Origin of the sequence: Flavonifractor sp. An306 (genome assembly GCF_002159455.1) — a bacterium.
GTDB lineage: Bacteria > Bacillota > Clostridia > Oscillospirales > Oscillospiraceae > Flavonifractor.
This window is the reverse complement of sequence record NZ_NFIQ01000033.1, coordinates 1-42,749: the sequence shown is the minus strand read 5'-3', so window position 1 is coordinate 42,749 and position 42,749 is coordinate 1. Positions and strand designations below refer to the sequence as shown.

The 42,749-nt window shown below is 63.1% G+C and carries 33 protein-coding genes; 15 read left to right on the top strand and 18 right to left on the bottom strand.

What is annotated here, in order from left to right:
• Positions 1–838: 838 nt before the first annotated feature.
• From B5F88_RS09855 to B5F88_RS09845, 3 genes are read right to left on the bottom strand one after another with little or no spacing between them, the layout of a single operon-like run.
• Complete coding sequence (locus B5F88_RS09855) at positions 839–1,744, bottom strand: DUF4367 domain-containing protein (RefSeq protein WP_087345143.1); 906 nt, start codon at positions 1,742–1,744, stop codon at positions 839–841.
• 35 nt (positions 1,745–1,779) lie between these two features.
• Positions 1,780–2,736, bottom strand: a complete 957-nt coding sequence (locus B5F88_RS09850) for a DUF4367 domain-containing protein (protein WP_087345140.1) — start codon at positions 2,734–2,736, stop codon at positions 1,780–1,782.
• Positions 2,733–3,227 carry a sigma-70 family RNA polymerase sigma factor gene (locus B5F88_RS09845; RefSeq protein ID WP_162612157.1) on the bottom strand — a complete coding sequence of 165 codons (495 nt, stop codon included), beginning with the start codon at positions 3,225–3,227 and terminating at the stop codon, positions 2,733–2,735. Before B5F88_RS09845 ends, B5F88_RS09850 begins: the two co-directional genes overlap by 4 nt.
• Before the next feature lie 386 nt (positions 3,228–3,613).
• On the opposite strand from B5F88_RS09845, the gene B5F88_RS09840 reads away from it, so the two are divergent.
• Positions 3,614–5,122 (top strand): glycosyltransferase family 39 protein, encoded by a 1,509-nt coding sequence (locus tag B5F88_RS09840; protein WP_087345134.1) that lies wholly within the window; start codon positions 3,614–3,616, stop codon positions 5,120–5,122.
• On the opposite strand, the gene B5F88_RS09835 is transcribed toward B5F88_RS09840, so the two are convergent.
• A complete protein-coding gene (locus tag B5F88_RS09835; RefSeq protein ID WP_140402086.1) occupies positions 5,094–7,010 on the bottom strand; it encodes a hypothetical protein in 1,917 nt (638 codons plus the stop codon). The genes B5F88_RS09840 and B5F88_RS09835 overlap by 29 nt on opposite strands.
• Positions 7,011–7,064: 54 nt before the next feature.
• Positions 7,065–8,003: an LCP family protein gene (locus B5F88_RS09830; protein WP_242959725.1), complete on the bottom strand. Its 939-nt coding sequence runs from the start codon at positions 8,001–8,003 to the stop codon at positions 7,065–7,067.
• A 318-nt stretch (positions 8,004–8,321) separates the two neighbouring features.
• Here B5F88_RS09830 and B5F88_RS09825 point away from each other — a divergent pair, with 318 nt between their 5' ends.
• On the top strand, positions 8,322–9,029 hold the full coding sequence (locus tag B5F88_RS09825; RefSeq protein ID WP_087345124.1) for a metallophosphoesterase: 708 nt from the start codon (positions 8,322–8,324) through the stop codon (positions 9,027–9,029).
• Positions 9,030–9,100: 71 nt separating this feature from the next.
• On the opposite strand, the gene B5F88_RS09820 is transcribed toward B5F88_RS09825, so the two are convergent.
• Positions 9,101–9,775: a GHKL domain-containing protein gene (locus B5F88_RS09820; RefSeq protein WP_162612156.1), complete on the bottom strand. Its 675-nt coding sequence runs from the start codon at positions 9,773–9,775 to the stop codon at positions 9,101–9,103.
• A 536-nt stretch (positions 9,776–10,311) separates the two neighbouring features.
• Here B5F88_RS09820 and B5F88_RS09815 point away from each other — a divergent pair.
• A complete protein-coding gene (locus tag B5F88_RS09815) occupies positions 10,312–10,632 on the top strand; it encodes a hypothetical protein (RefSeq protein ID WP_087345116.1) in 321 nt (106 codons plus the stop codon).
• 138 nt (positions 10,633–10,770) lie between these two features.
• Here the strand turns inward: B5F88_RS09815 and B5F88_RS09805 are convergent, their stop codons facing one another.
• Genes B5F88_RS09805 through B5F88_RS09795 form a run of 3 tightly spaced genes read right to left on the bottom strand, consistent with a single transcriptional unit; the run spans position 10,771 to position 15,523 of the window.
• On the bottom strand, positions 10,771–11,970 hold the full coding sequence (locus tag B5F88_RS09805) for a DUF1266 domain-containing protein (protein ID WP_087345113.1): 1,200 nt from the start codon (positions 11,968–11,970) through the stop codon (positions 10,771–10,773).
• Positions 11,971–11,990: 20 nt separating this feature from the next.
• A complete protein-coding gene (locus B5F88_RS09800; protein WP_140402084.1) occupies positions 11,991–13,742 on the bottom strand; it encodes a J domain-containing protein in 1,752 nt (583 codons plus the stop codon).
• Positions 13,739–15,523 carry a molecular chaperone HscC gene (locus B5F88_RS09795; protein WP_162612154.1) on the bottom strand — a complete coding sequence of 595 codons (1,785 nt, stop codon included), beginning with the start codon at positions 15,521–15,523 and terminating at the stop codon, positions 13,739–13,741. Before B5F88_RS09795 ends, B5F88_RS09800 begins: the two co-directional genes overlap by 4 nt.
• A 257-nt stretch (positions 15,524–15,780) precedes the next feature.
• Between B5F88_RS09795 and B5F88_RS09790 the strand changes: the two genes are divergently transcribed.
• The 10 genes from B5F88_RS09790 (at position 15,781) to B5F88_RS09745 (ending at position 29,714) form a co-directional block, all read left to right on the top strand.
• Complete coding sequence (locus B5F88_RS09790) at positions 15,781–16,896, top strand: AAA family ATPase (RefSeq protein ID WP_087345104.1); 1,116 nt, start codon at positions 15,781–15,783, stop codon at positions 16,894–16,896.
• Complete coding sequence (locus B5F88_RS09785) at positions 16,857–19,265, top strand: DUF5682 family protein (protein WP_140402083.1); 2,409 nt, start codon at positions 16,857–16,859, stop codon at positions 19,263–19,265. The genes B5F88_RS09790 and B5F88_RS09785 overlap by 40 nt, the downstream gene beginning before the upstream one ends.
• Entirely contained in the window at positions 19,265–20,386 is a 1,122-nt protein-coding gene (locus B5F88_RS09780) for a VWA domain-containing protein (protein ID WP_087345097.1), read from the top strand. Before B5F88_RS09785 ends, B5F88_RS09780 begins: the two co-directional genes overlap by 1 nt.
• Before the next feature lie 16 nt (positions 20,387–20,402).
• Entirely contained in the window at positions 20,403–22,055 is a 1,653-nt protein-coding gene (locus B5F88_RS21795) for an SWIM zinc finger family protein (protein WP_087345095.1), read from the top strand.
• A complete protein-coding gene (locus B5F88_RS09770; protein WP_087345093.1) occupies positions 22,052–22,384 on the top strand; it encodes a hypothetical protein in 333 nt (110 codons plus the stop codon). The genes B5F88_RS21795 and B5F88_RS09770 overlap by 4 nt, the downstream gene beginning before the upstream one ends.
• The gene (locus B5F88_RS09765) at positions 22,381–24,759 is read left to right on the top strand and encodes a DUF4132 domain-containing protein (protein WP_087345090.1); all 2,379 of its coding nucleotides are present in this window, start codon (positions 22,381–22,383) and stop codon (positions 24,757–24,759) included. Before B5F88_RS09770 ends, B5F88_RS09765 begins: the two co-directional genes overlap by 4 nt.
• 15 nt (positions 24,760–24,774) lie before the next feature.
• Positions 24,775–27,183 (top strand): DUF4132 domain-containing protein, encoded by a 2,409-nt coding sequence (locus B5F88_RS09760; RefSeq protein WP_087345087.1) that lies wholly within the window; start codon positions 24,775–24,777, stop codon positions 27,181–27,183.
• A 121-nt stretch (positions 27,184–27,304) separates the two neighbouring features.
• Positions 27,305–28,126, top strand: coding sequence for an EFR1 family ferrodoxin (locus B5F88_RS09755; protein WP_087345084.1), 822 nt, complete (start codon positions 27,305–27,307; stop codon positions 28,124–28,126).
• A gap of 111 nt (positions 28,127–28,237) precedes the next feature.
• Positions 28,238–28,726, top strand: a complete 489-nt coding sequence (locus B5F88_RS09750) for a sigma-70 family RNA polymerase sigma factor (RefSeq protein WP_162612153.1) — start codon at positions 28,238–28,240, stop codon at positions 28,724–28,726.
• Positions 28,713–29,714, top strand: a complete 1,002-nt coding sequence (locus B5F88_RS09745) for a DUF4179 domain-containing protein (RefSeq protein ID WP_087345078.1) — start codon at positions 28,713–28,715, stop codon at positions 29,712–29,714. Before B5F88_RS09750 ends, B5F88_RS09745 begins: the two co-directional genes overlap by 14 nt.
• Before the next feature lie 64 nt (positions 29,715–29,778).
• On the opposite strand, the gene rpiB is transcribed toward B5F88_RS09745, so the two are convergent.
• The 7 genes from rpiB to hrcA form a co-directional block, all read right to left on the bottom strand.
• A complete protein-coding gene (gene rpiB / locus B5F88_RS09740; protein ID WP_087345075.1) occupies positions 29,779–30,204 on the bottom strand; it encodes a ribose 5-phosphate isomerase B in 426 nt (141 codons plus the stop codon).
• A 16-nt stretch (positions 30,205–30,220) separates the two neighbouring features.
• A complete protein-coding gene (locus tag B5F88_RS09735) occupies positions 30,221–31,012 on the bottom strand; it encodes a histidinol-phosphatase HisJ family protein (RefSeq protein ID WP_087345072.1) in 792 nt (263 codons plus the stop codon).
• 13 nt (positions 31,013–31,025) lie between these two features.
• Complete coding sequence (locus B5F88_RS09730) at positions 31,026–32,957, bottom strand: glycosyltransferase family 39 protein (protein WP_087345146.1); 1,932 nt, start codon at positions 32,955–32,957, stop codon at positions 31,026–31,028.
• Positions 32,958–33,020: 63 nt separating this feature from the next.
• A complete protein-coding gene (gene dnaJ, locus B5F88_RS09725) occupies positions 33,021–34,181 on the bottom strand; it encodes a molecular chaperone DnaJ (protein ID WP_087345069.1) in 1,161 nt (386 codons plus the stop codon).
• A gap of 63 nt (positions 34,182–34,244) precedes the next feature.
• Positions 34,245–36,101 carry a molecular chaperone DnaK gene (dnaK, locus tag B5F88_RS09720; RefSeq protein WP_087345066.1) on the bottom strand — a complete coding sequence of 619 codons (1,857 nt, stop codon included), beginning with the start codon at positions 36,099–36,101 and terminating at the stop codon, positions 34,245–34,247.
• A gap of 53 nt (positions 36,102–36,154) precedes the next feature.
• A complete protein-coding gene (gene grpE, locus B5F88_RS09715) occupies positions 36,155–36,709 on the bottom strand; it encodes a nucleotide exchange factor GrpE (RefSeq protein ID WP_087345064.1) in 555 nt (184 codons plus the stop codon).
• A 16-nt stretch (positions 36,710–36,725) separates the two neighbouring features.
• On the bottom strand, positions 36,726–37,778 hold the full coding sequence (gene hrcA, locus B5F88_RS09710; protein WP_087345061.1) for a heat-inducible transcriptional repressor HrcA: 1,053 nt from the start codon (positions 37,776–37,778) through the stop codon (positions 36,726–36,728).
• A 205-nt stretch (positions 37,779–37,983) separates the two neighbouring features.
• On the opposite strand from hrcA, the gene B5F88_RS09705 reads away from it, so the two are divergent.
• Entirely contained in the window at positions 37,984–38,451 is a 468-nt protein-coding gene (locus B5F88_RS09705; RefSeq protein WP_087345058.1) for a GNAT family N-acetyltransferase, read from the top strand.
• A gap of 56 nt (positions 38,452–38,507) precedes the next feature.
• Here B5F88_RS09705 and B5F88_RS09700 read toward each other — a convergent pair whose 3' ends face one another.
• The gene (locus B5F88_RS09700) at positions 38,508–39,914 is read right to left on the bottom strand and encodes an MATE family efflux transporter (protein WP_087345055.1); all 1,407 of its coding nucleotides are present in this window, start codon (positions 39,912–39,914) and stop codon (positions 38,508–38,510) included.
• A gap of 4 nt (positions 39,915–39,918) precedes the next feature.
• The gene (locus tag B5F88_RS09695; protein ID WP_087345051.1) at positions 39,919–41,043 is read right to left on the bottom strand and encodes a cysteine desulfurase family protein; all 1,125 of its coding nucleotides are present in this window, start codon (positions 41,041–41,043) and stop codon (positions 39,919–39,921) included.
• Positions 41,044–41,235: 192 nt separating this feature from the next.
• Between B5F88_RS09695 and B5F88_RS09690 the strand changes: the two genes are divergently transcribed.
• On the top strand, positions 41,236–42,612 hold the full coding sequence (locus B5F88_RS09690) for a rubredoxin (protein WP_087345048.1): 1,377 nt from the start codon (positions 41,236–41,238) through the stop codon (positions 42,610–42,612).
• The last annotated feature ends 137 nt before the right edge of the window (positions 42,613–42,749 follow it).

The following is a 42,749-nucleotide window of genomic DNA, read 5'->3' as shown; positions in this document are numbered from 1 at the left end:
AGGTTTGACACGTTCCCATTGTTCTGTTGTTAATTCATAGCATTTCATACCTCTAGTTTCGCATATCTGCTCCTTTTGTGCAACTTTTATTTTTCAAACAAGCCCTAGTCTACGAGGTCACTCTGGAGCAGCTGATGGCCATGACCGGCTAAGCTCCCGCCTGCTCCGCCCGCTCCGGAACGGTCTGCACAGTAACCGTTTCCGATCCGCCGCGTCCCGTTACCGCGTTTCGCCATCCTGGTTTTTGCTGTCTTCGGCTGTGCCGCCGCGGCAAGCATTTTGATTACCCTTTGGAGAAAAAAGAAAAACTCTGATACGTACAGGAGCCGCCCATTCAGGCGGCTCCTGTACGTATTCAAGGATCAAAAGTCCAACTGTCACCTCGAGGCGGCTCTCTCCACAGACAGGCAAATTTTACACCGTGAGCCTTGGATTTTGCATTGCCCCTGGAGGGTCTGCCGTTCAAAATTATATAATATGCCTGCCCTAAAAAAGATAAGGCAGCCCACAGTCCAGAAATTCACAAAATAACTGACAGACATCCAGAGGAGCATGATTTATATTCATATCTATGGGAATAAAACCGGTAAACCGTGTCCCCAGTGCGGTTATGATTGCTGGTCTGTACGATATATCGAACAGCCTGGGGGAACAATATGCCTATGCACATGCGCTGTGTGCCTGCACTACGCCAAGGCAGACGCGCGAAAGGTCCCTCAGCTCATCCTTGTTGAACGCCCGGGCAAAAGCACAGAGGTTCAGTTATAGCCGCCGCGCCGGATCTTTATGGGCTGGCCCTCTCAAAATCACAGCTGCCCCACATCCCACAGCCGGCCGGTCAGCCCTGGGTCCCCGGAATGGATTTTATGAGGGTTCTCAGCTCCTCAAACGAGATATTCCCCGTAATGGAACATTCTACATTACCTGAACGCCATGCACCCACAATATTATTGGCATTTGAAAAAAGATAATATGTGGTCCCGTCTATCGTCAATTTTTCTACAGGATCATCCGTCTTTTCGTATACTATATCACCTGTGGTATCTCGCGGTCCACTATCTATATAGGTAACCATATAGGACTTATCAGCATTAATATAAACTACATCAAGCGCTATGATTCTAGCGGCGGGAACATAATCCACCCATACACCATCAAAGTTGTAGCCGTCCAGGATCATGGCGGGCAATATATCCGTGTTGATTCCGCTGAACTCCACTGCAAATTCCAAATCGGGGAATTCCGCGTTGCGCACGGTGGTTTCCACCGGCATTGGGTCCTTTGCAGCATCCTCCTGGACAAAGGAAAATTGCCCGTCGGTCCAGGAGCCGATCATTTGGGCCACATGCTGAAAGCCGAGGGCGGGAGGCAGCAGGAGGGTGACTACCACGCAGACAATGGCGGCTGCCAGGATGACACGGCTCCATTTGACCCTGGCCGCCGGCCTAGACCGCTTCTTTCCATTGTCCTGGCTTTCCGTCAAATAGGAGATACAGTCCGGGTCTTCTGCGTCCGGCTCATAAAACCGGGTAAAATCCCTCCACGCCTGGTCCACGGGCACGATCCGTCCGCTGGGATGCTCCCGCTCACGCTGTTCCATCGCGTTCAGCACGCAGGCAAGAAACCCATCGTCCCCGTCCGGCTCCCTGCCGGTATGCAGCTTCAAAAGTGTTTCCAATTCCCCCATGTCAAGGCGGTATAAGTACTGATACTGATTTGAGATATCGTTGCTGCGGCCGGACATATCTCCTTCCCCCCCTTACATGGTGTTTCATTCGGTCAGTTCTGCGTCCCCGGAATGGATTTTATAAGCGCTCTCAGCTCCTCAAACGAGATATTCCCCGTAATGGAACATTCTACGTTACCTGAACGCCATGCACCCACAATATTATTGATATTTGAAAAAAGGTAATATGTGGTCCCGTCTACCGTCAATTCTTCCACGGGAGCATCCGTCTTTTCATATATATGAACTTTTGTACTTCCTTCGTCACAATCCACACAAGTAATTAAATAACATCTATCGCCATTGACATAAAATGCGTCAAGTGTCGCCACTCCAGATGTCGGGGTATAATCTACAGTTACCCAATTCAGGGAATAGCCTCCCAGAGTCATGGCTGGTAAAATATCCGGGCTGATTCCGCAGCACTCCAACGCGGATTTCAGATCGGGGAATTCCACGTTGCGCAAGGTGGTTTCCACCGGCATTGGGTCCTTTGCGGCATCCTCCCGGACAAAGGAAAATTGCCCGTCGGTCCAGGAGCCGATCATTTGGGCCACATGCTGAAAGCCGAGGGCGGGAGGCAGCAGGAGGGTGACCACCACGCAGACAATGGCGGCTGCCAGGATGACACGGCTCCATTTGACCCTGGCCACCGGCCTGGGCCGCTTCTTTCCATTGTCCTGGCTTTCCGTCAAATAGGAGATACAGTCCGGGTCTTCTGCGTCCGGCTCATAAAACCGGGTAAAATCCGACCACGCCTGGTCCACGGGCGCGATCCGTCCGCTGGGATGCTCCCGCTCCCTCTGTTCCATCGCATCCAGCACACAGGCAAGAAACCCATCGTCCCCGTCCGTGTCCCTGCCGGTATGCATCTTCAAAAGTGTTTCCAGTTCCTCTATGGTAAGGTGATACAAATACTGATACTTGTGTAAGGTCTCGCTTTCGCGGCTGTCCATGGCTATTCCCCCATCCGATTGTTCCGGTTTCACAGCTAAACAGGCGGATATCATCCTCTGTCCTCCAGGGCGCTTTTCAGCTTTTTCAACAGCCTCTGCATCCGCTTCTGGCAGGCCCAGACGCTGATCCCCAGTTCCTTGGACAGCTCCAAATAGGTCGCTTTATCCAGGACAATGCGTTTGAGCAAATGGCTCTCATCCTCCGTCATCATGTTTTGAAAAAGCAGCTCCGCGGAAACCGGCAGTTCCTCAGCTTCGGCCGCGGTGCTCTCCGGCACCTCGCACATGGAAATGAACAGCTTCTGTTCCCGGAGGGCCCGGGCCATCATATTCAACGCCACATTTTTCGCGGTGACCTTGAGCCAGCCGATCCGGTTCTCGCTGGACTGAAATACCTCAAACCGCCGCCAGGCAATGAGGAACGCCTCCTGCGCCGCCTCGTTGGCCATGGGCCAGTTCTGTAAAAAACGATATGCATGAATCACAATCTGGCTGTAGTATTTGCGGTAATAGGACTCAAATATCGCCCTATTATCAGCCTGCATACACACTCGCCTCCCTGCAAACGATTCCATAAAAAGTATATCATGTGCGCTCGCACATCAGCAAGGTCCTGCCGGCTGTCTCCCCGGCCGCAGGACCTGTCTTGTCTCCCAATGATAAGGCCTAAGGCAAATATAGCCGCCCTATGTATTATTTGGCCTCCCGGTCAAAAACGGACAAGGATATTTGGAAGCCATGCGCCATCCCCCTTGTCCGTTTGGATACCCTCCCGCAAATATAAAGATAGGGGCATTTGGGAAGAAGGGACAGCGCTGCCTCCCGCGCGGCAAAATAAGGGCAGGCCGGACGCCCTGCATGTGCGTCCGGCCTGCCTTGTCTGTGTCTATCCGTCCCGCCCGCTCATTTTTACCGATTGGGGAGACACGCAATGTCCGAAATACCCTGCGGCAGAACGCCGCGCCTCTGTCAAAAACGCTCCTCGCCCTGCTTCACGGGCTTGGCTGTCCTGTTCTGCGCCATGCTGGCCCTGATCACAGCCGCCGCGGCCGCGCACCTGTACCGGAATACCGCGCCAAAGGCCTTTTCCGTTTTCTATCTGGTCCTGCCCTGGGCGTGGCTGCTGCTGTGCGCCCTATATCTGGGGAAACATCCTCTCAGCCCCCGCCGTTTCGCCCTGACGCTCTTTTTGCTGTCCCTGGTCACCAAGGGAGCGGCCGCCCTGCTGCTCCGGACGCCGCCGGAATCCGACTTCTATCTGCTGTACTACGCCGCCAAAGAGCTGGCCGGCGGCAACAACATGCTGAATACCACCCCATACTTTCAGTACTGGGCCTATCAGAGCGGCTTTGTGGCCTGGATGGCCTTTTTCATCCGCTTCTTTCACGCCGGACTGCCGTTTTTCCTGCTGATGAACGCCATGGCCGTATCCGCCACCAATGTACTGCTCTACTGCCTGTGCCGGCGGTTTGCCTCCCACCGGGCCGCCGCCCTGGCCGCGCTGATCTACCTGTGCTACCCCGCCGCCTATTTCATGGTTCCGGTCCTTACCAATCAGCTTATGGCGGAGCTGTTTCTGACGGCGGCTCTCTGGGTGTTCCTATCGCCCCAGGCAGAGGGGAAAAAGCTGTATAGAGCTCGTCTCGGCGCGGGGGTGCTGCTGGCCGTCAGCAATCTGTTCCGGCCCATGGCCGTTGTGGTCCTACTGGCCGTCCTGGGCGGCACGCTGCTGTACACGGCGTCCTCCCGGCAGAGCCTCCGGGTCTGCGCATGCTCCTGCCTGCTGTTCTGCGCCGGTTATGCCGCGGTCACGCAGGGAGCCTCCCTTTTGGTCTGTGTCAGCGGCCTGAACGCCAACGGACTGTCCAATCAGCTTCCGGCCTGGAAATTTATGCTGGGCCTTAACCGCACCTCCCTCGGGCGATACAGCAGCCTGGACGCCGTCACCGTCTTTGCCAGCGAGGATCCGGCGGCAGCCGCCCAGGCGCTGGTCCGGGAGCGGCTCTCCGCTTACAGCGTTCCCGAGCTGCTCCGGCTGTTCTGGGACAAGCTGGCCATAATGTGGGGCTCTTTTGAGGACAGCTCCTGGGCCCTCACCCAGCGGGTGATGGACAGACTGCAGAGCTGGGGGCTGGACGGCTTTGTCCGATATTGGACGGACAAGTGGTGCAGGCTGGGTGTGGGGTTCTACACAGCGCTTTTGGCCCTGGCCGGGCTGGGCGCATGGGCCAAAAGCCGGAGACCCAGCCTTTCCGCCATCCTGATTTTGGCGGCGGGGCTCTACTTCGGCGCCCACCTGCTGATCGAAATTCAGGTGCGCTACCGCTCCACCATGCTGCTGTTCCTGCTCCCCCTGACCGCCTGCGGCACTGACGCTGCCGCAGAGCAAATCCCACGGCTGTGGGGTTCCCTCAGGAAGGAGACCGTATTCCCTCTGTAAGTCTTTCCCTGGAGCCGTCCGCAGCCAGCGTCCACAGCACGCCGTCCTGATCCAGGCAGAGAAAAGTGTCCCAAGCGTACATCCGCGCGGCATAAGTGACCTGCTCCCCAATCTTGCGAAGGGTACACTCCTCTCCTTCCGCCAGAGCCTCCCACAGAGTACCGTCCTCCTGAAGCAGAAAATCTCTTCCTATGGAACGCATTCCGTCCAGAAGGCGCACTCCGCCGTCCGGCTCCAGCTCCTCATAGAGCCAGGCCGTTCCGTCCTCTTTCAGGACAAAAAAGGCGTCATCCCACCGGCAGACGTCCAGCACGCCCTCCAGGACCTGCCGCTGCTGGATCACACAGCTCCCGTCCCCCTGAAGAACAGGCTCCCACCGCCAGAGGGTGTGGTCCTGCTTGATATAGAGGCCGCCGGGATAGGCTTCGCAGGGGGCAGACAAAACCTGATCGGCAAGATAAACCGGCTCCTTCCAGCTCGCCGCCCCCAAAAGGTCGCCCCAGGCCCACAGGGTACCGTCCTGCTTGACCATGGCCCAGGCCTCGGAATACTGGGCAAGGGAGGCCACCCCCTCCAGAATGGGGACAAATTCCGCCGGAGCCTCCCCGTAATAGGCGCCGGGCAGGCGGCTGACCGTATCGCCGCCCATCCCCCAGAGGGTCCCGCCCCGATCAATGGCGTAGTTGGCCCACTGGCCGGCATAGACGGCGGCCACATCCTCCAGCAGCGCCGTATCACTGCCGTCCCGCTCCACCCGGAGCAAGGTTCTATCTTCCCGGATGGCATAGCACGCGGCCAGGGCGGAAACCGGCACCTCTGCCACCGGAAGGGCACCTGCCCCGACAGTGTGGGTGGGCGTTTCTTCCACAGAGCATCCCGCCAGCAGGGTGGGCACATCGGCGTCCGGAGGAAGCATCCAAAGCCGCCCCTGCCGGTCCAGAACGAGGATCCCTTGCTCCCCCCTTACCGCGCTGGCCACGTTGTCCATCAGGGGGACCGGGGTATCGTCCTCCAAACTCCAGAGCGTGTGCTCCTCTGTGATGGCCAGATCAATGGTAAAGGAGATAACATCCTCCATCCAGAGCTCCAGGTCGGTGTATGCGTAGCTCTCCTTCTGCCACCAGCCCATTCGCCACAGGCTGTTGTCCGCTTTCTGTACCAATAACCGCCCTCCGGAGGCGGCTACATCTGTTACTCCCTCCAGGAGCTTCCGCGGTTCCAGCCAAGGCTCCTCCAGGTCTGTTTCTATGGGCAAAAGCGTGCCCCACGCATAGAGCGTGCCTTCCGTGTCTATGGCATAAAAGGCGGAGGAGGTTGCCGCTATCTTTACGATATCCGTTAAAATTTGCTTTGGCTGAAAGGCCTCGCCGTCCCCCCACTGCCATACGGTACCGTCAGCGCGAAGGGCACATGCGCTCTCTCCCGATGGGGCAGCCATGAGCACGTTGTCCATCAAAAAGCGAGGGGCGTATTGGTCTGATTCCACATCCCCTTCCGGAAGCTGGCCGAAGATCGTGGAGCCAATGCCCCAGAGGGTGCCGTCCCGGCATAGAGCCAGCGTAACCCACTCGCCGGCATAGACAGTAGAGACGTTCTTCATCATCTCCACCGCCCCGTCATAGGTCAGTCCTACCTCAGGATTGTTGATCAGTCCACGGTAGTTGTCACCCCAGCCCACCAGCGTACCGTCTTCCCGAACGGCATAATAGGTCATATAGCTGCTGGCAATGGATACAAAGGTACCCTCCTGCTGTGGCGCCGGGGTAGAGGCGGAAGGGGATGCAGGCTGCGCGGACGGGACTGGCTCCGCATCAGTGGAAGTACAGCCGGAAAAGATGAGGAGGAGCAGCAGGCAGATAAGCGATAGATACCGTCTGTTTCCTTTCATGGCGCACTCCTTTCTTTGCCTCGCAACAGGTGCAAGCAACCGGATGTTTCCATACTATTTCACCTGAAAAATGTCCAGATCCTGTTCGGTCAGCGGCTCTGTATAGGGGTTCAGCAATTCATTCACGATCTCCAGAACTTCCTCCGGGTAGAGCTCATAGCACCAATCTATCCCGTTATATTTGACCGTCCCATCACCGGGCAGCGTCTCAAAGGAAAGGCCGGTGTCCAGCGGAAAGTCCAGGAGCGACGAAACAAACCACGCCGTATGCTCCGCCTTCAAATTCGTAACCACGTTTTCATTCCAGATTTCAATGTATTCCAGCACCTTTTGCGGGTTTTCAAGCAGCTTTTTCGCTATGGAGGTCAAAATCTGCTGCTGCGTACGCGTCCTTCCGATATCCGAGTCGGGATAGGCCATAGTGCCGTCAGAATTTTTCCTCAGGCGGCAGATGGCCAGGGCCTCTTTCCCATTGATGTGCTGCATCCCAGGTTCAAAGTGGATATGCAGATTTTGAAGCGGGTCATCATAGGCCATGTGGATGAGCACGTCAAAATCGATCCCGCCGACCGCATCCACCACCTGGACAAATCCTTCCACGTCCACGCAGATATAATAATCAATGGGAATCCCCAGCAGTTGGGACACCTCGTCGCGCAGGGCCTCTATCCCATCGTGGTAAACCGCGTTGATCTTGGGAAAGCGGCGGTCCACCAGCGTATCTCTCGGAATGGAGACCAGCCCCGCCGTCTGTTCCTCCGCATCATACGTCAGCACCATGATGGTGTCCGCATTGGCGCTTGCCTGGTCTGACGCGGCAAGGAGAAAGGTATAGCACAAGGGCCTGCGGGCAAAATCCCCCTGCGTGTTTGACGGAGCCGTTGTGTGCGCTGCGTCTCCCCCGGCCTGGACCTGTGTTTCCAGCGGAGGGACCTCCGCCATGGGCGGCGGCTTGATCAGCGCCTTCCACGCCAGATAGGCGATTATGATCATCGCGGATAACACGACGGCAATCAGATACAATAGTTTCCATATTCGAGACGCCGGCGCCTTTTGGCGCATTCGCTTTCCAGACACAAAATCCACTTCCTTCCGGCTGTATAGACCTGCCTATTATTAATATTTACACACTTCTGAGAAAACGGACAGATATTGACAGCGTTTTTTAACCTTTCGCCGGCACCGGCCGCGCCCCAGGCTTTGCTGTCGCCGGAAAAAATCTATGCTATAATCATATCAGGAACTTCTTCACTGGAACAGAGAAAGGCGCGGGCGCATTGGGCGCCTGCCGGATGAAGCAAAGGAGGCGCAATGGTCTACTGCATATCCGACCTCCACGGCGACTACTTCAAGTACCGGACGCTGCTGGAGAACCTGTCCTTTCAAAGCCGGGACACCCTGTACGTCCTGGGAGACGTGATTGACCGGGGGCCGGACGGGGTCCGGCTCCTCCAGGACATGATGGCCCGGCCCAATGTGGTGCCCATTCTGGGCAACCATGAGTTGACGGCCGCCATCTGTCTGCGGTGGCTGCTGGAGGAGATCACCGAAGCGCGGCTGGCCGCTCTGGGCACGGAGCAGCTGGCTGTCTACCAGAACTGGATGCGCAACGGCGGGGAGCCCACCCTCCGCGCACTGAGCCGGCTGTCTCAGGAGGAGCGGCAGGAGCTTCTGGCATATCTCCAGGAGATGGACCTCTATGCCCAGGTAAAAGCCGGAGGCCGTACCTTCGTCCTGGTTCATGGGGGGCTGGACCACTTTGCCCCGGACAAGGCGCTGGAGGACTACGAGCTGGAGGACTTTCTCTTTTGCCGGCCCAGGCCGGATGCGGTCTTTTATCCCGACCGCTTTCTGGTCTACGGCCACACCCCCACCCGCCTGCTGCACCATCAGATGGGAAACCCTCCGTCAGACACCATATTCCGCCATGGGAATCAGATCGCCATAGACTGCGGCTGCGGCCATGGCGGAAAGCTGGGATGCCTGTGTCTGGAGACACTGGAAGAATGTTATGTGTAACCCACGCATGAAGCAAAAATCCGCTGGAATCTCAGGATTCCAGCGGATTTTCAGCTCTGATTTCCGTTTGCTCACGCCTCCAGATAGAGCATGACCTCCACGGAGAACATCGTCCCGGCGCTGTCGATGCACAGCGCGCCGTGGTATTTGTCCACAGCGCGCCGGACAATGGAAAGCCCCAGGCCGTGGCCCGCCTCCGCCTTGCGGGAGCGGTAGGCCTGGCCCTCTGGGCCCTCCGCCCGCAGCAGCACGCCGTCATAGCTGTTGACGATTTTCAGAAACAGCACCCCCCGCTCGGCCGCCAGGGAGAGGGAGAGCTCCTTGGCCTCGCTCCTTTCCAGACCCTCCACCGCATTGTCCAACAGGTTGCCCAGTATCACGTTCAGGTCGAACATGTCCGCCGTAAATCCCTCCGGAAGGCGCACATCCAGCTTCATCCGGGCTCCGGCCCGCTTCGCCCAGCCCAGCTTATAGTTCAGAATGCTGTCCAGCTCCAGATTGCCCGTGTGGACAAGGCCGGGACAGGACAGCTGCTGATCCAGACGCTTCAGGTACTGCGCCAGCTCCTCGGTCTGCCCCCGAGCGGCATACCCCTCCAAAACAGCCAGGTGGTTTTTCATGTCGTGGCGCAGGGCCCGCACCTGCTGCTCCGACTGGCGCATCCGGAAAAACTCCGCCTGATAGGCCCTGTTCTGCTGCTTCAGCTGCTCCCGCTCGTAGGTCAGCCGGGCTATGTGGGAAGACATGCCGAGCCACTTCCTGAGCCCTGTCAGAGCCCGGCTGAGGATACCCCTGGGGCAGTCCATCGCCGGAGCAGACGCCGCGCCGCCGTTCAGGAGTATATGCGGCGCCCAGGCCGGTCCGGCCAATACAGTCTCCATTTTTTTGGCTTCCATCTCCATCGTCTCGCTTCTATACAGGCTGCCGCGGCCTCTGTGCGCCGCCGGCCGGGAAGCCCCTCTCCTTCATGCGGCTTCCTTCTTTTTCTCTCATGATGTATATGTTGGAAGGCCACGGCTGAGGGACAACATGTTGCAAAGATTTTCCTCTGCTTCGACCATTTTTTCAGGACGCCGCCCGGACAGATCATCGCTTGTTTTCCCGTTCAGGCGTGGTAAAATGGTGCGATATCTTTGAGGAAAGAAGGCTGGGCAGCTTATGATGTGGAAAGACAGCTACCGGCTCGGTGTGGAGCGGATTGACGAACAGCATATGGAGTTGTTCCGTATGACCGAGGACCTGGTAAACGCGGCTGATGGAGCACGGCTTTGATGCGAAAACCATGAAGGATCTGGCCGGCACAGTGACGACCTGGCTGATCTACCATGTGGTGGATACCGACCAGAAGCTGGTGTCCGGCGAAAAGATCACCGGGGCGGGACACGATTCCGACCGGTACACGGACCTGTTTTCCCACAGCACGCTGGATGTGCTGGAGGCGATGGCAGGCCTGGACCGGGCCCAGGTCCGGCTGCACACAACGGACCTCTACCAGCCCCAGGGGGATATTTTTGTCAAGATCCAGAGATGGTGGGCGATTGGAAGGGCGCGGCGGTCTTTGCCTTTTCCAAGCAGCTGGCCCTTCACCTGCTGGAGACCATGACAGGGCTGGAGCTGTCCGAAGTGGACGAGCTGGTGCAGTCCGCCCTCTGCGAGCTGACCAACATCTCCTGCGGGAACACCGCCACCGCCCTGGTCAATCGGGGGCTGCCATGCCGGTTCCCTCCCGCTGTTTTTCCGCCTATCTCCCGTCCGCCGCCAGGTCCATGTTCCAGGGCAAACGATAGGGGCTGTCCTTCCTGCCCCGGAGCTCCCAATAGATATCTGCCCGCTGCTGCACCTCCGCCAGGTTCTCGGCGGTGCTGCCATAGGACAGCCGCCAGGCGGAGTAGCCGTCCAGGAAGCCCTGGCACAGCTCCTCCCAGGACTGAAAGTGCCGCTGCATGGTGAGGCCCACCTCCCGGGAGCGGTGGAGCAGCTCCTTGCGATTGCACCATCCCACCAGATAGGCGCATCCCAAAAGCTGCATGGACCGGCACAGCTCCCAGGCCCGTCCCCCCTGATCCGAGCAATTCCACAGGCCGGGGCCCTTGCTCATGTACTCCACTGTCTCCAGAATTCCCCCATAGTCCGTAATGTTCCAGGAACCCTTCAGAGTCTGCTTCATCAGCTTGGCGGCGCCCAGCATGCGGGGGCAGCCCCCGATGTGGATGGGATGGGTCAGCGCGTACTTCCGCCCCATGGCAAAGTCGGTATAATACTGTCCCCAGATAGCGTAGGTGCCGGTCAGCCACAGCTCCAGGTCATTTTTCGGCTGGTTGCTCTCTCCCAGCACCGCCCTGAGCTTCAGGCACAGCATCCAGAGGGCGGCCAGGCACACCATCAACACGGCGGACCCCAGCAGCCAGAACTGCCCAACAAAGCTGTCCCTGGTCATCCTTGTCCATCCGGTACCCGCCATATCCGCGTAATAGGCCGTGGTGGTCAGCTCCGGCGCCTCCCGGGCCAGAATGGCCCGCTCCTGCTCGGTCAGCTCCCAGGGCCGCCACGTGCCCACGGGAGAATACCAGATATCCTGGGTGCTGTCATAGAAGTCGGTATCCATGTCTGGATCATAGTACAGCGCGACCACCTCCCCGCTGTCCAGGGTGATGAACCAATAGTACTGATCCGTCAAATAGATCCCGTCGTCATTGTGCTCCCCTCTTTGGAGCTGGCGCACCATAAAACGCTTGAGATTCTCCATGTCCTGAATGGAGTGGGCCTGGGGGGTATCGGCCTGGGCCTGGCTGCCCACCGCCACGGTTTCGTCCATGCCCATGGCGTTGGAGAGCACAGACCAGACCGGCCCCCCTGTGACCCATCCCCCGGCCAGCAGGCTCACCAGAACACAGACGATGAGACCCACCCATTTTATCAGTTTATGCAGCTTTAACAGCATGATATCACGCTTCTCTCCCTTTATTCCCGCCAGATTGTCAGCTGATAGGGGACGTTCTCCCAGGAGGTGTCAAAAATATCCCCACCCAGATCAATGATACTCATATCCCCATGATACGCCTCCGCCGGGATGCTATAGAGCTCACGGGTGTCCAGGAAATATTTCCGGACCGTCTCCCCGGTGTCCGCCAGCACCCCGTCCACACAGAAGAGCGGATACGTTCTGTCGTGCAGCTCCGTTGTCCATACCGTTCCCCTCGGCTCCAGCCGGTAGGCGGCCTCTCCGAAGTCCGCCGCCGCCAGGCCGCTGTTTTCCACCAGGTAGGCGCAGGCCTCCGGTCCCGCCTCGTTCTGGTAGTACTCCAGCAGTCCCGGACCGTCAAAGGGCTCCTCCGACGTATACTGGTACCAGATCAGACTGTCAAGGGACCGGTAGACCAGATAGAGTTCATATTCCGGCGGTATAAGCTGATACCAGTTCTCCCCCTGCAGCCCGGACATGAGCTCGCCCAGCGCCGCCACGGCGTCATCGTCGCCCCACATGGGCACCTCCAGCCGGTAGGCCTCGGGGGAGTCCCCATAATGATAGCCCCATGCTCCATTGTCGTCGTCCCAGTCCATGGGGTACAGCTCCCAGCCCCATTCCTCCTCAAAGTCCTCCAGGGCCTTGGTGAGCATCACATTGCTGTAGTTCGTGGTATAGCCCAGCCGGCCCGCGGCCAGATCCCGCTCGCCGTCGGGCTCCACCGTAAAGACCACGCCGGGGTCATCCCACAGCCGGTACATATTGACATAGCTGGAGTTCATATTCTCCAGGGACTCCACCTTCCGCCCCAGGTCCTCCTCCAGATACCGGCACATGGCGGCCCGGGCCTGCCTGCCCGGCATGGTGACCAGATAGGCGATGGCGCTCACCCCAAGGGGGACCAGAATCAAACACAGGAAAATGCCCGCAACGATCCGGAACGCGGGCTTTTTCCAGAAGGGCTTGGTTTGGGTGCGCTTTGCCGGGCCGGGGGCCTGGGGGGCGCGGCCGGTGAGAATCTCATAGATGCCGTGCCACACCTGGGGAATCTGCCCGGCGTCCAGCCCGGAGAACGCCCGGACCATCTCCTGCTTCACCTGCTGGGGCAGCTGGGAGGCCTGGCGCAGAAATTCCTCAAACCCGGCCACAAAGTCCGGGTCGCCCTTCACAATGAGAAACACCGAGCTGTGCAGATAGTCCACCCACTCCTGGAAAGAGGCGTTGCTGTCGTAGAGCACTTCCGCCATGATCTGAGCCGCCTCAATGCGGCCCCAGTGCCGCTCCAGCTGCTGAACCCCCTCCGGCGTGGTGGCCGTATGCCGGTGAAAGAAGGCCGACCGGCGCGCCTGGGCCATCCGCTCCCGAGCCTCCGCCCGGCGGGAAGCCTCGCCCTCGAAGGTATCGTCCAGCTTTCTCCAGGCGGGCTGCTCCCCCTCGCCGGTCCCATAGACTGGCGTCTCCTGGGTCTGAACCTCCTCCGGTTCCTCCGGCTCCGGTCCCTGCTCCGGTTCCTCCGGCCTTTCGGCGGGGCGGGGCGGTGACACAGGCCGGGATACCGGGGCCTGAGAGGCGGCTCTGCCCCCCTTCCGGGCAAGCTGCCGGGCCTGCTGGTAGGCCTCGTTCAGGCGCTGAAACCCCTCCGGATCCTCCTCCGGGTGGGTGGTCTTCAGCCGCTCGGCATAGGCGTGGCGTACCGCCGCCAGATCCGCCGGGCCGGACAGGCCCAATTCGCTCCAAGGCCAGCTCATGGCGTCTCGTCCTCCTCATGCTCCATATCGTCCAGAGAGGGGTCAAAGTCAACGTCCCACAGCTCCCCGGTTCCCGTGGCCGCCTCCACCTGGGCCAGGGCCTGCTCCATACGGGCGGACGCCTTGGCGGCCAGCAGGGGGTCCTGGCGGTCCAGAATGGACTGGTACCAGTTCAGCATCTGAAATACGTACTGCCGCGGGCCGCCGGTGGTGGCCGCGTACAGCCGCTCCGCCCGGGCGATCAGCGCCCGGGGCCGCTCCAGCTCCCTGGGGTGCAGCTTGAGCACCGACAGCTCCTTCAGCCGGGCCTGGGCCTCCGCCTCGGTCATGTCCCGGTTCTTGAGCACAAGGCTGGCCCGCTTTCCCGCCTCGTTCACCACTTCCACTTCCAGCAGCCCGTTGATATCATAGGTAAAGCGCACCCGCACCGGCTTTTCGGTCTTATCCCCGGCCTCCCGGCCCAGAAAAGCCCCCGCCTTCTGCTGCTTCACCTCCATATTGATGGAGCCCAGAAACACATTGTCCGCACAGTACATGTTCTCCCCCTGATAGATCTGAATGCAGACATCCTTCTGGTCTTTGTGGGCGGGGTAGTAGATCTCCTCCTTGCTGGAGGGGAGCACGCAGTTGCGCTCAATGATGGGGGACATCAGCAGCTGCTTGGGATAGGCCCTGTTCACCACGGCCACCCCCAGCGTGAAGGGGCACACGTCGGTCAGCACAAACTCCTTCAGCTCGGCCGTTCTGGCCTTCATGCCCGCGCAGATCCCCGCGCCCAGGGCGATGGCGGTGTCCGGGCGGCTGTTGGCGGCCGGCTCCCGCTTGAGCAGCCGGGAGACGTAGCTTTTCACCGACGGCATATGGCTGGAGCCCCCCACCATGACCAGCTCGTCCAGCTCGTCCATGGACATGCCCGCGTCGGAGAGCACCTGCCGGATGGGGCTTTTCATCCGCTGGAAGAGCGGGCCGCAGGCCTGGATCAGCCACTGATTGGTCAGCGGCAGGGACACCGTGCTCCCCTCGTTTTCCACCGCCATGAACACCGGCTCCTGGGCGCTCAGCGCCATTTTGCAGGTCTCCGCCTGCTGGACCAGCAGCTCCTGCTTCTGCCTGGAGAGGGCGCCAAAGTCGATGCCGGTCTCCCGGCAGAAGGCCTTGGCAATCATCAGATCAAAGTCCGTTCCCCCCAGGTTGTTGTCGCCGCTTACGGCGGTGACGCTGACCACCGACTCAAAGCGCTCCACCAGAGACACGTCCAAAGTCCCGCCCCCGAAGTCAAACACCAGACAGACCTTGTCCTGCTCCCCCTCGGCAATGTGGGCGGACATGGCGGCGGCGGTGGGCTCGTTGACCAGCCGCTCCACCCGCAGACCGGCCAGCTGGCCCGCCCGCTTTGTGGCCGAGCGCTGGGGCTCGGCAAAATAGGCGGGGACGCTGATCACCGCCTCGGTCACCGCCTCCCCCAGGTAGGCCTCCGCATCCTCCTTCAGGCTGCGGAGGATCAGGGCGGAGAGCTCCTCCGGCGTAAAGCGGTGCTCCCCCAGCTGGAACACCCGGTCGGTCCCCATATACCGCTTGAACCGGGCCGCGGTGCGCTCCGGGTGGGAAATCAGCCGGTCCTTCGCCGCCCGCCCCACCAGAATGGAGCCGTCCTCGTCCACACTGACCGCGCTGGGGGTCAAAAACGCGCCGGAGGCATTTGGAATCAGCTGGCACGCGCCATCCTTCCACACCGCCGCCAGGCTGTTGGTGGTACCCAAATCAATCCCGATGATTGCCATATCAGACATTCCTCATCCAAATCAAATTAGCCCTTGCACAGGGAAAACCGTTTCGACAGGCTTGCGGACATTATAGCATAACGGGGCAGGGCTTTCAATTTTTGGGTATTCCACATTCCAAATTCGTGTCCAAAGCGGCGCTTTCGCCCAAAGCCGCCTTTTTGACCATGGATTTTGTCCACTGGCTTGTCATTTTTTTCAATGTGACGTACAATAAATCTAAATCAGACTAATACCCTTCAACGAGGTGATACACCATGGAAAACGCCGTCCTTCGACCCCAGGCGGAACAGCGCTACCAGGAGGAGCTGGAGGCGCTGCGGCTCTGGGACCAGGAAAACCGTAAGCCCCAGAACTGGCTGCTCTCCCCCAAGGCGGTGCGGCTGTTCATTCTGGGCTCCCGCACGCCGGTCCGCTGCGGCGGACAGACCGTCACCATCCGCAAAAAATATCTGGGCAACGACGCGCTGGTGGAGCGGTGCATCATCACCCTGGCGGGCAACCGGGGACTGATGCTGGTGGGCGAGCCGGGCACCGCCAAGACCATGCTGTCCGAGCTGCTGTCCGCCGCCATCAGCGGCTGCAGCACCAACACGGTCCAGGGCACCGCCGGCACCACCGAGGACATGATCAAGTACTCCTGGAACTACGCCCTGCTGCTGGCCAACGGCCCCAGCCGTCAAGCCCTGGTCCCTTCCCCCCTCTACGTGGGCATGGAGAAGGGGATTCTGACCCGGTTCGAGGAGCTCACCCGCACCCCTGCCGAGGTGCAGGACAGCCTCATCAGCGTGCTCAGCGACAAGGTGCTGAACATCCCCGAGCTGGGGGACGAGGGACTGCTCTTCGCCCGGCCCGGCTTCAACGTCATCGGCACCGCCAACACCCGGGACAAGGGGGTCAACGAGATGTCCAGCGCCCTCAAGCGCCGGTTCAACTTTGAGACCGTCCAGCCCGTGCGGGACGTGGCCCTGGAGAAGCATATCATCCTCAACGAGGTGGGGGCCCTGGCCGACGCCGCCGGGATCACCCAGCCCCTGGACCAGGAGGCCGCCGAGCTGCTGGCCACCACCTACCACGAGCTGCGGGAGGGGGTCTCCGCCGAGGGGCAGCGGCTGGAAAAGCCCGCCGCGGTCATGAGCACCGCCGAGGCCATCTCGGTCTACTACCAGACCATGATGACCGCCTGGTACTACGGCGACGGCCGCATGGACGAGGGGTGCCTGGTGGAAAATCTGGTGGGCGCGGTGGCCAAGGAGTCCCAGGAGGACATGGACAAGCTGGCCAGCTATTTTTCCACCGTGGTACGGGAGAAAGCACGACGGGAGGGCGGGGCATGGACGCGCTACTATCAGGCGAGAGGACAGCTGAAGTAATTCTCTTTTCCCTGGATGCGCCGGTGCTCTACTACCCGGTGCGCCACCACAGCCCCGTCTGCGCCCGCCACCTGGAGCAGGTGATCGCCCGCTACGATCCCCAGTGTATCCTGGTGGAGGGGCCGGAAAACGCCAACGACCTGCTCCCGGTGCTCACTCACCCGGACACCCGGGCCCCGGTGGCCCTCTACTACGCCTACCGGGACGAGGGGCGGCTGCTGTCCGAAGGCGACGGGGAGCCGGAGCAGTTCTGCTGCTACTACCCCTTTCTGGACCACTCCCCCGAGCTGGTGGCCCTGCGGGCGGCGGCGGAGCGGGGCATCCCCGGCCGGTTCATCGACCTGGGCTACGCCGAGATCCTGCTGGCCACCCAGGCCGCCCGGGGCCTGCGCACCGAGGCGGAAAAGCAGAACTACGCCAGCGACCGCTATCTGGCCTCCAACCGGTTCCAGCAGCGGCTGTGCGAAAAGGCGGGCCTGCGGAGCTTTGAGGAATTCTGGGAGAAATACTTTGAGACGGCGGGCCTGAGTCTCAGCGACGAGGCCTTTGTCCGGCAGATGAATACCTACTGCCTTCTGTCAAGGCAGAACACCCCGGAGGTGGAGCTGCGGGAGGACGGCTGCCTGGCCCGGGAGGCCCACATGGCCCGCCGGATCCAGGAGGCCGCCGGGCAGTACCGGCGGGTGCTGGTGGTGGCGGGCGGCTTTCACATCTGGGGCCTGCTCCACCCCGACCCCAGCCACCTTCCGGACCGGACCCTGCCCGCCGGAGCCCAGCCGGTCTACCCCATGCGGTACACCATGCCGGCGGCCGACGCCCTCTCCGGCTACGCCAGCGGTATGCCCGCCCCCGGCTTCTACGCCCAGGTGTGGCAGGCCCTCCACGGCGACCAGCCTGAGCGGGCCTGGAGCGACGTGGTGCTGGACTACCTGGTCCGGACTGGCCGCAGGCTGCGGCGGGACGGGGACACCATCTCCGCCTTTGACGAGACCTGCGCCTTCCAGCAGGCTCAGCTGCTGGCCCAGCTGCGGGAGAAGCCGGAGCCCGGCCTCTACGAGCTGCGGGACGCGGTTCTGAGCAGCTTTGTCAAGGGGGAGGCCAGCCTATCCGGGGTGGGGCCCCTGCGGGTGCTGGGAGAGCTGACCACCGGGCAGGCCGTGGGCCAGCTGTGCGACGGGGCGCTGATTCCCCCGCTGGCCACCGACTTTGACAAAAAATGCGCCAGCTTCCGGCTGCTGCGCAACGCCGCCTCCGCCCAGGAGATTACCCTGTCCATTTTCTCCCAGAGCAAGCACCGGGCCGCCAGCCGGTTTTTCCACCAGACCGTCTTTCTGGAGTGCGGCTTTGCCCGGCGGACCAAAGGTCCGGACCTGCTGCACGGCCGGGACCGGAACCTGATCCGGGAGAGCTGGACCTACCGCTGGACGACCGCAGTGGACGTGGCTCTCATCGAGCATGCGGTATCCGGGGCCACCATGGAGGAGGCCTGCGCCACCGAGCTGCGGCAGAAGATGGCCGTAGCGGCCAAAGCCCAGCAGGGGGCCCAGCTGCTGCTGGATGGCTTTCTGTTGGGCATAGGGGACGTGGCCGACGAGCTGGGCGAGGCCATGGACCGGCTGCTGCTGGCCGACGGCGACTTCACCTCCCTGTGCCAGGCCTGCGCCTGCCTCAGCACCCTGGAGGAGTGGCAGACCCAGTACGGCGAGCAGGGCAGCTACGACTACCCCGCCCTGCTGCGCCGCTGCTTTACCCGGGTGCTGCAGCTGCTGCCCGGCATGAACACGGTGGACGACCATGGGGTGCTGGGGGTGCAGCAGGCCTGCATCCTGCTCTACCAGGTCACCGGCCGGGCAGCCTTTTCCGCCCTGCGGCGGCCGCTGACGGAGGCCTTCGGGCGTCTGGTGAGACGGGACCCCATCCACCCCGCCCTCCACGGGGCGGTGCTGGGGCTGCTCTACGGCAGCGACCCGGCATGGAAAACATCCATCGACCGGGCCATACAGGGCTACCTGCGGGGCACCCGGAACATGATGCTCCGGTCGGCCGCCTTCCTGCAGGGGCTGTTCTGCACCGCCAGGGACCTGCTGCTGGTGGACCGGGATTTCCTGGGACACATCGACGCGCTGCTGGTGTCCCTGGACGAGGCGGATTTTACCGCCCTGCTGCCCGAGCTGCGGCTGGCCTTCAGCTATTTCGTGCCCATGGAGACCGACCGCATCGCCCGGCTGGCGGCGGAGCTCCACGGAGCCAGAACCATCAACCTGCACCGGGCGGGTGTGGACGCCGCCGCATACGCCCGGGCGGAGCAGGTGGACGCCTGGGCCGCCGCCCGGCTGGACGCATTTGGCGAGGAAGGAGATGAGGGCTGATGCTGACCGATGGCGCCGCTTTAAACCGCTGGCGGCTGATCCTGGGCGAAAACGCCGGGCAGCAGCTCAGCCTGAATGACGGCCGGCTGATGCGCATGGACCGGGCGCTGGAGTTTCTCTACGGACGGGAGGCAGGCCAGGACGTGCGGGAGCGGGACCCCCAGGGGGGACACGAGGCCAGCCAGCTGACGGTGGCCCAGTGGCTCAATGAGGTACGGGTGCTCTTTCCCCAGGAGACGGCGGAGGTCCTCCAGCGGCACGCCCTGGACCGCTACCAGCTCACCGAGCTGCTCACCGACCGGGAGATTCTGGAGAAGATGGAGCCCAACCAGGCCCTGCTGGAGACCGTCCTGAGCCTGAAGCACATGATGAAGGGCCCCGTGCTGGACGCCGCCCGCCGGGTGGTGGCCCGGGTGGTGGCCCAGCTGATGGAGAAGATGCAGAACGACGTGCGCCGCTCGGCCCTGGGCAAGCTGGACCGCACCAGCCGGAGCAGCGTGCGCTCCCTGCGCAACCTGGACATACAGCGCACCATCCGGAAAAATCTGGCCCACTACGACCGGGAGAGCCGCCGGCTGATGCTGGAGCAGGTGTACTTCAACGGCCGGATCAAGCGGTACAACCCCTGGCGGGTCATCCTGGCGGTGGACGAGAGCGGGTCCATGCTGTCCAGCGTGATCCACAGCGCGGTGATGGCGGGCATCTTTGCCAAGCTGCCCATGCTGGACACCCGCCTGGTGATCTTCGACACCGCCGTGGTGGACCTGAGCGGCTATGTGGACGACCCGGTGGAGGCCCTGATGAGCATTCAGCTGGGGGGCGGCACCGACATCGCCGGGGCCCTGCGCTACTGCGAGAGCCTGATCACCGCCCCCCACCGCACCATGGTGGTGCTGGTCAGCGACCTGTGCGAGGGCAACAGCCGGCACAACCTCTTCGGCGTCTGCCACGACATTCTGGAGAGCGGGGCCAAGCTCATCGCCCTGACCGCCCTGGACGAGAACGCCGCCCCCGCCTACGACCGGGCCACCGCCCAGGCCCTGGCCGGGCTGGGGGCCCATGTGGGGGCCATGACCCCGGCCAAACTGGCGGATTTCATGGCAAATGTGATGCGGGAGTGAAAGGGGGCGACGGTGCGTGCATCTGCCGGAGCCATTGGCCGCCGCGCTGGCCGCGGCCGATGAAAACTATCTGATCGGGCTGTGCAACAAGGGCACGGTAAACCGGGCGAAAAAAGACCTGGCGGCCCTGGACAGCCCGGAGGTTCAGGAAACAGAGGACGGCGTGGAGATCCGGGTGGGGGACGCCCTCTGCCTCATCAAAGCCCCCCTGGGGGAGAGCCGCTGCTCCTGCCCCAGCAGCGGCATCTGCCGCCACCGGATCACCGCCATGCTGTGGCTGCAGGGACAGCTGGCCGCCCCGGCGGAGGAAGCCCCCGCGGAGGCGGAGCCGCCCCAAAAGCCGGACTTTGCCCAGCTGCGGGCCTACCCCACCGAAAAGCTGGCCAAACAGCTGGGGACCAAGCGGCTGTCCGCTATTCTGTTCCGCCACAGGAGCGGGACCGGGCCTGTTCTGGAGGAGACCTCGGTGGTCACGGCGGAGATGCCCTGGCTGCCCGCCACGGTGCGCCTTCTGGAACCTCTGGAGCACAGCACCTGTACCTGCCACAGCAAGACCTTCTGCCTCCACAAGGCGGAGGCCCTGCTCTACTGGCAGCTGGCCCAGGGACTGACCACCCCGGAGGCCCTGGATGCCGCCGCCCCGCCGGAGGAGGCGCTGGATCTGGAGCGGCTGCGGGGGGTATGCCGGGCGGTGCAGGAGACCCTGACCGCCCACATGGTCACCGGCCTGAGCCGGCTCTCCCCCTCCGTGCAGGAGACCACGGAGCGGATGGCGGCCCTGTGCCACACGGCCCGGCTGCCTGAGCTGGAGCGGGCCCTCCGGTCCCTCCACGAGGAGTACGTCGCCTATTTCGCCCGCTCGGCCGCCTACCGGGACGACGCCCTGCTGGCCCGGCTCTCCAGGGCGTTCCGGCTGGCCCAGGCCCTGGAGACCGCCGACGAAAAGACCGCCGCCCGGCTGGCCGGCGTCTTTCGGGAGGACTATCTGCCGGTGGGGCGGCTGGAGCTGTACCTTCTGGGCCTGCGGGCCTTTTCCGGGCGGAGCGGCTATGCGGGTACCATCTATTATTTCTGGGAGGGGTCGGCCCGCCGGTTTTACACCTTCTCCGACCTCCGCCCCACCTTTTACGAGGGGGCGGCCCGCCGGAGAGGGGACGCCGCCCCCTGGGGGCTGCCCTGCACCCTGCGGCAGGCCAAGGGCTGCGCCCTGGAGCTGACGGGGGCCAAGGCCACCCGCTCCGGCGGCCTGTCCTCCACCGAGCAGTGCAGCGGGGTGCTGCTGGGCCACCGGGAGCCGGGCCAGGCCTTTCCCTGGGAGGAGGTCTACACCGACTTCTCCCGTCTGCTGGCGGAGCGGAGCATCCCCCACGCCCCGGAGGCGGAGCGGCTGGCCGTTCTCCAGCCCAGCCGTTGTGAAGCGCAGGAATACGACCAGGTGCGCCAGGTGTTCTCCCTGCGGCTGCTGGACGGGGCGGGCCGGGACATCTGGCTGGAGGTGAGCTACAAGCAGGAGGCCACCAAGCTGATGGAGCGGATGGAGGCGCTGGTCCAACAGCTCCAGGGCCGTCCCTTCCTCCGCCCGGTATTTTTCGGTATCCTCTACCGGGAGGGGGACAGGCTCAAGCTCTCCCCCATCGAAGCATTCACCCACTGGGAGGAGACGCCATGACAGAACTGATACAGGAGGTCCAGCTGGCCCTCACCGAGCTGCTGCAATCCGGGCTGGACACCGGCGGCCCGGCCGCCGCGCCCCGGCTCCACGCCCTGGCCGCCCGATGCGAGGAGCTGGGCCTCCACACCGGCGCCTCCCTGCTGACCCAGGCGGAGGAGGCTCTGGCCGCCCGGGCCCACACCATGGAAAAGGACGACCTGCCTCTGGCGGCGCTCCTCTGCCGCACCGCCCGCTACCTGGAGCTGTGCCGGGAGAAGCTGCAGGAGGAGTCCATCACCCTGCGCTGGCAGGCATTTGATTGCGAAACAGAGGGAGGTTACCCATGAAAGAGGAGCTGAAAAACCAGATCATTCACGACTTGGTGCGGGAGGCTTACACGGGAGCGGCTGAGCTGCAGGCCTATCTCACCGACACCGGAAGCCTCAAAGACAGCGCCGCCCAGCTGGCCCCCGTCACCGTGGCCCGCTATGTCTACCCCATCTACGCCGCGGAGCAGATGGCCGTCTACCGCCAGCACTTCGGCTGGGACGCATTCCTCTGCCGCTGCGCCGCGGCCATGGCCCTGGGGTTCCGCGGCCGGTGGATGTACAAGATGGTATACGAGGGCCTGGACTTTTCCGGCATTACGCAGGCCCTGCTGGAGACGGATCTTCCCTTACCCACCGTGCTGGACGTGCTGGCGGGGCTGTACGACAGCTTTTATCCCCACCCCGACTGCCAGGGCGTCCAGAACGCCGCCTATCAGGCAGTAAACCGCCCCCGTTATCTGAAGGAGCTGTGTACCGCGGCCCTGGAGTCCCGGTCCTTTGGCCGGCAGATCGCCCTCTCCATTCTGGACGGCTTCACCGCCCTGCCCGGCCAGGCGGGGGAGCAGGCCAAGGCGGGGATTCTGGCCTGCGCGGGCGATTCCTCCAAGCAGATCCATGATCTGCTGGTGACCCTTCTGGCGGGGCACCCCGACTGGGCCGGCGACTACGCCGCCCTGCTCAAGGGCAAGAAAACCGCCCAGCGGCTGCTGGCGGCGGAGGTGGCGGCCAGGCTGGGAAATACCCTCCGTCCGGAGCTTGAGGCGGCCCTGGCGGTGGAAAAGAGCGCCAAGGTGGCCGACGCCATCCGGGCCGCCCTGAATCAGGGGGCCGCGCCCGCTGGTGAAGAGGCTCCCGCCAACCTGGACGAGCTGGCCGACCGGATCCTGAAGGGCGGAAAAAGGCGGAAGCTCCAGTGGCTGCTGGACCACCCTCTGCCCACCCTCCACCTGACAGCGGGCGGCACGGCAAGTGAGGACCGCCGGGACGCCCTGCTGATGTCCTACTGCGAGCTGGGCCGGATCGGCCGCAGCGAGACCGCCGCCCAGCTGGCCCAGGGGATCGACCAGAAAGACCTGGCCGCCCTGGCCTATGAGGTATATGAGCGCTGGATGGCCGCCGGAGCCCAAAACAAGACCAAGTGGGTGCTCCCCTTCGCGGCGGTATACGGCGGCCCGGCCATGATCCCCAAGCTGACCCACGCCATCGACGAATGGCCTCAGAACGCCCGGGGGGCCATCGCCTGCGACGCGGTGACCGCCCTGGCCCTCAGCGGCGATCCCACCGCCCTGCTGGCGGTGGACGGTATCGCCCGCAAGTTCAAGTTCCGCCAGGTGAAGGCCGCGGCGGCCGCCGCCCTGGAGAACGCCGCTCAGGAGCTGGGCATCACCCTGGAGGAGCTGGCCGACCGGATGGTGCCCACCCTGGGCTTCTCCGCCGACGGCAAGCGGGTCTTTGACTACGGCCCCCGCAGCTTTACCGTGCGGCTGACCCCCACCCTGGAGCTGGAGATCACCAGCGACAGCGGCAAGACCTTCAAAACCCTGCCCGTCCCCGGCAAGACCGACGACCCGGCCAAGGCCACCGCCGCCCACAGCGACTTCAAGGCCATGAAGAAGCAGATCCGCACCACCGCCGCCGCCCAGAAGGCCCGGCTGGAGGAGGCATTCTCGGTGCTGCGCTGCTGGACGGGCGACAGCTGGCGGGCCCTGTTTGTCCACAACCCCATCATGCACCAGTTCGCCATGAGCCTGATCTGGGGCGTGTATCAGGAGGGCCGGCTCCAGACCACCTTCCGCTACATGGAGGACGGCTCCCTCAACACCGTGGATGAGGAGGAGTACCAGCTGCCTGAGGGCGCCCGCATCGGCCTGGCCCATCCGGTGGAGCTGGACCAGGAGACCCTGGAGGGCTGGAAACAGCAGCTGAAGGACTACGAGATCACCCAGAGTATCCAGCAGCTGGACCGCCCGGTCTTTTGCCCGGAGCCTGGTACGGAGCAAAACCACAGCCTGGAGCGCTTTGGCGGAAAAAGGCTCAACAATCTGACCCTTTTGAGCAAATTGAAAAGCCTGGGCTGGTACCGGGGCAGCGTGGACGGCGGGTACTACGACACCTTTTACCGGGAGGACCCCACCCTGGGCCTGGGGGTGGAGCTGAACTTCTCCGGCGGTATGGTGGGAGACGACCGCTATAACACCGTCACGGTATATGACGCGGTATTTTACCGGCTGGATACCACCGAGCAGGACGACTGCTGCGGCGATGACGAAGAGGAACACAGCTTCGCCCTGGGGGAGGTCCCCGCCCGCTACTATAGCGAGGTGGTCTACCAGCTGGAGCGGGCCACCGCCTACAGCTTCGAAACCGACCCCGACTGGAAGGCACACCGATAACAGAGGAGGCAACGTATGAGGTTTTCGCTATTTCCCAATAAAAAAGAGGATTTGAAGCGCCGGATCATCGACGATCTGGTCCGGCACACCGCCACCGGAAAGAGAGAACTGGAGGCCTACCTTACCGACACAGGCAGTCTGGCGGACAGCCTGGTCCAGCTGGCCCCCACCTCCTCCAACCGCTATGTCTATCCCCACCAGGGAGCGAGATGGCTGCGGGAATACCGGAACAGCACGGTCTGGGACGAATTTACCTGCCGCTGTGTCCTGGCTCTGTGGCGGGTGTTTCAGGGCAGCGGGATAACCGAACTCGTTCACGGCGAGTCGGACATGTCCGGGCTGGCGGAGGCGCTGTTGGAACTGGACCTGCCCTTCCTCACGCTGTTGGACATATTTAGCGCAATCCACGACTCCTACTACCAGGAGCGGCACAAGGTCCTGGTCCGCAACGCCGTCTATAAGGTGGTAAACAAGCCGGCCTATCTGCCCAGGCTGTGCACCGCCGCCCAGGACGCCTGCCTGTACGGCCGGTTTGTGGCCCTCTCCGCCCTGGACGACCTGACCGCCCTGCCCGGCGAGGAGGGCGCCCTGGCCAAGGCGGAGCTTCTGGCCTGCACCGGGGAGTCCTCCAAGCAGGTCCAGAGGCTGCTGCTGACCATTCTGGCCTCCCACCCGGACTGGGCCGGCGACTACGCCGACCTGCTCAAGAGCAAAAAGGCCGCCCAGCGGCTGATGGCCGCGGAGGTGGCGGCCAAGCTGGGAGACGCCCTCCGGCCGCAGCTGGAGGAGGCTCTGGCGGTGGAAAAGAGCGCCAAGGTGGCCGACGCCATCCGGGTCGCCCTTGGTCAGGAGGCCCAGCCCGCCGGTGAAGAGGCTCCCGCCAGCCTCGACGAGCTGGCCGCCCGGGTGCTGAAGGGCGGAAAAAAGCGGAAGCTCCAGTGGCTGCTGGACCATCCCCTGCCCACCCTCCACCTGACAGAGGGGGGCGAGGTCAGCCAGGACCGCCGGGACGCCTTGATGGTGGCCTGCTGCGAGCTGGGCCGGATCGGCCGCAGCGAGACCGCCGCCCAGCTGGCCCAGGGGATCGACCAGAAAGACCTGGCCGCCCTGGCCAACGAGGTATACGAGCTCTGGCTGGCCGCCGGGGCCCAGAGCAAGACCAAATGGGTGCTCCCCTTCGCGGCGGTATACGGCGGCCCGGCCATGACCCCCAAGCTGAACCACGCCATCAACGAGTGGCCCCAGAACGCCCGGGGAGCCATCGCCTGCGACGCGGTGACCGCCCTGGCCCTCAGCGACGACCCCGCCGCCCTGCTGATTGTGGACGCCATCTCCCGCAAGTTCAAGTTCCGCCAGGTGAAGGCCGCCGCCGGGGCCGCCCTGGACAACGCCGCCCAGGAACTGGGCATCACCACCGAGGAGCTGGCTGACCGGATCGTGCCCACCCTGGGCTTCTCCGCCGACGGCAAGCGCACCTTTGACTACGGCCCCCGCAGCTTTACGGTGCGCCTGACCCCCACCCTGGAGCTGGAGATCACCAACGACAGTGGCAAGACGGTCAAAAATCTGCCCGCCCCCGGCAAGACCGACGACGAGGCCAAGGCCACCGCCGCCTACAACGACTTCAAGACCATGAAAAAGCAGATCCGCACCACCGTCACCTCCCAGAAGGCCCGGCTGGAGGCCGCCCTCTCGGCGCTGCGGTGCTGGACGGGCGACAGCTGGCAGGCTCTGTTTGTCCACAACCCCATTATGCACCAGTTTGCCATGAGCCTGATCTGGGGCATCTATGAGGACGGCCAACTCCAGACCACCTTCCGCTACATGGAGGACGGCTCCTTCAACACCGTGGATGAGGAGGAGTACCAGCTGCCCGAGGGCGCCCGCATCGGCCTGGCCCATCCGGTGGAGCTGGACCAGGAGACCCTGGAGGGCTGGAAGCAGCAGCTGGAGGACTATGAGATCACCCAGAGCATCCAGCAGCTGGACCGCCCGGTCTTTCGCCTGGAGCCCGTCCTGGAGTCCTGCCGCAGTCTGGAGCGGTTCGGCGGAAAAATGCTCAACGGCCTGTCCCTCTCCGGCAAGCTGCAGGGCCTGGGCTGGTACCGGGGCAGCGTGCAGGACGCCGGCGGGTTTTACACCTTCTACCGGGAGGACCCCGCCCTGGGCATGGGGGTGGAGCTGAACTTCTCCGGCGCCTACGTGGGAGACGAGAACTCCACCGTGACGGTATACGACGCGGTATTTTACCGGGCGGGTACCGTGCAGCGGGGCAGCTACTGCTATGACGAGCCCAAGGAGGAGCACATCTTCACCCTGGGGGAGGTCCCCACCCGCTACTACAGCGAGGTGGTCTACCAGCTGGAGCGGGCCACCGCCTCCAGCACCGAAACCAACCCCGACTGGAAAAAGGAAGCCCGGTAGTCCCCGCCTTGACCCCGCCGCCGCCCTATACTATAATGAGGACAATCCTCGGGTCCGGCGGAGGTTCCGGGCCCATGTCTCAACTTTGTCCGCAGCGCGGCATGAAATGGAGTGATGCTTTGTGGTACCCACACAGGTATGGTCCGTCTATTGGAGCGCCACCGGAAACACCAGGCAGACGGCGGAGGTGATCGGCGGGGCGCTGGCCCAGGCTCTGGGCTGCCCCTGGAAGGCCCTGGACTTCACCCTGCCCGCCGCCCGCACCGGGCCGCTGTCCTTCCAGCCGGGAGACGTGGTGGTGTTCGCCATGCCCACCTACGCCGGAAAGCTGCCCAACAAGCTGCTGCCCTATGTCCAGGAGCAGACCGCGGGCAACGGGGCCCTGGCGGTGCCGGTGGTAACCTTCGGCAACCGCAGCTTTGACAACTCCCTGGCGGAGCTGCGGGCCGTCCTCACCCAGAACGGCTTCCATCCCGTGGCCGCCGGAGCCTTCGTGGGGCGGCACGCCTTTACCGACGACCTGGCCCCCGGCCGCCCCAGCCAGGCGGATCAGGAGGAGATGCGGGCCTTCGCCCGGCAGGTGGCCGACAAAGTGACCCAGGCCCAGCAGATTCCCCCCTCCCCCGCCGTCCCCGGCGACAGCGACGCTCCCTACTACGTCCCCAAGGGGGTGGACGGGGCCCCGGCCAAATTCCTGAAGGCCAAGCCCCAGACCGACCCTGCCAAATGCACCAACTGCGGCGCCTGCGCCCAGTCCTGCCCCATGGGGGCCATCAACCCGGAAAATGTGGCGGAGACCCCCGGCACCTGCATCAAGTGCCAGCGGTGCATCCGCCTGTGCCCCACCGGGGCCAAGTATTTTGACGACCCCGCCTTCCTCTCCCACGTGGAGATGCTGCGGCAGAGCTTTACCTCTCGGAACGAAAACCAGACCTTCCTATAACGGCCAGCCGGGCGGCGGGAACAGCATCCCGCCGCCCGGCTTTTTTTACCTTTGGTGAAACATTTGCCCCTGCTGCGGTGTTGGAATAAGTAGAAAGGAAGGTGAATGGGGATGGACACGCAAACGATGGAACAGACCTTCGCCCAATACGGCAGGACCATCTACCGCCTGGCCCTGCAATACACCCGCCAACCCCCCGACGCGGAGGACGTGCTCCAGGAGGTGCTGCTGGAGCGCTGCCGCAGAACGGAGCCCTTCCAGTCGCCGGAGCACGAGCGGCGGTGGCTGCTGCGGGTGGCGGTAAACAAGAGCCGGAATCTGCTGCGGACGGTCCGGCGGCGGCCCACGGTGCCTCTGGACGAGGCTCTGGCGGAGTATGCTCCGGCGGAGCCGTCCTACCGGGCGCTGTACGAGGCGGTATTATCCCTCCCCCGGGATTACCGGCTGACGGTGGACCTCTACTACTATGAGGGGTACTCCACCGGGGAGATCGCGGCCCTGCTGGGGGCCAGGGAGGCCACGGTACGCACCTGGCTGCGCCGGGCCAGGCTGAAATTAAAAGAGCTGTTAAAGGAGGAATGGGACGATGACCAACCGTGAACGCTATCAGACGGCCTTTGCCGGGGTGCGTCCCCCGGCAGACACCGTCCAGCAGGCCCTGGAGCGGCAGAATACCCCCGCCCGGCCCCGCCGCCGGCGGCTGGGCCGGACGCTCCTGGTGCTGGCGGCGGCAGTGGCCCTTCTTACCCTCACCGTCAGCGCCGAGGTAACCGCCGGAACGGTGAGCAACCTGCTTGCCCCCCTGTACGGCGGGGCCCAGACCGAGCTGGTGGACAGCATCGGCTATCCGGTGGACGCCTCGGTCACCGTCAACGGCTACACCCTCACCGCCGAGGCGGTGATCGGCGACCAGTACAATGTGGCGATGGTATACACCCTCACCCGGGAGGACGGGGAGCCCATCCCCCAGGGGGCCCATTTCCAGGACAGCGAAAACAGCCTACACCGGGGGAGCGGCGGCGGTTATGTGGAGTATGTGCGGGAGGGCCTGCCCGACAACCAGATACAGCTGGTGGAAACCTGGACGGGGAGCGGCACCCTGCCCTTCCTGCGCAACGTCCAGGTGGTCTTTCGTGATCTGGTTCTCTATCAGGAGGGAGAAGAGTCCACCCTGCTGGCGGAGGGAGAGTGGGAGCTGAAATATACCGCCCGATACCGGGACGCCACGGTATCCGTTCCGGTGGATAACCTCACCGTCACCGGCACCGAAGGGAAAACCTACCAGATTCGCAAAATACAGCTCTCCCCCCTGGGGATACACATGGACATCATTGCCCCCAACGACATCCCCAAGCTGGGGGAACCCCCGGAGCACGCCATGAGGCTGCTGGACGACTTCACCGTCTCCCTCCAGCTCTCCGACGGCACCGTCCTGCCCGTGGGCGACGCCAACCGGGGGGGCAGCGGCAGCGCTGACGACGAGACCATCAAGGCCCACTACGGGGCCCTCTTTGACCAGCCCATCCCCCTGGAGGACATCTCCGCCCTGATCATCTGCGGCACCCAGGTGCCGGTGAACGCCGGCTGAACCACCCATATACGCAAAAGCCCGGCGGGGAGCCATGCTCCCCGCCGGGCTTTGTCCGTTTTACTCAGGGCTCCAGCTTGTCGATCCGCCGCTGGTGGCGGCCGCCCTCAAACTCGGTGTTGAGGAAGGCGTCCAGGATCTTGTCCGCCATGTTGTTGCCGATGAGGCCGCCCCCCATGGCCAGCATATTGGCGTTGTTGTGCCGCCGGGTCATCTCGGCGGACAGGGGCTCGCTGCACAGGGCGCAGCGGATCCCCTTCACCTTGTTGGCGGCGATGGAGATGCCGATGCCGGTGGTGCAGACCACAATGCCCCGGTCACATTCCCCGGAGGCCACCGCCTCCGCCGCCGCCCGGCCGAAGTCGGGGTAGTCGCAGCTCTCGGACGTGTAGCAGCCGTAGTCCTTGTAGGCCAGGCCGTGGGCGTCCAGATACTTCATCACGTGCTGTTTGAGGGCCAGCCCTCCGTGGTCGGAACCCAACGCGATCATAACAAAACTCCTCCTCTTATAGCTTGTGGAACACAGGCTTTCGCTTGTCATAGGTACAGACATACCGGAAGGAACAGCCGGCGATCAGCTCCATGGCCTCCCGGATCCCCTTGCCCACGCCGCCGGGGATGTGGGCGTCGGAGCCCACGGTGAGAATTTCGCCGCCGCAATCCCGGTAGAGTTCCAGAATGGGTTTCCACTCCGCTACGGTGCGGCCCCGGTAGGTGTTGACCTCCATGCCCCGGCCGTTCTCCACGGCGGTGCGCAGAATGGCCCGGATGCGGTCATAATACCCCTCCAGAGATACCGGCGCCTCCATATACCGCAGGGGATAGATGATGTGGGCCAGCACGTCGTAACAGGGGGTTGCCGCCAGGATGGCCATGGAGGCGAAGTAGTCGTCCAGGGCGGCGTAGCAGGCGGCGGAATCGGGGTAGGGCACATAGTAGAAGTCCACCCCCCCTTTTTCCGGGCTCTGATTGTGGACGGAGCCCAGCACAAAGTCCAGCTCCGGCTGGCCCACAATGGTCTGGGCGGCGGCGGGGTTCAGGTGGCCCATGCCCAGCTCCAGCCCCAGCTTCAGGGTGAGGCCGGAGGAAAATTGGGCGGCCGCCGCCTGGTACTGGGCCACGGCGGGGGGCCAGTCGTAGCGCTCCACCGGCTCTCCCTGGAGGGTCAGCAGATCACAGTGGTCGGTGACGCACAGCTCGTCCAGCCCGGCCTCCACCGCCGCCTGGGCCATCTGCTCCAGGGGGGCGCTGCTGTCGGGGGAGAGCTGGCTGTGGGTATGGTAATCAGAACAGTACATAAACAACGCTCCTTTAGAAAGGCCAGGATGGGAACCACCGGAGCACACAGGTGCCATACCAGGTGGGATAGGTGATCCCCACCAGCACCGGATAGAACAGGGCGTACAGCGCCACGGCGCCGCCGGTGACGGCGTACATGGCCGGTTTCCAGCGGACCAGCTCCTCCTTTTGGGCCAGGGTGTGGAACACATAGCACAGGGCCAGCACCAGGAAGAGCACCGAGGGGAAGTAGTGATAGGCGAAGGTGATCCGGCCGATGAAGAGCCAGGGCACCAGCTGGGCCAGGTAGCCGATGAAGATAAACAGCGCCCTGCCGCTGCGGCGGACGATACCGTGGAACCCGCAGGCCACCACCGCCAGCAGGCCCCCCCAGCACACCACCGGGTTGACGAAGGCGGCGAAGCGGGTGGTCTCCCCGGCCACCGAGTTGTCCATATAGTAGAGGATGGGCCGGATATCCAGCAGCCACTGGTACCAGCGGGAGGAGTAGGGGTGGGTGTCGGTGACCCCCTGGTGGTAGGAGAGCATATACTTCTGGTTCTCCCACACCTCATGGAGCAGATTGCTCAGGGAGGTATCCCCGGAGGCGGCGGCGTAGGGCAGATAGGACAGAATATAGATCACCGCCGGAATGAGGGCGAACACCAGCACCGAGAAGGCCAGGGTTTTCACCGTCCAGCCCACCCGCTCGTGGCGGCTCTCCTCCGGCCACTGGCGCAGCTTCAGCGCCAGACCCAGGAAATAGAGCACCACCAGACCGGTGCAGCCATAGATCACCGTCCACTTGGAGGCCGCCCCGATGCCCCAGAACAGCCCGGAGAGGAACAGGGGCAGGGCGCAGGTCTTGAAGGAGGTCCCGGCGGGGAGAGCCAGCCAGCGGTACATGAACCAGTACATGAGCAGGATAAAGAAGAAGGCGTAGGTGTCGATGGTGGCCAGCCTTGTCTGGGTCAGGTGCATGAAGTCGGCGGCCAGCAGAATGGTGCCGCAGGTGGCGATGGAGGTGCGGCCGAACAGGTTTTTCAGAAACACATACAGCAGCGGCAGCATCCCCACCCCGAACAGCGTGCCCATAAACCGCCAGCCGAAGGGGGTCATGCCGAACAGCCGGATGCCGATGCTCATAATCAGCTTGCCCAGGGGCGGATGGGTCACCTCATAGGGATAGATCCCACGGATGTGCTCGTAGGCGGTGCGGGGGTGGTAAATCTCGTCAAAATAGGCGCTGTTCATATAGGTGATGGCCTCTGGCACCAGGTCCTGCTCGTTAAAGAGGGGATTGGTGTCGTCGCTGAGGTCAATGACGTTCCCCTCCATATCGAAAAAGGCCAGCTCGTCCAGCTCCAGCAGGCCCTTGTTGGCCTGGCCGGTAATCCGTAAATAGCGGATATACTGGGGGTTGTCGATCACCACCTCGTTCCACTTGAACAGCTGGTTGTAGTTCTGGGTCACGGCATAGCTGGCGCCGTACCCCTCCGGGTCTGCCCAGTAGTAGCCCGTGATCTTGTCGGCGTCCTCCGGGTCGTCCTTCCGCTGCCACAGGGAGAGCCACTCCACCCCGTCGGTGGAAATCTCAATCTGATACTTGCCGGTGCCCAGGCCGCAGAAATACCAGATTTTGGACACCTGTACCTCCTCCGGCAGCACGAAAGTCTGGGCCTTCCCGTCCCCAAAGTCCCGGTAGCTCTGCGGGGCCTCCAGGTCGCCCAGGTGGGCAAAGGCGGTGACGGCGTAGACGGCGGTAATGATCAGCGCCGCAATGGCGTCCCGCTTCACCATGGGATGGCAGGGAGCGGAAAAGGAGAGCCGCCGCTTCACCGGCGCCGGATCCAGCTGCTGGGCCAGCGGGGCGCGCTGGGTCTGGACATACCAGGCGAAAAAGTAGAACAGGGCCGCCGCGGTGAGGACGGGAAACAGATAGACGATATATTGGATGGGACCCACGGGGAACAACACCTCCAGGTCAAAGAAAAAATAAGAGGATGAGTCTGCACTCATCCTCTTATTTTATTTCTTCTTCTTCTTTTTGTCAAAGAAAGATTTTACGCTGTCCACCGGGCCCGGTTGAATCTCGCCCATGGCTTCGCCATAGGCACGCAACGCCTCCTTCTGCTCGTGGGTCAGGCTGGTGGGGACCTGTACGTTTACCGTGACGTACTGGTCGCCCCGGCCCCGGCCGTTGACGCTTGGAATACCCTTGCCCCGCAGCCGGAAGGTGGTGCCGGGCTGGGTGCCGGCGGGCAGGTTCCACTTCACCTTGCCGTCGATGGTGGGGATCTCCAGCTCCGCCCCCAGGGTGGCCTGGAGGAAGGTGACGGGGTGGTCCAGGTACACCGATGTACCCTCCCGCTTGAAGAAGGCGTGGGGCCGGACGGTGACGCTGATAAGCAGGTCGCCTGCGGGTCCGCCGTTGCGGCCCGCGCCGCCCTGGCCCCGGAGGGACACCGCCTGGCCGTTATCGATGCCGGCGGGGATGTTGACGGTGATCTTCCGCTGCTTCCGGGTTGTGCCGGTACCGCCGCAGGATTTACAGGGCTGGTGGATGATCTTCCCCTTGCCGTTGCACTTGGGGCAGGTGGTGGTGGTGGCGAAGGTGAAGGCCCCGCCGCCCCGCTGGATGCGGATGGTGCCGCTGCCGTGGCAGTCGGGGCACACCTCGGCGGTGGTGCCGGGGGCGCAGCCGGTGCCGTGGCAGTCCTCACAGGTCTCGGTGCGGTTGAGGACGATCTCCTTCTCACAGCCGAAGGCGGCCTCCTCAAAGGTGATGGTAACCGCGGCCCGGAGGGTCTCCCCCTTCATGGGGCCGGTGCGCTGGCGGCTGGAGCCGCCGCCGAACCCGCCGCCGAAGAAGGACCCGAAAATGTCGCCCAGATCGATGTCGCCCATATCAAAGCCGAATCCGCCGCCGCCGTTGAACCCGCCGGCGCCGAAGTTGGGATCCACCCCCGCGTGGCCGAACTGGTCGTACTTGGCCCGCTTTTCCTTGTCGGACAGCACCTCGTAGGCCTCGTTGACCTCCTTGAACTTGGCCTCGGCGGTCTTGTCGCCGGGGTTCAGATCCGGGTGGTATTTTTTGGCCAGCTTGCGGTAGGCCTTTTTCAGCTCGTCGTCAGAGACCCCCTTGGATACCCCAAGGACCTCATAGTAATCTCGTTTCTGTTCAGGCATTGGTGTTCACCTCTCTTACGCGGAAAGTGGCGGGGGCAAGCCCCCGCCGCTCTGCTCCGGCTATTACTTATTGTCGTCGTCCACGACCTGATAGTCGGCGTCCACCACGTTGGGGTCGGTGTTGGTCCCGCCGGCCTGGCCGCCGAAGTCGGCGCCGCCCATGTCGGGACCGGCCTGACCGGCCTGGCCGCTCTGCTGGTACATCTTCTCAGCCACGGGGTAGAAAGCCTTGGTGGCCTCCTCGGTGGCGGCCTTGATAGCCTCGATGTCGGTGCCCTTCAGGGCGTCCTTCAGCTTGTTCAGGGCCGCTTCCACATTGGCCTTGTCGCCCGCGTCGATCTTGTCCTTGGCGTCCTCCAGGGCCTTCTCGGTCTGGTAGACCACCTGGTCGGCCTGGTTGCGGACGTCCACTTCCTCCTTGCGCTTGGCGTCCTCGGCGGCAAACTGCTCGGCCTCCTTGACGGCCTTGTCGATGTCCTCCTTGGACATGTTGGTGGAGGAGGTGATGGTGATGTGCTGCTCCTTGCCGGTACCCAGATCCTTGGCGGACACATTCACGATGCCGTTGGCGTCGATGTCGAAGGTGACCTCGATCTGAGGCACGCCCCGGCGGGCAGGAGCAATGCCGTCCAGGTTGAACCGGCCCAGAGTCTTGTTGTACTGGGCCATCTCACGCTCGCCCTGCAGCACGTGGACCTCCACGGAGGTCTGGTTGTCGGCGGCGGTGGTGAAGATCTGGCTCTTCTTGGCGGGGATGGTGGTGTTGCGCTCGATGAGCTTGGTCATCACGCCGCCCATGGTCTCAATGCCCAGGGACAGGGGGGTGACGTCCAGCAGCAGCAGGCCCTTCACGTCGCCCACCAGCACGCCGCCCTGCAGGGCCGCGCCGATGGCCACGCACTCGTCGGGGTTGATGCCCTTGAAGCCCTCCTTGCCGGTGAGCTTCTTCACCATGTCCTGCACGGCGGGGATCCGGCTGGAGCCGCCCACCAGCAGTACCTTGGACAGGTCGCCGGAGCCCAGGCCGGCGTCGCTCATGGCCTGACGGACGGGGCCGGCGGTGGCCTCCACCAGGGAGGCGGTCAGCTGGTCGAACTTGGCCCGGGTCAGGGTCAGGTCCAGGTGCTTGGGGCCGGTGGCATCGGCGGTGATATAGGGCAGGTTGATGTTGGAGGAGGTGACGCCGGACAGCTCGATCTTGGCCTTCTCAGCGGCCTCCTTCAGCCGCTGCATGGCCACCTTGTCGCCGGTCAGGTCGATGCCGGTGTCCTTCTTGAACTCGGCGGCCATCCAGTCCATGACGGCCTTATCGAAGTCGTCGCCGCCCAGGCGGTTGTTGCCGGCGGTGGCCAGCACCTCGATGACGCCGTCGCCCACTTCCAGCACGGACACGTCGAAGGTGCCGCCGCCCAGGTCGTACACCATGATCTTCTGGTCGGTCTCCTTATCCACGCCGTAGGCCAGAGCCGCGGCGGTGGGCTCGTTGATGATGCGCTTCACGTCCAGACCGGCGATCTTGCCGGCGTCCTTGGTGGCCTGACGCTGGGCGTCGGTGAAGTAGGCGGGCACGGTGATGACCGCCTCGGTGACAGGCTGGCCCAGATAGGCCTCGGCGTCCGCCTTCAGCTTCTGCAGGATCATGGCGGAGATCTCCTGGGGGGTGTAGGCCTTGCCGTCGATGTTCACCTTGTAGTTGGAACCCATCTCACGCTTGATGGAGGCAATGGTGCGGTCGGGGTTGGTGATGGCCTGGCGCTTGGCCACCTGGCCCACCATACGCTCGCCGTCCTTGGAGAAGGCCACCACCGACGGGGTGGTGCGGTTGCCCTCCGCATTGGCAATGACGACAGCCTCGCCGCCCTCCATGACGGCCACGCAAGAGTTCGTCGTACCGAGGTCGATACCGATAATCTTAGACATAATCTATTCCTCCAATAATAAAGAAATTGGTTTTATATAAATTTGATAGAAACTCAGTTTGCCACTTTGACCATGGCGAAGCGGATCACCTTTTCGCCGGTGCGGAAGCCCGCCTGGAACACCTCCACAATGGTGTTCTCCCCGGCACTCTCGTCCTCCACGTGCATCACCGCGTTGTGGAGGTTGGGGTCAAAGGTCTCGCCCAGGGCGGGGATCTCCTCGATGCCCAGCTTGGTCAGGACCTCCTTCAGCCCGGTCATGGTCATTTCCACGCCCTTTTTATAGGCCTCGTCGGCGGTCTCCTGCTTCAGAGCCCGCTCCAGGTTATCGTACACCGGCAGGAAGGCGGCGGCGGTCTCCGCCTTGGAATCCGCCCAAGCGGACTCCTTCTCCTTCTGGCTGCGGCGGCGGTAGTTGTCGTACTCCGCAGCCAGCCGGAGGAATTTGTCCTCCTGCTCGCTGATGGTCTTTTTCATGGCCTCCAGCTCCTCCACCAGGGGATCGGGCGTCTCCTCCGCAGCGGCGGCCTCGGGGGCCTGCTCCTCAGGCTGCTGAGAGGCGGTCTGCTCCAGCTCCTCCGCCGGGTTCTGTTCTTTCTTGCTGCTCATTGAGTACACTCATCTCCTATTTATGATCGTCCCTGCCCTCCGGCAGCTCGCCCTGGCCGAACAGACGGCTCAGGCCCTCGGCCAGGTAGGACAGGCGGGCGGTTATCTTGGCGTAATCCATACGGGTGGGTCCCACCACCCCGATGACACCCCGCATCCCCTCGCCGATGTCGTAGCTGGCCACCACCACGCTGGTGTCCTTCAGGGCGGCGGCCACATTTTCCGGGCCGATGAGGATCTTCATGGGGTCGTCCTTGGGTACGGGGAACCGGGCGGGGTCGGCGTCCTCCGACAGGTAGCTCAGCAGAGGCTGGGCCCGCTCCAGGCTCCGGTACTCCGGCAGCTCCAGCAGATGGGCCAGACCGGAGGTGTGGACGGTGCGCTGCTCCAGGCTCTCCAGCACCTCAATGGCGAAGGACACCACCAGGGAAATCAGCCCGTAGGCCTCTCCGGCGGCGTGCTGGGCCACCCGCATCAGCTCGGGGGTGATCTCTTCCAGCGTCAGGCCGGTAAAGGTGGTGTTCAGCAGGGTGTTGAGCATCTGCAGCTGGGCCTCCGTCAGATCGGAGGGCAGGCGGATGAGCCGGTTGCGCACGATGTTGCTGTCGGTCATCACCACGATGATAAAGGCGTTGCGCTCCACCATCAGCAGATCGAACCGGCGGATGGTCACCCGGCTCATGCCGGAGGAGAGGGCGAAGGCGGGGTAATTGGTGAGTTGAGACACCACCCGGCCCGCCTGATCCAGCACCCGGTCCAGCTCCTGCATCTTCATGCGCAGGGCCCGGTTGATGCGCTGGGTCTCCTGCAGGGAGAGCTTGTGCTCCTCCATCAGCTCGTTGACATACAGCCGGTAGCCCTTGGGAGAGGGAATCCGTCCGGCGGAGGTGTGGGGCTTTTCCAGCAGGCCCATAGACTCCAGGTCCGCCATCTCGTTGCGGATGGTGGCGGAGGAGACCTCTATGCCGATGGCCTGGGCAATGGCCTTGGAGCCCACCGGCTCCGCCGAGAGAATGTAGCTTTCGATGATGGCCCGGAGAATCCGTTTTTTTCGCTCTGTTAAATCCATTCCGGCCACCCTTTCGCGTTTTTAGCACTCACACTCCCTGAGTGCTAACCATAATGTAGCACCGTCTGCCGGAAAAGTCAAGGGGTCCGGTTGTAAATTAAATGTGAACGTGAAAAAGATAGCAGAGAAACAGCCCGATTGCGAATGATCCACGGTTGACGGGGAAACCCTTCAATGGTATGATGGACACAAAGAGGGGGTATGCGTGTTGGAGGGCTTGCCGGTGGAGATCATCGACTATGAGGAGCGCTACAAGCAGGCGCTGGAGGACATCTCCCTGCCCTGGCTGCTGGAGTACGACCTGCTGGAGCCGGTGGACCTGGAAATGCTGGCCGACCCCCACCGGTTTGTGGCCGGAGGCGGGCGGGTGCTGCTGGCCCGGCTGAAGGACGAGATTGTGGGCATGGTGATGCTGGAACTCCAGGGGGACGGCGTCTGCGAGGCCCTGAAGTTCGGCGTGAAGGAGGAGTACCGGGAGCGGGGCGTGGGCACCGCGCTGATGGAGGCCGTCCTCCATGCCGCCCGGGAGGCGGGCCAGACCACTATGGTGGTCACCTCCAACCACAAGCTGAAGGCCGCCCTGCGGCTGTACGAGCGGTTTGATTTTGAATACGTGACGTATTCTGACAAATGGTTTCAACTCTCCGATATCAGAATGGAGCGAGCTTTATAAAAAAACAGAGGACGCGCCAGGCGCGTCCTCTTGTTTTTTCGTCCGTTCAGGCAGTCTCACAGGGAGGGCTCCCCCTCCTTGACGTGGGAAAACTGGGTGACGTCGTTGATCCACGCCCGGGAGCGAAACCGGGGCACTCCCAGGAAAAATTTGGTGGTGCTCTCCATCATAATACCCACGTACACCCAGAAGATCCCCCACTTCAAGCCCAGGCCGAAGATTGCCGCCAGCGGGAGGGCCACCAGCCACAGGGGGAGCAGGTCGATAACGGTGGCGGCCCGCACATCTCCCCCGCCCCGGAGCACCCCCACGGTATTCACCGTGTTGAAGGCCCGCAGGGGGAGAAACACGCCGGTAAAGGTGAGCATCATGGTGGTGATCCCCCCGGAGACCGATGACAGGTGGAAGAAGGGATAGACCAGGCCGGGAAAAATCCACCAGGCTCCCCCAATCAGCACCAGGCCGATCACCAGACCGCAGCCCATAGCCATGGTGTTCAGGGCGGCCCCCATCTCATACACCTGCTCCCGCCGGCCGGCGCCGATCTCCCGGCCGATGATGATGGCGGTGGTACCGGAAATGGCGAAGATGGCCACGGTACACAGGTCCTCCATATTGCCCGCCAGGGCCCGGGCGGCCAAGATCTCGGTGGACCCCTCCATGTGGCCCATGACCACCTTATAGAGAGAATTGCCCAGGCCCCACAGGGTCTCGTTGAGGACCACAGGGCCGGAGTAGCGGACAAACTTCTGGAGCAGGGCGCTCCCCGGCCGGAGCAGCAGGGCGGGCTTCAGCCGGAACCGGGCGTTGGTGAGGGCGTAGGTCACCATGATGACAAACTCCACCGTCCGGGAGAGCAGTGTGGCCAGCGCCGCGCCCTCCACCCCCAGGGCGGGCGCCCCCAGATTGCCGAAGATAAACACCCAGTTCAAAAAGGTGTTGGTGAGCATGGAAATGGCAAAGATCACCATGCCCAGCTTGGGATTCTCCATGGACCGGTGGGCCCCCACGTAGACGCCGGTGATGCTGTTGAGGATATAGGAGAAGCCAACGATCCGGGCGTAGCTGGCCGCCAGGGGCACCAGCTCCTGGTTGTCGGTGAGCATACCCATCAAAGGCACCGGCAGGAAAAACATCACCCCGGCAAAGACCAGGGAGATGGCCCCCGCCACATAGCACCCCAGGCCCACCACCCGGTTGATGGAGTCGGTGTCCCCCTTGCCCCAGAACTGGCTGATGAGCACCGACGAGCCGCTCTGCAGCCCGAAGATCACCAGCTGGATGACAAACACCGGGGTGTTGGCCACCAGCACCGCCGCCAGCGGAGCCTCCCCCAGGGCTCCCACCATAAAGGTATCCGTCAGACCCAGCAGGGTGGTACACAGATTTTGCAGCAGGATGGGCAGGGCCAGCAGCGCCGCGTCCCGGTAAAAGGCTCTACCCCGGTTCAGGTAGGAGAACAAGACCTCACCTCATTGCAATCCGATTTTTGGTAATCTCCGTCAGGCACTCCGCCAGGGCGTCCCCATCCTCCTGCCTGTTTTCCGGCGAGAAGGACACCCGCAGCACCCCCATCAGGGTACGCTTGGGCAGACCCAGGGCGGCAAAGACATGGCTGGGCTTGCCCTTATGGCAGGCCGAGCCGGAGGAGACGCAGATCCCCCGGTCGGACAGATCCCGTACCAGCATCTCGCTGGGGTAGCCCGGCAGGGCGACGGCGCAGATATGGGGGGCGTCTCCGGGACTGACCACCTCCAGCCCCGGCACCCGGCGCAGCCGATCCAGGGTGTAGGCCTTGGTGTGCGCCAGCTTCTCCCGGTCCTCCGCCCGCCAGGCGGCGCAGGCGGCGGCCAGGGCGGCGATCTGGGCGGTGGGCTCGGTGCCCGAGCGCAGGCCCCGCTCCTGCCCGCCCCCCAGCAGGAGGGGTTTGAGCTCCAGCCCCTTGCGGATATACTGGGCGCCGATGCCTTTGGGGGCCCGCACCTTGTGGCCGCTGATGGTAAGCAGATCCACCCCCAGCTCCCCGGGGGTAAAGGGCACCTTCAGAAAGCCCTGGACCGCGTCACAGTGGAGCAGGGCGGGAGCGCCGCTGTCCCGGATGGCCTGGGCGGCCTGTGCCACCGGCAGGATGGTGCCCAGCTCGTTGTTCACCAGCATCATGGACACCAGCACCGTGTCCGGCCGGAGGGCGGCGGTCAGCTCGTCCAAGCTGATATGGCCTTTCCGATCCGGCTTGAGATAGGTGACCTCATACCCCTGCCGCTCCAGATCCTTTATGGGCTCCAGCACGGCGGCGTGCTCAATGGCAGTGGTGATGATGTGCTTTCCTCTCCGCTTTCCATATTCCACGGCGGCCCGGATGGCCCAGTTGTCCCCCTCGGTGCCGCAGGAGAGGAAGGTCAGCTCCTCCGGCAGGCAGCCCAGGCTGTCCGCCACCGTCTCCCGGCAGGCCTTCATCCGGGCGGCGGCCTGCTGGCCCACGGCGTAGCCGGAGGAGGGATTGCCAAAGCCCTCGGTCATGGCCTCATAGGCCGCCTGGGCCGCCTCTTGGCACACCCGTGTGGTGGCGGCGCTGTCCAGATAAATGGGCATACAGATTCACCTCAAAAACTGTGTTTTTTCGCCCTCCCATTGTATCCTCCGCCCTGTGGAAAGTCAAGGCGGCCCCAGTCCCGGAAAACAGACCAACCAGTTTTTGCAAATGCCCTTGACAAGGGTGGGCTGGAATAATATACTGTGTTCTGCTAGGAAATAAAATGTGTGAAAAGAAAGGAAGGAATCGCCATGAGCGCGATCAAACTGAAAGAAAATCTCTGGTCGGTGGGTGTGCTCAACCCCTCCCTGCGGGTATTTGACATCGTAATGGAGTCCAAATATGGCACTTCCTATAACGCCTACCTGCTTACCGGAGAAAAGAATGTGCTCATTGAAACGGTACATACCGATTACTTTGAGGAGTATCTGGACAACATCCGCCAGGTCATTCCCGTGGAGGACGTGGACTACCTCATTATGAACCACAACGAGCCCGATCACTCGGGCAGCGTGGCCAAGCTGCTGGCCGTGTGTCCCAAGCTGCAGGTGCTGGCCACCAAGGCGGGCAAGAAACACCTGGAGGACATCACCAACCTGAGCCTGCCCTGCCGGGTGGTGGGCGCCGGGGACACCCTGGACCTGGGCGATCGGGTGCTGGAGTTCATTCCCGCCCCCATGCTCCACTGGGCCGACTCCATGTTTACCTGGGATCCCAAGGACAAAACCCTGTTCACCTGCGACTTTTTGGGCTGCCACTTCTGCGAGCCCACCATGCTGGACAAGCACATCCACGCCAAGAACGCCTACGAGGGCGAGTTCGCCTACTACTATAACGGCATTTTCGGGCCCTTCAAGCCCCATGTGCTCTCCGGTCTGGACAAGATGCCCGCTGAGGCCGATCTGGTGTGCCCCAGCCACGGCCCCTGCCTGACCGAGACCATCGGCAAGGCCAAGGAGCTCTACCGTGCCTGGAGCACCCCCGCCCCCAAGGCCCGCCGCACCGCCTTTGTGGTGTACGCCTCGGCCTACGGCTGCACCCGCACCCTGGCGGAGACCGCCGCCAAGACGCTGGAGGAGGAAGGGTACGACGTCACCCTGGCCGACGTTACGGTGGAATCCTACGAAACCTGCGTCAAGCTGGCCCACGAGGCAGACGTGCTGCTGGTTGGCTCCCCCACCATTAACCGGGCCGCCCCCAAGGCGGTGTGGGACGTGCTCACCTCCATTGACCCCATCAATCTGAAGGGCAAGGCCGCCGGCGCCTTCGGCGCCTACGGCTGGAGCGGCGAGGCCGCCCCCATGCTCCACACCTTCCTGAAAGGCCTGCGCTACGCCGCCCCCGAGGCCCCCTTCCGGATGCTGTTCACCCCCACCCAGACCGACCTGGCCGCCATGGCCGACTACGCCCGCAGTGTGGCCGCCCTGTGCACCGTGCCGGTAGACGCCCCCCAGGAGAAGCCCGCCGGCGGCAAGTTTGTCTGCGCCCTGTGCGGCTACATCTACGACCCCGCCGAAGGGGATCCCGCTCACGGCGTGGCCCCCGGCACCCCCTTTGACGCCATCCCCTCCTCCTGGTCCTGCCCCCTGTGCGGCGTGGACAAGGAAATGTTCAAGCCTGTGGAATAAGAGAAAAAGAGCCGGCAGGGCGTACCCTGCTGCACTTGTCAAGCAAAAGTAGACACAGAAAAAGTGAATTTATCGAAAGCCCTGTTCGGTTCTGTACTGAACGGGGCTTTTGTATCCCAAAGCGGCAGCAGGACGAG

What these genes read in the sequence shown, in the direction of transcription:
- B5F88_RS09855 (WP_087345143.1), bottom strand. Translation starts at nt 1,744, where the DNA reads ATGTCCGGCCGCAGCAACGATATCTCAAATCAGTATCAGTACTTATAC.
- B5F88_RS09850 (WP_087345140.1), bottom strand. Translation starts at nt 2,736, where the DNA reads ATGATATCCGCCTGTTTAGCTGTGAAACCGGAACAATCGGATGGGGGA.
- B5F88_RS09845 (WP_162612157.1), bottom strand. Translation starts at nt 3,227, where the DNA reads ATGCAGGCTGATAATAGGGCGATATTTGAGTCCTATTACCGCAAATAC.
- B5F88_RS09840 (WP_087345134.1), top strand. Translation starts at nt 3,614, where the DNA reads ATGTCCGAAATACCCTGCGGCAGAACGCCGCGCCTCTGTCAAAAACGC.
- B5F88_RS09835 (WP_140402086.1), bottom strand. Translation starts at nt 7,010, where the DNA reads ATGAAAGGAAACAGACGGTATCTATCGCTTATCTGCCTGCTGCTCCTC.
- B5F88_RS09830 (WP_242959725.1), bottom strand. Translation starts at nt 8,003, where the DNA reads ATGATCATAATCGCCTATCTGGCGTGGAAGGCGCTGATCAAGCCGCCG.
- B5F88_RS09825 (WP_087345124.1), top strand. Translation starts at nt 8,322, where the DNA reads ATGGTCTACTGCATATCCGACCTCCACGGCGACTACTTCAAGTACCGG.
- B5F88_RS09820 (WP_162612156.1), bottom strand. Translation starts at nt 9,775, where the DNA reads ATGTCTTCCCACATAGCCCGGCTGACCTACGAGCGGGAGCAGCTGAAG.
- B5F88_RS09815 (WP_087345116.1), top strand. Translation starts at nt 10,312, where the DNA reads ATGAAGGATCTGGCCGGCACAGTGACGACCTGGCTGATCTACCATGTG.
- B5F88_RS09805 (WP_087345113.1), bottom strand. Translation starts at nt 11,970, where the DNA reads ATGCTGTTAAAGCTGCATAAACTGATAAAATGGGTGGGTCTCATCGTC.
- B5F88_RS09800 (WP_140402084.1), bottom strand. Translation starts at nt 13,742, where the DNA reads ATGAGCTGGCCTTGGAGCGAATTGGGCCTGTCCGGCCCGGCGGATCTG.
- B5F88_RS09795 (WP_162612154.1), bottom strand. Translation starts at nt 15,523, where the DNA reads ATGGCAATCATCGGGATTGATTTGGGTACCACCAACAGCCTGGCGGCG.
- B5F88_RS09790 (WP_087345104.1), top strand. Translation starts at nt 15,781, where the DNA reads ATGGAAAACGCCGTCCTTCGACCCCAGGCGGAACAGCGCTACCAGGAG.
- B5F88_RS09785 (WP_140402083.1), top strand. Translation starts at nt 16,857, where the DNA reads ATGGACGCGCTACTATCAGGCGAGAGGACAGCTGAAGTAATTCTCTTT.
- B5F88_RS09780 (WP_087345097.1), top strand. Translation starts at nt 19,265, where the DNA reads ATGCTGACCGATGGCGCCGCTTTAAACCGCTGGCGGCTGATCCTGGGC.
- B5F88_RS09770 (WP_087345093.1), top strand. Translation starts at nt 22,052, where the DNA reads ATGACAGAACTGATACAGGAGGTCCAGCTGGCCCTCACCGAGCTGCTG.
- B5F88_RS09765 (WP_087345090.1), top strand. Translation starts at nt 22,381, where the DNA reads ATGAAAGAGGAGCTGAAAAACCAGATCATTCACGACTTGGTGCGGGAG.
- B5F88_RS09760 (WP_087345087.1), top strand. Translation starts at nt 24,775, where the DNA reads ATGAGGTTTTCGCTATTTCCCAATAAAAAAGAGGATTTGAAGCGCCGG.
- B5F88_RS09750 (WP_162612153.1), top strand. Translation starts at nt 28,238, where the DNA reads ATGGACACGCAAACGATGGAACAGACCTTCGCCCAATACGGCAGGACC.
- B5F88_RS09745 (WP_087345078.1), top strand. Translation starts at nt 28,713, where the DNA reads ATGACCAACCGTGAACGCTATCAGACGGCCTTTGCCGGGGTGCGTCCC.
- rpiB (WP_087345075.1), bottom strand. Translation starts at nt 30,204, where the DNA reads ATGATCGCGTTGGGTTCCGACCACGGAGGGCTGGCCCTCAAACAGCAC.
- B5F88_RS09735 (WP_087345072.1), bottom strand. Translation starts at nt 31,012, where the DNA reads ATGTACTGTTCTGATTACCATACCCACAGCCAGCTCTCCCCCGACAGC.
- dnaJ (WP_087345069.1), bottom strand. Translation starts at nt 34,181, where the DNA reads ATGCCTGAACAGAAACGAGATTACTATGAGGTCCTTGGGGTATCCAAG.
- dnaK (WP_087345066.1), bottom strand. Translation starts at nt 36,101, where the DNA reads ATGTCTAAGATTATCGGTATCGACCTCGGTACGACGAACTCTTGCGTG.
- grpE (WP_087345064.1), bottom strand. Translation starts at nt 36,709, where the DNA reads ATGAGCAGCAAGAAAGAACAGAACCCGGCGGAGGAGCTGGAGCAGACC.
- hrcA (WP_087345061.1), bottom strand. Translation starts at nt 37,778, where the DNA reads ATGGATTTAACAGAGCGAAAAAAACGGATTCTCCGGGCCATCATCGAA.
- B5F88_RS09695 (WP_087345051.1), bottom strand. Translation starts at nt 41,043, where the DNA reads ATGCCCATTTATCTGGACAGCGCCGCCACCACACGGGTGTGCCAAGAG.
- B5F88_RS09690 (WP_087345048.1), top strand. Translation starts at nt 41,236, where the DNA reads ATGAGCGCGATCAAACTGAAAGAAAATCTCTGGTCGGTGGGTGTGCTC.